Annotated in this window: 56 protein-coding genes and 1 tRNA gene (2 of these 57 cut by a window edge); 37 read left to right on the top strand and 20 right to left on the bottom strand. The window is 67.8% G+C overall.

Annotated features, from left to right (window positions below; all coding sequences use genetic code 11):
• Both pyrF and FFS08_RS06665 read left to right on the top strand, forming a co-directional pair.
• Nucleotides 1-91: the 3' portion of an orotidine-5'-phosphate decarboxylase gene (pyrF, locus tag FFS08_RS06670; protein ID WP_137863606.1), read on the top strand. Its footprint begins 581 nt before the window's first position; only the last 91 of its 672 coding nucleotides appear in the window; the start codon falls outside the window, past its left edge; its stop codon occupies nucleotides 89-91.
• A 159-nt stretch (nucleotides 92-250) separates the two neighbouring features.
• Nucleotides 251-547, top strand: a complete 297-nt coding sequence (locus tag FFS08_RS06665; RefSeq protein WP_171015326.1) for a hypothetical protein — start codon at nucleotides 251-253, stop codon at nucleotides 545-547.
• Between the two features lie 7 nt (nucleotides 548-554).
• Here the strand turns inward: FFS08_RS06665 and FFS08_RS06660 are convergent, their stop codons facing one another.
• The gene (locus FFS08_RS06660; protein WP_137863608.1) at nucleotides 555-1,295 is read right to left on the bottom strand and encodes an SDR family oxidoreductase; all 741 of its coding nucleotides are present in this window, start codon (nucleotides 1,293-1,295) and stop codon (nucleotides 555-557) included.
• A gap of 97 nt (nucleotides 1,296-1,392) precedes the next feature.
• Between FFS08_RS06660 and FFS08_RS06655 the strand changes: the two genes are divergently transcribed.
• The 8 genes from FFS08_RS06655 to FFS08_RS06620 all read left to right on the top strand — a co-directional run bounded on the left by FFS08_RS06655 (nucleotide 1,393) and on the right by FFS08_RS06620 (nucleotide 8,209).
• Entirely contained in the window at nucleotides 1,393-1,788 is a 396-nt protein-coding gene (locus FFS08_RS06655) for a winged helix-turn-helix transcriptional regulator (RefSeq protein ID WP_137863609.1), read from the top strand.
• Between the two features lie 39 nt (nucleotides 1,789-1,827).
• Entirely contained in the window at nucleotides 1,828-2,340 is a 513-nt protein-coding gene (locus tag FFS08_RS06650) for a GNAT family N-acetyltransferase (RefSeq protein ID WP_137863610.1), read from the top strand.
• Entirely contained in the window at nucleotides 2,340-2,969 is a 630-nt protein-coding gene (locus tag FFS08_RS06645; RefSeq protein WP_137863611.1) for a phosphoribosylanthranilate isomerase, read from the top strand. The genes FFS08_RS06650 and FFS08_RS06645 overlap by 1 nt, the downstream gene beginning before the upstream one ends.
• Before the next feature lie 90 nt (nucleotides 2,970-3,059).
• On the top strand, nucleotides 3,060-4,319 hold the full coding sequence (trpB, locus tag FFS08_RS06640) for a tryptophan synthase subunit beta (protein ID WP_137863612.1): 1,260 nt from the start codon (nucleotides 3,060-3,062) through the stop codon (nucleotides 4,317-4,319).
• Nucleotides 4,316-5,104, top strand: a complete 789-nt coding sequence (gene trpA / locus FFS08_RS06635; protein ID WP_137863613.1) for a tryptophan synthase subunit alpha — start codon at nucleotides 4,316-4,318, stop codon at nucleotides 5,102-5,104. The genes trpB and trpA overlap by 4 nt, the downstream gene beginning before the upstream one ends.
• Nucleotides 5,101-5,955 carry an acetyl-CoA carboxylase, carboxyltransferase subunit beta gene (accD, locus tag FFS08_RS06630; RefSeq protein WP_137863614.1) on the top strand — a complete coding sequence of 285 codons (855 nt, stop codon included), beginning with the start codon at nucleotides 5,101-5,103 and terminating at the stop codon, nucleotides 5,953-5,955. Before trpA ends, accD begins: the two co-directional genes overlap by 4 nt.
• A gap of 113 nt (nucleotides 5,956-6,068) precedes the next feature.
• Entirely contained in the window at nucleotides 6,069-7,376 is a 1,308-nt protein-coding gene (locus tag FFS08_RS06625; protein WP_137863615.1) for a bifunctional folylpolyglutamate synthase/dihydrofolate synthase, read from the top strand.
• Nucleotides 7,377-7,783: 407 nt separating this feature from the next.
• On the top strand, nucleotides 7,784-8,209 hold the full coding sequence (locus FFS08_RS06620) for a DUF6628 family protein (RefSeq protein ID WP_137863616.1): 426 nt from the start codon (nucleotides 7,784-7,786) through the stop codon (nucleotides 8,207-8,209).
• Here FFS08_RS06620 and FFS08_RS06615 read toward each other — a convergent pair.
• The 3 genes from FFS08_RS06615 to FFS08_RS06605 are packed head-to-tail and all read right to left on the bottom strand — an operon-like array spanning nucleotide 8,203 to nucleotide 11,122.
• A complete protein-coding gene (locus tag FFS08_RS06615; protein ID WP_137863617.1) occupies nucleotides 8,203-8,691 on the bottom strand; it encodes a DUF2939 domain-containing protein in 489 nt (162 codons plus the stop codon). The genes FFS08_RS06620 and FFS08_RS06615 overlap by 7 nt on opposite strands.
• Nucleotides 8,688-9,449, bottom strand: coding sequence for a tetratricopeptide repeat protein (locus FFS08_RS06610; protein ID WP_171012499.1), 762 nt, complete (start codon nucleotides 9,447-9,449; stop codon nucleotides 8,688-8,690). Before FFS08_RS06610 ends, FFS08_RS06615 begins: the two co-directional genes overlap by 4 nt.
• On the bottom strand, nucleotides 9,449-11,122 hold the full coding sequence (locus FFS08_RS06605; RefSeq protein ID WP_331484143.1) for an AmpG family muropeptide MFS transporter: 1,674 nt from the start codon (nucleotides 11,120-11,122) through the stop codon (nucleotides 9,449-9,451). Before FFS08_RS06605 ends, FFS08_RS06610 begins: the two co-directional genes overlap by 1 nt.
• A gap of 67 nt (nucleotides 11,123-11,189) precedes the next feature.
• Between FFS08_RS06605 and FFS08_RS06600 the strand changes: the two genes are divergently transcribed.
• Together FFS08_RS06600 and FFS08_RS23400 are read left to right on the top strand one after the other, a co-directional pair.
• Nucleotides 11,190-12,314 (top strand): aromatic ring-hydroxylating oxygenase subunit alpha, encoded by a 1,125-nt coding sequence (locus tag FFS08_RS06600; RefSeq protein WP_137863619.1) that lies wholly within the window; start codon nucleotides 11,190-11,192, stop codon nucleotides 12,312-12,314.
• 77 nt (nucleotides 12,315-12,391) lie between these two features.
• Nucleotides 12,392-12,541: a hypothetical protein gene (locus FFS08_RS23400; protein WP_163827427.1), complete on the top strand. Its 150-nt coding sequence runs from the start codon at nucleotides 12,392-12,394 to the stop codon at nucleotides 12,539-12,541.
• Nucleotides 12,542-12,557: 16 nt separating this feature from the next.
• On the opposite strand, the gene FFS08_RS06595 is transcribed toward FFS08_RS23400, so the two are convergent.
• On the bottom strand, nucleotides 12,558-12,992 hold the full coding sequence (locus tag FFS08_RS06595) for a response regulator (protein WP_137863620.1): 435 nt from the start codon (nucleotides 12,990-12,992) through the stop codon (nucleotides 12,558-12,560).
• A gap of 108 nt (nucleotides 12,993-13,100) precedes the next feature.
• Between FFS08_RS06595 and FFS08_RS06590 the strand changes: the two genes are divergently transcribed.
• Nucleotides 13,101-14,273: a pseudouridine synthase gene (locus tag FFS08_RS06590; protein ID WP_331484146.1), complete on the top strand. Its 1,173-nt coding sequence runs from the start codon at nucleotides 13,101-13,103 to the stop codon at nucleotides 14,271-14,273.
• On the top strand, nucleotides 14,270-14,818 hold the full coding sequence (gene rsmD, locus FFS08_RS06585; RefSeq protein WP_137863622.1) for a 16S rRNA (guanine(966)-N(2))-methyltransferase RsmD: 549 nt from the start codon (nucleotides 14,270-14,272) through the stop codon (nucleotides 14,816-14,818). Before FFS08_RS06590 ends, rsmD begins: the two co-directional genes overlap by 4 nt.
• 3 nt (nucleotides 14,819-14,821) lie before the next feature.
• Here rsmD and FFS08_RS06580 read toward each other — a convergent pair whose 3' ends face one another.
• A complete protein-coding gene (locus FFS08_RS06580; protein WP_137863623.1) occupies nucleotides 14,822-15,310 on the bottom strand; it encodes a PDZ domain-containing protein in 489 nt (162 codons plus the stop codon).
• A gap of 95 nt (nucleotides 15,311-15,405) precedes the next feature.
• On the bottom strand, nucleotides 15,406-16,662 hold the full coding sequence (locus FFS08_RS06575; protein WP_137871824.1) for an MFS transporter: 1,257 nt from the start codon (nucleotides 16,660-16,662) through the stop codon (nucleotides 15,406-15,408).
• A 125-nt stretch (nucleotides 16,663-16,787) separates the two neighbouring features.
• Here FFS08_RS06575 and FFS08_RS06570 point away from each other — a divergent pair, with 125 nt between their 5' ends.
• Together FFS08_RS06570 and FFS08_RS06565 are read left to right on the top strand one after the other, a co-directional pair.
• Nucleotides 16,788-16,973, top strand: a complete 186-nt coding sequence (locus tag FFS08_RS06570) for a hypothetical protein (protein ID WP_137864699.1) — start codon at nucleotides 16,788-16,790, stop codon at nucleotides 16,971-16,973.
• 131 nt (nucleotides 16,974-17,104) lie between these two features.
• Complete coding sequence (locus FFS08_RS06565; protein ID WP_137864700.1) at nucleotides 17,105-18,064, top strand: peptidyl-alpha-hydroxyglycine alpha-amidating lyase family protein; 960 nt, start codon at nucleotides 17,105-17,107, stop codon at nucleotides 18,062-18,064.
• Between the two features lie 61 nt (nucleotides 18,065-18,125).
• On the opposite strand, the gene FFS08_RS06560 is transcribed toward FFS08_RS06565, so the two are convergent.
• From FFS08_RS06560 to FFS08_RS23395, 3 genes are all read right to left on the bottom strand, one after another.
• The gene (locus FFS08_RS06560) at nucleotides 18,126-19,769 is read right to left on the bottom strand and encodes an inorganic phosphate transporter (protein WP_137864701.1); all 1,644 of its coding nucleotides are present in this window, start codon (nucleotides 19,767-19,769) and stop codon (nucleotides 18,126-18,128) included.
• Nucleotides 19,770-19,853: 84 nt separating this feature from the next.
• A complete protein-coding gene (locus FFS08_RS06555) occupies nucleotides 19,854-20,351 on the bottom strand; it encodes a hypothetical protein (RefSeq protein WP_137864702.1) in 498 nt (165 codons plus the stop codon).
• A 98-nt stretch (nucleotides 20,352-20,449) separates the two neighbouring features.
• Entirely contained in the window at nucleotides 20,450-20,626 is a 177-nt protein-coding gene (locus FFS08_RS23395) for a hypothetical protein (protein ID WP_163594767.1), read from the bottom strand.
• A 99-nt stretch (nucleotides 20,627-20,725) separates the two neighbouring features.
• Between FFS08_RS23395 and FFS08_RS06550 the strand changes: the two genes are divergently transcribed.
• A complete protein-coding gene (locus tag FFS08_RS06550; RefSeq protein ID WP_137864703.1) occupies nucleotides 20,726-23,065 on the top strand; it encodes an ATP-dependent helicase in 2,340 nt (779 codons plus the stop codon).
• A 301-nt stretch (nucleotides 23,066-23,366) separates the two neighbouring features.
• Nucleotides 23,367-24,851 carry a serine hydrolase domain-containing protein gene (locus FFS08_RS06545; protein WP_137864704.1) on the top strand — a complete coding sequence of 495 codons (1,485 nt, stop codon included), beginning with the start codon at nucleotides 23,367-23,369 and terminating at the stop codon, nucleotides 24,849-24,851.
• Nucleotides 24,852-24,869: 18 nt separating this feature from the next.
• On the opposite strand, the gene FFS08_RS06540 is transcribed toward FFS08_RS06545, so the two are convergent.
• A complete protein-coding gene (locus FFS08_RS06540; protein ID WP_331484152.1) occupies nucleotides 24,870-25,202 on the bottom strand; it encodes a hypothetical protein in 333 nt (110 codons plus the stop codon).
• 368 nt (nucleotides 25,203-25,570) lie between these two features.
• Here FFS08_RS06540 and FFS08_RS06535 point away from each other — a divergent pair, with 368 nt between their 5' ends.
• From FFS08_RS06535 to FFS08_RS06505, 7 genes are all read left to right on the top strand, one after another.
• On the top strand, nucleotides 25,571-26,101 hold the full coding sequence (locus FFS08_RS06535; protein ID WP_137864705.1) for a glycine zipper 2TM domain-containing protein: 531 nt from the start codon (nucleotides 25,571-25,573) through the stop codon (nucleotides 26,099-26,101).
• A 130-nt stretch (nucleotides 26,102-26,231) separates the two neighbouring features.
• On the top strand, nucleotides 26,232-26,888 hold the full coding sequence (locus tag FFS08_RS06530) for a hemerythrin domain-containing protein (RefSeq protein WP_171012498.1): 657 nt from the start codon (nucleotides 26,232-26,234) through the stop codon (nucleotides 26,886-26,888).
• Nucleotides 26,889-26,949: 61 nt separating this feature from the next.
• Nucleotides 26,950-28,341 carry an MFS transporter gene (locus FFS08_RS06525; RefSeq protein WP_137864707.1) on the top strand — a complete coding sequence of 464 codons (1,392 nt, stop codon included), beginning with the start codon at nucleotides 26,950-26,952 and terminating at the stop codon, nucleotides 28,339-28,341.
• A 123-nt stretch (nucleotides 28,342-28,464) separates the two neighbouring features.
• Nucleotides 28,465-29,796, top strand: coding sequence for an MFS transporter (locus tag FFS08_RS06520; RefSeq protein ID WP_137864708.1), 1,332 nt, complete (start codon nucleotides 28,465-28,467; stop codon nucleotides 29,794-29,796).
• Nucleotides 29,793-30,713: a cysteine synthase A gene (cysK, locus tag FFS08_RS06515; RefSeq protein WP_137864709.1), complete on the top strand. Its 921-nt coding sequence runs from the start codon at nucleotides 29,793-29,795 to the stop codon at nucleotides 30,711-30,713. The genes FFS08_RS06520 and cysK overlap by 4 nt, the downstream gene beginning before the upstream one ends.
• A 73-nt stretch (nucleotides 30,714-30,786) precedes the next feature.
• Nucleotides 30,787-31,107 (top strand): hypothetical protein, encoded by a 321-nt coding sequence (locus FFS08_RS06510; RefSeq protein ID WP_137864710.1) that lies wholly within the window; start codon nucleotides 30,787-30,789, stop codon nucleotides 31,105-31,107.
• Between the two features lie 92 nt (nucleotides 31,108-31,199).
• Nucleotides 31,200-32,630, top strand: coding sequence for a cell wall hydrolase (locus tag FFS08_RS06505; protein WP_249341259.1), 1,431 nt, complete (start codon nucleotides 31,200-31,202; stop codon nucleotides 32,628-32,630).
• On the opposite strand, the gene FFS08_RS06500 is transcribed toward FFS08_RS06505, so the two are convergent.
• Nucleotides 32,627-34,069, bottom strand: coding sequence for a PH domain-containing protein (locus tag FFS08_RS06500; protein ID WP_137864711.1), 1,443 nt, complete (start codon nucleotides 34,067-34,069; stop codon nucleotides 32,627-32,629). The two genes, FFS08_RS06505 and FFS08_RS06500, sit on opposite strands and share 4 nt — an antisense overlap.
• The gene (locus FFS08_RS06495; RefSeq protein ID WP_137864712.1) at nucleotides 34,062-34,541 is read right to left on the bottom strand and encodes a PH domain-containing protein; all 480 of its coding nucleotides are present in this window, start codon (nucleotides 34,539-34,541) and stop codon (nucleotides 34,062-34,064) included. Before FFS08_RS06495 ends, FFS08_RS06500 begins: the two co-directional genes overlap by 8 nt.
• A gap of 417 nt (nucleotides 34,542-34,958) precedes the next feature.
• Between FFS08_RS06495 and FFS08_RS06490 the strand changes: the two genes are divergently transcribed.
• Nucleotides 34,959-36,692: a gluzincin family metallopeptidase gene (locus FFS08_RS06490; RefSeq protein WP_137864713.1), complete on the top strand. Its 1,734-nt coding sequence runs from the start codon at nucleotides 34,959-34,961 to the stop codon at nucleotides 36,690-36,692.
• A 2-nt stretch (nucleotides 36,693-36,694) separates the two neighbouring features.
• A complete protein-coding gene (locus FFS08_RS06485; RefSeq protein ID WP_137864714.1) occupies nucleotides 36,695-37,999 on the top strand; it encodes a ComEC/Rec2 family competence protein in 1,305 nt (434 codons plus the stop codon).
• Nucleotides 38,000-38,016: 17 nt separating this feature from the next.
• Here the strand turns inward: FFS08_RS06485 and FFS08_RS06480 are convergent, their stop codons facing one another.
• From FFS08_RS06480 to metG, 4 genes are read right to left on the bottom strand one after another with little or no spacing between them, the layout of a single operon-like run.
• Nucleotides 38,017-38,661, bottom strand: a complete 645-nt coding sequence (locus FFS08_RS06480) for a retropepsin-like aspartic protease family protein (protein ID WP_137864715.1) — start codon at nucleotides 38,659-38,661, stop codon at nucleotides 38,017-38,019.
• Entirely contained in the window at nucleotides 38,658-39,425 is a 768-nt protein-coding gene (locus FFS08_RS06475; protein ID WP_137864716.1) for an MBL fold metallo-hydrolase, read from the bottom strand. The genes FFS08_RS06480 and FFS08_RS06475 overlap by 4 nt, the downstream gene beginning before the upstream one ends.
• Nucleotides 39,422-40,201, bottom strand: a complete 780-nt coding sequence (locus tag FFS08_RS06470; protein ID WP_137864717.1) for a TatD family hydrolase — start codon at nucleotides 40,199-40,201, stop codon at nucleotides 39,422-39,424. The genes FFS08_RS06475 and FFS08_RS06470 overlap by 4 nt, the downstream gene beginning before the upstream one ends.
• Entirely contained in the window at nucleotides 40,198-41,697 is a 1,500-nt protein-coding gene (gene metG, locus FFS08_RS06465; RefSeq protein ID WP_137864718.1) for a methionine--tRNA ligase, read from the bottom strand. The genes FFS08_RS06470 and metG overlap by 4 nt, the downstream gene beginning before the upstream one ends.
• A gap of 277 nt (nucleotides 41,698-41,974) precedes the next feature.
• Here metG and zwf point away from each other — a divergent pair, with 277 nt between their 5' ends.
• The 5 genes from zwf to eda all read left to right on the top strand — a co-directional run bounded on the left by zwf (nucleotide 41,975) and on the right by eda (nucleotide 47,989).
• Nucleotides 41,975-43,432, top strand: coding sequence for a glucose-6-phosphate dehydrogenase (zwf, locus tag FFS08_RS06460; protein WP_137864719.1), 1,458 nt, complete (start codon nucleotides 41,975-41,977; stop codon nucleotides 43,430-43,432).
• Between the two features lie 95 nt (nucleotides 43,433-43,527).
• On the top strand, nucleotides 43,528-44,235 hold the full coding sequence (pgl, locus tag FFS08_RS06455; protein ID WP_137864720.1) for a 6-phosphogluconolactonase: 708 nt from the start codon (nucleotides 43,528-43,530) through the stop codon (nucleotides 44,233-44,235).
• A gap of 133 nt (nucleotides 44,236-44,368) precedes the next feature.
• On the top strand, nucleotides 44,369-46,192 hold the full coding sequence (gene edd / locus FFS08_RS06450; protein WP_137864721.1) for a phosphogluconate dehydratase: 1,824 nt from the start codon (nucleotides 44,369-44,371) through the stop codon (nucleotides 46,190-46,192).
• A gap of 223 nt (nucleotides 46,193-46,415) precedes the next feature.
• Nucleotides 46,416-47,384, top strand: a complete 969-nt coding sequence (glk, locus tag FFS08_RS06445; protein ID WP_137864722.1) for a glucokinase — start codon at nucleotides 46,416-46,418, stop codon at nucleotides 47,382-47,384.
• A 14-nt stretch (nucleotides 47,385-47,398) separates the two neighbouring features.
• Complete coding sequence (gene eda, locus FFS08_RS06440) at nucleotides 47,399-47,989, top strand: bifunctional 4-hydroxy-2-oxoglutarate aldolase/2-dehydro-3-deoxy-phosphogluconate aldolase (RefSeq protein WP_137864729.1); 591 nt, start codon at nucleotides 47,399-47,401, stop codon at nucleotides 47,987-47,989.
• Between the two features lie 107 nt (nucleotides 47,990-48,096).
• On the opposite strand, the gene FFS08_RS06435 is transcribed toward eda, so the two are convergent.
• Genes FFS08_RS06435 through FFS08_RS06425 form a run of 3 tightly spaced genes read right to left on the bottom strand, consistent with a single transcriptional unit; the run spans nucleotide 48,097 to nucleotide 50,936 of the window.
• Nucleotides 48,097-48,603: a DUF2497 domain-containing protein gene (locus tag FFS08_RS06435; protein ID WP_171012503.1), complete on the bottom strand. Its 507-nt coding sequence runs from the start codon at nucleotides 48,601-48,603 to the stop codon at nucleotides 48,097-48,099.
• 36 nt (nucleotides 48,604-48,639) lie between these two features.
• The gene (locus FFS08_RS06430; protein WP_137864723.1) at nucleotides 48,640-50,241 is read right to left on the bottom strand and encodes a TolC family outer membrane protein; all 1,602 of its coding nucleotides are present in this window, start codon (nucleotides 50,239-50,241) and stop codon (nucleotides 48,640-48,642) included.
• Between the two features lie 14 nt (nucleotides 50,242-50,255).
• Entirely contained in the window at nucleotides 50,256-50,936 is a 681-nt protein-coding gene (locus FFS08_RS06425; protein ID WP_137864724.1) for a protein-L-isoaspartate O-methyltransferase family protein, read from the bottom strand.
• Between the two features lie 167 nt (nucleotides 50,937-51,103).
• Between FFS08_RS06425 and FFS08_RS06420 the strand changes: the two genes are divergently transcribed.
• The 5 genes from FFS08_RS06420 to FFS08_RS06400 all read left to right on the top strand — a co-directional run.
• Nucleotides 51,104-51,177 (top strand) — tRNA-Cys (locus FFS08_RS06420).
• A 159-nt stretch (nucleotides 51,178-51,336) separates the two neighbouring features.
• Entirely contained in the window at nucleotides 51,337-51,555 is a 219-nt protein-coding gene (locus tag FFS08_RS06415) for a hypothetical protein (RefSeq protein WP_137864725.1), read from the top strand.
• A 176-nt stretch (nucleotides 51,556-51,731) separates the two neighbouring features.
• Complete coding sequence (gene cysS, locus FFS08_RS06410; RefSeq protein WP_137864726.1) at nucleotides 51,732-53,162, top strand: cysteine--tRNA ligase; 1,431 nt, start codon at nucleotides 51,732-51,734, stop codon at nucleotides 53,160-53,162.
• Nucleotides 53,163-53,216: 54 nt separating this feature from the next.
• Entirely contained in the window at nucleotides 53,217-54,152 is a 936-nt protein-coding gene (locus FFS08_RS06405; protein WP_137871823.1) for a D-2-hydroxyacid dehydrogenase, read from the top strand.
• Nucleotides 54,153-54,203: 51 nt separating this feature from the next.
• Nucleotides 54,204-54,322, top strand: the start of a protein-coding gene (locus tag FFS08_RS06400) for an ArsR/SmtB family transcription factor (RefSeq protein WP_137864766.1). 217 nt of this gene lie beyond the right edge of the window; the window shows 119 of its 336 coding nt (coding positions 1-119); it begins with the start codon at nucleotides 54,204-54,206; its stop codon lies off the right edge, out of view.

The raw sequence follows: 54,322 nt of genomic DNA, 5'->3' as shown, positions 1-54,322 counted from the left end.
TGCCGGCGCGTCGATCCTGGTCGTCGGCCGGCCGATAACCCAGGCCCAGGATCCCGACCTGGCCGCACGCGAGATCGAGGCTACGCTTTGATGCGCGCCCTTCTCCTCGCGCTGCCGCTGTCTCCATTGGCACTCGCGGCCTCGACCGTCGAGGCACAAGAGCTCCGACACCTCCCGCATCTATAACGGCTTCTGCGCGCCGGACCCGCCCCTCGCCGACATGGTCAAACGGCGCGATGGCGCGAAACGTGTGGCGGTGCCGAATTGCGACCGCGCCGAAGTCCTCCATGGAAAGCAGGTCGCGTTCTTCCGCAAGGGCAGGGAGAAGCCGGTACTGGTCTTCCAGGGTCATCCCGGCAACGAGACCGACATAACGATGGACAGGATCGTGGTGGACGAAGCAACGGCTCAGCCCACCACCAATGGGCGTTGCCGCTTCTACGGCAGCGCCGAAGGCGGCGTGGCGATGATCGTTTGCTTCGCAGCCTATGGCGACGGCGACAACAAGCGCGGCGCCGTCGCCATGATGCACGTCACCACGGGCTGAGCGCGCCTTAGCCGTTCAGCGCGGCGAACACCTGGTCATATTCCCCCCGCCTTTCGGCGAAGCGCAGGAACTTGACTCGCTCGGTCAGATTTTCCTGCGCACCGGCCTCCAGCTGCGCCATGGTCTCGGCGATATAGTCGGCGAGCGGCATCGAATTGGGGTTCTGGGCATGGCCGGGCATCAGGTCGGTCGCCACGGCCGGCGGGGCGATCTCGATCACTTCGACATTGGTGCCGCGGAGCTGATGGCGCAGCGACTGGCTCCAACTGTGGATCGCCGCCTTGGTCGCCGTATAGGTCGCCGTGGCAGTGAGCGGCACGGAAGCCAGGCCCGAGCTGACGGTCAGCACCGCTGCCCTGGGCCGGGCGAGCAGGTGCGGCAGCAGCGCGGCGTTGAGGCGCAGCGGCCCGAGCAGGTTGGTGGCGACCGTCGCCTCCGCGATGGCCAGGTCCGATCCCGGTGCGACGAGATCCTCGGCCTGCATGATCCCGGCATTGTGGATCACGGCGTCGAGGTCCGGATGCGCGGCGACGATCTCGCGGGCGAAGCGGGCGATGTCGTCCGCATCGGCGACGTCCAGCGTCGCGGTGGCGATGCCCGGGTTGGCGGCGGCGACTTCCTCCAGCGCGCCGGCGCGGCGGCCCGAGACGATCACCTTGTTGCCCCGCGCATGCAGCGCCTCGGCGAGCGCGCGGCCGATGCCCGAGCCGCCGCCGGTGATCAGGATGGTGTTGCCGGTCATGTCCATGATTGCGTCCTCCGAACGATGTGGACGCCAGATAGGGACGCGTGGTACCCATTGGGGAGTAGGCACCCAAAATATTCATACGCACCTTCTGGAAACTATGGCCACCGCATATCATCCCCACGCCTATCCCGACGATCTCGATCCCCGGGTCGAGGCGCTCGTCACCGAGATCATTGGCCGCGTCGCCGACAAATGGACGATGATCGTGCTCGAGGCGCTCACCGCGCATGGCGAGCTGCGCTTCTCGAAGCTGCGTGCCGAGTGCGGCGGGATCAGCCAGAAGATGCTCACCCAGACCGTCCGCCAGATGGAGCGCGACGGGTTGCTGATCCGCACCGTCCATCCGGTAATCCCGCCGCGCGTCGAATATCGGCTGACCGATCTGGGCGGCAGCCTGGCCGAGGCATTCTGCGGAGTCTGGGTTTGGGCGGCCCGCAACCTGGAACGGATCGAGGCATCGCGCGCCGCGTTCGACGCGCGGGGCACGGACTGAGGCTTGCCAAAGGCGCCCCGGCGTCCGACAGAGCGGCGCATGCCCGAAACCGTGACGATCCGCCCTGCCACGCGCGACGACCTGCCCGCGCTCCACCCGGTGATCGAACGCGCCTATCGCGGCGATGCGGCGCGCGGCGGCTGGACGCATGAGGCGGACCTGATCACCGAGGGCACCCGCACCGATCTCGCCACGCTGACCGTCATCGTCGACGATCCCAGGCAGCGCCTGCTGATCGCGGATACCGGCAATGGCCTGCTCGGCTGCGTCCAGGTGACCGCCAGGGACGAGGGCCTCGCCTATCTCGGCCTGCTCTGCGTGGACCCCACGCTCCAGTCGGCCGGGCTCGGCAAGCGACTGGTCGCCGCCGCCGAAGACTGCGCGCGCGCCGCGTTCGGCGCCAGCGCGATGGAGATGACGGTGATCGACACGCGCGCCGAACTGATCGCCTTCTACGCGCGTCGGGGCTATCGCAACTCGGGCGAGAAGCGCGACTTCCCGGTACCGCTCGACCCGCCGCTGTTCATGGACGTGCTGGTCAAGGACCTCTGATGCCGGTCACCGCCAAGATCTGCGGCCTGTCCACGCCCGAGACGCTCGATGCCGCCATTGCCGGCGGGGCGAGCCATGTCGGCTTCGTGTTCTTCCCGCCTTCGCCGCGCAATGTGAGCTTCGACCAGGCGCGGGCGCTGATCCAGCGCGTGCCGTCGCATATCGGCACGGTCGGCGTGTTCGTCGATCCCGACGAGGCGCTGCTCTCCGCCGCGCTTTCCAGCGGCATCGGGGCGGCACAGCTGCACAAGACCGCGCCGGGCCGTGCGGCGGCCATCCGCATGCGCGTGCCCGTCTGGGCAGCGGTGGCAGTGAAGACGCGTGCCGATCTCGACCGGGCCGCGGCATATGGGGGTGCGGCCGACCGCATCCTCTACGACGCCAAGACTCCCGAGGGCGCCGCACTTCCCGGCGGCATGGGCCTGCGCTTCGACTGGAAGCTGCTTGAGAACATTCCCCAGCCGCTGCCCTGGGCACTTTCGGGCGGCCTCGATGCGGGCAATGTCCGCGAGGCGGTGAGCGTGACCGGTGCCAGGCTGGTCGACGTCTCCTCGGGTGTCGAGCACGCGCCCGGCGTCAAGGATGTTGCCAAGATCGCCGCATTCCTCCAAGCGGTGGCGCAATGTTGAGGCTGTTCGCCCCTGTCCGCATCGGATTCCGATGGCGTTGATCGCTAGCCCCCAAGCCAGCGCCCGCCATCCGAACCCATGAGAGATGCAATGACCAACACTGCCACCTTGCCCAATTCCCTGCGCAACCTGCCCGATGAGAAGGGGCATTTCGGCCAGTTCGGCGGCCGCTTCGTCGCCGAGACGCTGATGCCGCTGATCCTGGACCTGGAGCGCGAATATCGCGCGGCCAAGGCCGATCCGGCGTTCCAGGCAGAATTCGACGACCTGCTCGAACATTATGTCGGGCGCCCGAGCCCGCTCTATTTCGCCGAGCGGCTGACCGAGCATTATCGCCAAGGCGCCGCTCCCGGCCCAAATGGAGAAAAGCGGGGCGCGAAGATCTATTTCAAGCGCGAGGAACTGAACCACACCGGCGCGCACAAGATCAACAACTGCATCGGCCAGATCCTGCTCGCCCGCCGCATGGGCAAGACGCGGATCATCGCCGAGACCGGCGCGGGCCAGCACGGCGTCGCCACCGCCACCGTTGCCGCCCGGTTCGGCCTGCCCTGCGTGATCTTCATGGGCGCCAAGGACGTCGAGCGGCAGAAGCCGAACGTCTTCCGGATGAAGCTGCTCGGCGCCGAGGTGCATCCGGTGACGAGCGGCGCCGAGACGCTCAAGGATGCGATGAACGAAGCCCTTCGCGATTGGGTCGCCAACGTCCACGACACATTCTACATCATCGGCACCGCGGCGGGCCCGCACCCCTATCCGGAACTGGTCCGCGACTTCCAGAGCGTGATCGGCACCGAGGCGCGCGCGCAGATCCAGAAGGCCGAGGGGCGCCTGCCCGACCTGCTGATCGCCGCGGTCGGCGGCGGATCGAACGCGATCGGGTTGTTCCACCCCTTTCTCGACGATGCCGGCGTGGCGATGATCGGCGTGGAGGCGGCGGGCCATGGCATCGAGACCGGCCAGCATGCCGCCAGCCTGACCGGCGGCGCGCCGGGCATCCTGCACGGCAACCGCACCTATCTGCTCCAGGACGAGGACGGCCAGATCACCGAGGCGCATTCGATCTCGGCGGGGCTCGACTATCCGGGCATCGGCCCCGAGCATAGCTGGCTGCACGAGAGCGGCCGGGTCGAGTATCTGCCCGTTACCGACCAGCAGGCACTCGACGCCTTCCAGCTCTGCTGCAAGCTGGAGGGTATCATCCCGGCGTTGGAATCCTCGCACGCCCTCGCGGCCCTGGAGGCCAAGGCGCGGGAAATGCGCGACGACCAGATCATCGTGGTCAACGTCTCGGGCCGCGGCGACAAGGACATCTTCACCGTGGCCGATGCGCTGGGGGTGAAGCTGTGAGCCGTCTCTCCGCCGCCTTCCCCGCCAATCGCGCCGCGCTCGTCACCTTCGTCACTGCAGGCGACGGCCCCACCGGCGAAGTCCTCGATGCGCTCGTCGCGGGCGGCGCGGACGTGATCGAACTGGGCATGCCGTTCACCGATCCGATGGCCGACGGCCCGGCGATCCAGGCGGCGAACCTGCGCGCGCTCGCCAGGGGCACCCGCACCGCCGACGTGCTGGCGATCGTCAAGAGCTTCCGCCTGCGCCATCCGGACGTGCCGCTGGTACTGATGGGCTATGCCAACACCATGACCCGGCCCACCCCCACGGCCTTTGCCGAAGCGGCGGCCCGGGCCGGCGCGGACGGCGTGATCATCGTCGACATCCCGCCCGAGGAGGCCGGCGAGGTCGCGCCCTTCGTGGCGAACGGGATCGACGTGATCCGCCTCGCCACGCCCACCACCGATGCCGCGCGCCTGCCGGCGGTGCTCGCGGGTGCGAGCGGGTTCCTCTACTATGTCTCGGTCGCCGGGATCACCGGGCTGCAACAGGCGGCCCAGGCCTCGATCGAAGACGCCGTGGCGCGGCTCAAGGCCGCGACGGACCTGCCGGTGGCGGTCGGCTTCGGGATCCGCACGCCCGAGCAGGCCAGGGCGATCGCCCGGGTGGCCGATGGCGTCGTCGTCGGTTCGGCGATCGTGGAACTGGTCGGAAAACATGGGGTAGATGCGCCGGAGCACGTCCGCGCCTATATCCACTCCCTCAAGACGGCCGTGGAAGCCGCAAGGAAAGAAGTCGCATGAGCTGGATCGATCGCGTCCGCAACGTTCTCGCCTTCACTCCGAAGAAGGAAACTCCCGACAATCTCTGGCACAAGTGCAAGGGATGCGGACAGATGACCTTCATGAAGGAGCTGGAGGCCAACCAGCATGTCTGCCCGCATTGCGATCATCATGATCGCATCGGCCCGGCCGAGCGCTTCCAGTATCTGTTCGACGAGGGCAGCTATACCGTGCTGCCCAGCCCCAGGGTGGCCGAGGATCCGCTCAAGTTCCGCGACCAGAAACCCTATCCGGCGCGCCTCAAGGCCGCGCGAACCAGCACCGGCGAACAGGACGCCTTCCTCAATGCCTCGGGCACGATCCTCGGCCGCAAGGCAGTGATCGGCGTGCAGGACTTCGCCTTCATGGGCGGCTCGATGGGCCAGGCCGTGGGCGAGGCGTTCATCCAGGGCGTCGAGGCCGCGATCGCGGCGCGGGCGCCCTATATCGCCTTCACTGCCTCGGGCGGCGCGCGCATGCAGGAAGGCATACTCTCGCTGATGCAGATGCCGCGCACCACCGTGGCGATCGAGATGCTCCACGATGCCGGCCTGCCCTATATCGTCGTGCTGACCGACCCGACCTCGGGCGGCGTGATGGCCGCCTATGCGATGCTGGGCGACGTCCAGATTGCCGAGCCGCGCGCAATGCTCGCCTTCACCGGCCGCCGCGTGATCGAGAACACGATCCGCGAGAAGCTGCCCGACGATTTCCAGACCTCGGAATATTATCGCGAGCACGGCCTGATCGACATGGTCACCCATCGCAAGGAGCTGCGCGAGACGCTCGGCCAGCTGATCGGGCTGCTGTGCGAGGGGAAGAAGGCGGCGTGAGCGGGTTTCCCTCTCCCCTTCGGGGGAGAGAGTCAGGGAGAGGGGCAAGCGCACTGCGTCCTCGCCAGGCCCCTCTCCCCGGCCCGCTCCCGGCAAGCGGAGAGAGGGAGTAGATGGCCGACCACGCAATCTCCGCCGATCCGGGCGTCCAGCGCCAGCTCGACCGGCTGACCGCGCTCTCGCCGGGAGCCGACATTCTCGGCCTGGAACGCATCGCTCGCCTGCTCGAGCGCGTCGGCAGTCCGCAGCTCGCACTGCCGCCCGTGCTCCATGTCGCCGGTACCAATGGCAAGGGCTCGACCTGCGCCTTTCTGCGTGCCGCGATCGAAGCGGCGGGGATGCGCGCGCACGTCTATTCAAGCCCCCACCTCGTGCGCTTCAACGAGCGCATCCGCCTTGCCGGCGAACTGATCCCCGACGCTATGCTCGCGCCCCTGCTCGAGGAAGTGCTTGATGCCGGCGGCGATATCGGCGCGAGCTTCTTCGAAGTGACCACGGCCGCCGCCTTCCTCGCCTTTGCGCGGGTGCCGGCGGATGCGCTGATCCTCGAGGTCGGCCTGGGCGGGCGGCTCGACGCGACCAACGTCGTCGCGCGCCCGGCGGTGACCGGCATCGCCCAGCTCGGCATCGATCATCAGGCCTTTCTGGGCGACACGCTGGAGAAGATCGCCGCGGAGAAGGCCGGGATCGCCAAGCCCGGCGTGCCCCTGGTAACGATGCGCTACGCCCCGCAGATCGCCGAGATCGTCGCAGCCGCCGGCGCGCCGGTATTCGCGCAAGGAACGGCCTGGGATTTCGAGTTGCGCGGCGACCGGCTGCACTACGGCGATGCCCGGGGAGCGGTGGAGACCCCCCTTCCAGCCCTTGCCGGACCGCATCAGCCCGCCAACCTCGCCCTTGCCATCGCGATGCTGCGGCACCAGCGGGTTCTGGCCGTGCCCGCAGAAGCGCTCGCCGCGGCCCCGCGGAACGCCCGCTGGCCCGCGCGCATGCAAAAGCTGAGCGACGGCCCCTTGCGCCGTCTCCTGCCGGCGGACAGCGAATTGTGGCTCGACGGCGGGCACAATGAAGCCGCCGCTGCCGCCGTCAGCGCTACGCTGGCCCAGGTCGCACGGGGGCGGCCGGTGCGGCTGGTCCTCGGCATGCTCGCCAACAAGGACGTACAGGGCCTGCTTGCGCCGTTCGCGCCCCTCGCGTCGGGACTGCACGCGGTGCCGGTGCCCGGGCACGAGCACCATGCCCCCGCGCGCCTCGCCGAAGTCGCCCGGACGCTCGGCATCCCGCATGCGGCAATCGCGCCCGACGTGCCGGGCGCTCTCGCCGCCATCGCGCGCGCGGGCGGCGCGCCGGTGGTGCTGGTACTGGGGTCGCTTTATCTGGCCGGAACCGTGCTCGAAGCGAATGGCGAGCTGCTCGCCTAGGGTGAGGACTAAAACAAGTATCTGATTTTCCTACGTCATCCCCGCGCAGGCGGGGATCCAGGGCCACGCGAGGAGCCGAAGTGGTGGCGTGCAGCCCTATCCGGACGGCGTTCGCGCGGTGGTGCCGATATCCCGCATTACCCTGGATCCCCGCCTGCGCGGGGATGACGATTGAAGGAATATAAGTCCCCAGCCTAGGCCGAAGACTCTATCCTTCCCTCGTCATCCCGGTCCGGAACGGACCAGCCGCCCATTCATGGGCACCATGCCCCCAGCCCTGGGTGTCCCTTCGGCACATTGCGAGCCGTGCTTCGCCCGCGACGAGCCGCCATCGCATTTCGCCCTTAATGCGATTGACTATCAATAGCGGATACGCGAGATTTCCGATCACAGCGATCGGAGTCCTCATGACCGTCAATGCCACGCTCACTGCCCTGCCCGAACTCCAGCCCGAGGATCCCGGCGCACGGCTGCTGCTGTTCGGGGTTCGCCAGATGGGTGCGCACGGCATCCATGATGCGTGCACCGCCCATGCCTTCGTCACGGCGTTCGGCAAGAGCTTCCGCCGCCCGCTGGTGCTGCTGCGCGCGCTGATGCAGGAGATGTCGGCAGTCTCGGCCGGGCCGATCCAGATCGCGCCCTGGTGCTGCGCGCGGATGACCGGCGCGGAAGCCGCGCTGCTCCAGGTGCTCGGCCGCGTGCGTACCCAGCCTCAGGTCTCGGCGGTCCTGCTCGCCGACATGCTCGGCGTGCGCGACGCGACCGGCGTGCTGATCACTGCCCATGCCCTTGCCAACAGCTTCGCCGACATGGGGCTTGCGCTCGATCAGTGAAGCGCGTCGGGCGGCAGCCTGACGTCGGTCAGTATCCAGCTGGCGCCGTGCAGGCGGAACTCCAGCGCCGCCCCGTCCCCGCGCGTAAGCAGGAAGCGTCCGAACGCAACTCGGCGATAGCGCATCTCGCTCGCCTTGAGCCTGATCGTACCCGGGCGCGACGTCTCGGCGAGCGGCGCCGCCGCGAAGATGAAGCGCATGCCTTCCGGCGAGACTGCCGCATCAACCATCGTATCCGCGATCCCCGCACGGACCAGCGCGCCCAGCACGCCGCCGCCCTCGCCGCCCGCCCGCGCCGACAGCTGGGCCTTCACGCTTTCCCGCACGGTCGGGAAATCGATGTGGCGCGCCAGCGCGTCGATGTCGCGCGCCTCGGCCGCGCGCTTCATCTGCCACAGCGTGTAATAGGGCGATCCCCATATCCAGCCGCCGCCGGCGAGCAGGATCAGGACCATCAGCGCGATCAGCCAGCGCTTCTTCACTCCGTCACTCCCTTCGAACGGAGCGCGGCGAGTGCCTCCATTGCCCAGCGATACATGTCCGCCTCCGCCGCGCGCTGCTGGCGATCCATGCGTTGCATGCGCTTCTCGACTTCTTCCAGCACCACCAGCGCCTTGCGGTCCCAGCCCTGCTCGATCAGCAGTGCGGCGTAGCGGCAGCGCGCCTCCTCGCCCGGTATCCGCGTGACGACATCGGCATAGAGCTCCAATGCGTCCTCCTTGCGGCCGAGATGGGCGAGCAGCTTGGCACGCAACAGGATCCGATTGTCCCGCTCGCTCTGGCCGACCGCCTCGGGGATGGCGTTCAGCAAGGCCAGCGCCTCCACGCCTTGCCCGGTCTCGTAGAGCGAATTGGCGAGCTTGCCTCGGGTGCGGGCATCGGGTTCGCCGGCTGTCATCCGAATCGATTCGCGATAGAGCGGCACCGCTTCGCCGTGCCGGCCGAGCCCGGCCAGGGCATCGGCGGCCCTAAGCCGGTTGGCGGCGGTGTCGGCCAGGTCGAGTGCATCCCGGGCGGCGCGCAGCTCGCGCTCGGGGTCGAGCGCCGCCACGGCCCTTGCGCGCGCGGTGCGCACGTGCCGGTTCTGGCCCAGGCCGGGCAGGATCTCGACGAAGAAATAGGCGATCGCGCTGACCACCGGCAGGAAGATCAGCGCGGTCACCCATATCGGGTTGCCGCCGCGCCGCATCAGGTGGACGATGCACGCCACCTGCAAGCCGATGATCAGCAGGAAGGGCATCAGGCGCTTGCGCTTTCCGGCGTGCCTTCGGGCGTGGAGACGATCGGCTCGCCCTGGGGCAGCGGCGCCGGACGCCACCATTCGATCAGCACCAGCACCACTGCGATCATGCCGAGCCCGGCAGTCACATAGAAGATGTTGGCATAGCCGTGCTTCTCGATCGCCTCGCCCACCGCGGCCCGGCCGAGCGCGCCGACGAGGAAGGTCATCGAGGAGAGCAGCGCATATTGCACCGCGCTATATTCGCGCGACGTGATCGAGGAGATGTAGGCGATGAAGGCCGTCCCCGCGAGGCCGCCGGCGATATTCTCGCCCGAGATCGCCAGCATCAGCCGGATCATCCGCGGATCGATGCCGATATGGTCGAGGAAGAACAGATGCGCGAACCCGTCGATCCATGGCCCGCCGAGCGCCAGATCGGCATAGAGCAGGTTCGACGCCGCCGCGACGATGCCGCCCACCAACAGGGTCGGCAGCCGGCCGATCGAAGCGAGCATGAAGCCGCCGATCGCCACGCCCAGAATCGTCATCATCACCCCGAACACCTTGGAGGCAAAGGCGACCTGGTCGTTCGTGTAATGCAGGAAGTCGAGATAGAAGGGAAAGGCGAAGGGCGCCCAGATCGAATCGGCGATCCGGTAGAGCAGGATCAGCGCAAGGACGAGGATCGCGCCCCAGCGCAGCCGCTGGACGATCTCGGCAAGCGGCAGGATCAGCGCGCGATAGCTGTGGTTGGCGGCGGCCCGGAGCGCGCTCGGCGCGCGGTCGATCCCTTCGACGTGCCGCGGCAGCCGGTTGGTCCAGCCCGCGACCAGCGCCGGCAGGATGACGGTCGCGACGATGATCCACGGCCCCCAGACCTGAGTGAACGCGCCGGCCGACGGCGCCGGCACGCCCGGCACGGGCGGACGCAGCGCCGCGATCATGAAGCTGCCGAGCATGTAGATCGCCCAGGCCCAGCAGACGGCAACGATCCCCAGCGCGACGGCGCGCTGGCCGGCGGCGGGCACCGAATGGCCGGCCAGCGGCGAAGCTTCGTCGGCGGCGTTCCGCTCGGCCTCGGGCGTGAACAGGGTCATCGCCAGCGCGCCGATCATCACGCCGCCGAAGCCGATATAGACGGTCGGCCAGCTCAGCCGCGCCGCCAGCACCAGCGCCAGGGCGCCGCCGGTGAGCGCCGCCAGCCGGTTGCCGAGCTGGTAGATCGCCGAAAGCAGGTCGACCGTCGCCGATTCGTCGGCGATCTCGATGCGCCAGGCGTCGATCACGACATCCTGCGTCGCCGAGAGAAAGGCCGCGATCACCGCCAGCCCGGCGAAGCTGCCGATCGCCGTCAGCGGATCGGTGAACGCCAGCCCGCAGAGCAGCACCGCCAGTCCGGCCTGGCAGAGCACCAGCCAGGAACGGCGCCGGCCCAATTGCCCGATCAGCGGCAGCCGCGCGCGATCGACCAGCGGGGACCACAGGAATTTGAAGGCATAGGCCAGGCCGATCCACGAAAGCACGCCGATCGTGGCCAGGCTCACCTTGAGCTCGCCCAGCCATGCGTTGAGCGTGCCGATCAGCAGCACGAAGGGCAGGCCCGACGCGAACCCCAGCACCAGCATCGCCGCCGTCTTGCGGTTGCGCATCGCCGCGCGCAGCAGCGCCCGGCCTTTCAATTTGTCGCTCACCTTGCACCCTCGCTGTGTTGGGTGGAAACTAACCGAAAATATCGGGAAGGCCAGAGGAGAGCATGGCATGAACGCGCCGACCGAAGGACAGCTGGCATTGGCGGGAGCCCTTGCCCGGGGCGGATCGCGCGGCGAGGGCGCGATCGCGCACGTCACGGCCTCGGTCTATACCAGCGCCGAGCGCTTCGCCGCCGAGCAGGCGCGCATCTTCGCCCGGGCGCCGCTCGTGATCGCCCCTTCCGCGCTGCTCCCGGAACCGAACATGGCGATCCCGCATGACGGCTTCGGCAAGCCGCTGCTCGTTACACGCGACAAGGCGGGCCAGGCACATGTCTTCCTCAATGTCTGCCGGCACCGCGGCACGCGGCTGGTCGAGGGCTGCGATCCGGTGAAGGGCGGGCGGCTGGTCTGCCCCTATCACGCCTGGACCTATGCGCTCGACGGCCGGCTGGTCGGCCTCCCCCGCCCCGACGCCTTCCCCGGGCTCGACAAGCAGGAATACGGCCTCAGGCGCCTGCCGGCGCACGAGGCGGGCGGGCTCATCTGGTTCTCCTTCGCCGAGGACGCAGATTTCGCCGAGGCGGAGACGCTGGCGCGCGATTTCGAAGCGTTCGACCTGGCCGGCCAGCACCTGTTCCGGCGCCGTACCCATGCGGTGCAGGCGAACTGGAAGCTGATCATGGACGCCTTTCTGGAAGGCTATCACATCCAGCGGCTCCACGCCGACACCATCGCGCCCTTCTTCAAGGACGGCGTCTCCACCGCCGATGCGATCGGCCCGCACCAGCGCTCGGCAGTGGGGCGCGAGGCTGCGCTCGCCGCGCTTTCCTCCAGCGACTGGGCGACGCTGCGCGCGGCGATCACCTATACCTATCAGATGTTCCCCGGCACGGTGCTGGTGGTGAGCCCCGACTATATCAACCTGATGGTGCTGATGCCCCAGTCGGAGGGGCGCGTGCTGGTCGAGGATTTCATGCTGATCCCCGAGCCGCCCGCCACCGAGAAGGCACGCGCCCACTGGGAGCGCAGCTGGGAGTTGCTCGACGGCGGCGTTTTCGCCGCGGAGGACTTCCGGGCCTGCGAGCTCGGCCAGCAGGGCCTGGCCTCGGGCGCGGTCGAACGCGTGACGCTCGGCACGCTCGAACTCGGCATCCGCCACTTCCACGATGCGGTCGACACCCGGCTCCGGTAGAATCCGGAGAGGATTTTCGCAGGATTTCGGACCCCGCGCCTCGGGCCTATCTATGAGGTAGGTCGAGAGGATCCCCCATGCCGCTTCGATTGCCGCCCCGAGAACTGCTCGATGTCTCCGACGAAAACCGACTGCCGCGCGGCACCGGATTGCTGATCGCGTTCGGCATCGGCACGGTGAGCTGGGCGATCGTCGTCGCCGCTGCGCTGATCCTGCTGCGCTACTAGGCTTGACCCGTGCCCGCTAGGCGGCGCTCAGGAACAGGCTGAAACTGCCCGGCAGCCGCCGGGGCACTCTGGCGCCCTCCAGCACTGCCTCGATCGCTTCGATTGCCGCGAGCAGATCGCGCTGGGGATAGGGCTTGGCGAGGCATCCCGCCGCCAGCGCCCGCGCTTCCTCCGGGAAACTGCCCGTCACGAACAGCACCGGCAGCCCGCGGCCCTGCGCCGCGCGCGCCACTTCCACGCCGCTGCCGTCGGCCAGGCTCACATCGGCCAGCACCAGGTCCAGCGCCGCATCCAGCGCGATCACGCGCAGCGCCTCGGCCACCGTGTCCACGGTCGCCGCAACGGCGAAGCCCTCGCCCGTCAGGAAATGTTCCGTGTCGAAGGCCACCAGCGGCTCGTCTTCCGCCACCAGGACACGCTCGATTCGCCGCTTCTTCCGCCCGAACAACATCTCGCCTGAAAACCCGCCAAGCCACTGAACCCGAGGCGCTAACGCGCCAATCCCTTTCGAGGGCGCAATAATTTTTGAAGCGACCGCCACAATCGCTATATCGCCAGCGTGTCATCATCCAATACCAAAGAACCGCAGCGCATCGCCAAGCTGCTGGCCCGTGCCGGAATCGCGTCGCGTCGCGACATCGAGCGCATGATCGCGGACGGGCGAATCGCCCTGGACGGCAAGGTGCTCGATACGCCCGCGACGCTGCTCGCTTCGCTGCGCGGAGTGACGGTCGACGGCAAGCCGGTCGCCGCCCCGGCGCCGGCGCGCCTGTTCCGCTATCACAAGCCCGCCGGCCTGCTCACCACCGAGCGCGACCCCAAGGGCCGCCCGACCATCTATGACCGCATGCCCGAAGGGCTGCCGCGGGTGATGCCGGTCGGCCGGCTCGACCTGAGCACCGAAGGGCTGTTGCTGCTCACCACCGACGGCGAGCTGAAGCGCGAGCTCGAGTTGCCCGCCACCGGCGTGGAGCGCAGCTATCGCGCCCGCGCCTATGGCAACGTCACCCAGGCGCAGCTCGAATCGCTGATGCTCGGCGTCGAGATCGAAGGCGTGCGCTACGGCCCGATCAACGCCAATATCGAGCGGCGTACCGGCGCAAATGTGTGGATCGAGCTGACCCTGACCGAAGGCAAGAACCGCGAAGTGCGCCGCGTGCTCGAATATCTGGGGCTCGAAGTGAACCGGCTGATCCGTACGCGCTACGGCCCCTTCTGGCTGGGCGACATGCCCGCGGGCGATGTCGACGAGATCCGCCAGCACGACCTGATCACCTTCCGCACCGTCCTGTCCCGGCCCGGCGGCGGCAAGGCGGCCTCGAACCTCCAGTTCGCGGTCCGCTCGCGCGCGGTCGAGCCGGCACCGCGGCCCAAGCCGGTCGCCGCGCCGGGCAGCCGCGAGCCCGAGGGACGCCGCAAGATCGCGAAGCCCGAGGCGAAGAGGCCGGTCTTCACGGCGCGCGTCACGCCCAAGGCAAGGGACGAGGCCATGGCCGACGGGTCTCGTCAGCCGGCCAGGCCGGGGCCCCGCAAGCCGCGCGAGGACGGTGTCGCCAAGCCCGCCCGCGCTGCACGCGCGCGTGCGCACCGCGAGACGCTGGAACCGCGCCCCGGCGATTTCGTCGACCGGCCGCGGGGTCCGCGCGGTGCCGGCAAAGCCACCGGCCGTCCCGGCCCCGGGCGTCCCAGACCCGGCGGCAAGCCCGCCCGTCCGCCGAGGACGCGCAAATGAGGATCGTCGCCGGGGAATGGCGCGGCCGTCCGCTCGTCGCGCCCAAGGGGGATACCACCCGTCCCACTGCGGACCGCACGCGCGAGGCGTTGTTCTCGATGCTTGCCAGCCGCATCGGCAGCTTCGAGGAACTGGCGGTGGCCGATCTGTTCGCAGGCTCCGGCGCGCTGGGCCTGGAGGCCTTGTCGCGAGGCGCGGCCTCCTGCCTGTTCGTCGAGCAGGACCGCACAGCGCTCGATGCGCTGCGGGCCAATATCGCCAAGCTGGCCGCGAAAGGCGCGGAAGTGCGCGCCGGTTCGGTACTGACTCTCGGCCCCGCCCGGGCGCCGCTCGACCTGATCCTGATGGACCCACCCTATGGCACCGGCGCGGGCAGCGTCGCGCTCGACAAGCTCGGACGGCTCGGCTGGGCGGGGCCCGGCACCTGGATCAGCATCGAGACCTCGCGCGACGAAATGCCCGACGTGGCCGGTTTCGTGGCGGACGTCAGTCGCGTGCACGGCAAGGCGCGGCTCACGCTGTTGCGCGCCGCGCCCGCCGCCTGAACGCTAGAACCAGGGCGCCAGCGTGTAGCCGACCTCCTGCTGCACGCCCCCCCGCTCGATCCTGAGCGATACCTGCTTGCCCGGTGCTCCGCCCGCCGCGCGCAGGATCGCGCCGATATTGTCGCCGACGATGATGTCGCCCTTGCGGATACCCGCCCTCGCCGCGGGGCTGCCGGTGCCGATATCGTCCACGACGATGCGACCCTTCTCCCATTCCAGCCATAGCGCGCCGAGCGGATAGCCGTGGCGGGGCCGAGCCGCGCCGTTCGGTGTCGCATAGAGCAACCCCGCCGAGACGTCGGTGGTCAGATGGAGTTGCGAAAGCAGGCTCAAGCCCATCAGCCCGTCATTGCGACCCTCGCTGAGCGTGCCCGGCTTGTTCACCGTCACCAGCAGATCCGGGAACACGAAGGGCCCAATCTTGATCCGGCCGGCACGATAGATCCGGGTCTGAACATGGCCGCCGGCCCCGATGCCCCCGGCGGAACTCACCGCATAAGGCCTGTCGCTTGCCCACAAGCCGCTCTTCGCCGCGGCGCGGCCGTTCAGGGGCGCTTTATTCACCGAAGATGACGAAATGAAGTCGATTACTTGTTCCTGATCAATATCAGGCCGACCAGGCTGAGCATCCCCGCGCCGGCGAGATAGTAACCGACCCAGGCCAGTCCGCCCTGTTTCACCAGCGTCTCGGCGATCATCGGCGTAAGCCCGCCACCCAGGATGCCGCCAAGGTTGAAGGTGACGGAGACGCCGGTGTAGCGCACCCGCGCCGGGAACAGGCTGGGCAGCCAGCCGCCCAGCGGGCCGTAGACGAAGCCCATCACGAACAGCGCGAAGGCGAGCCACGCCGCGACGCTCGCCAGCGATCCCGGCACCAGCAGCAGCGCCATCGCCATGCCGACCGGAATGGTGAAGACGCAGCCGAAGATGAGCACCGAATTGGCCGTGCGCCGGTCCGCGCTGATCCCCGCCGTGACGATGCCGGCGGCCATGAACAGGATCGCGAGCAATTCCACCGCCAGGAAAGTCTCGCGGTCATAGCCCAGCGTCTTGGTGCCGTAGCCGATGATGAACACGGTGGAGATGTAGAAGAGCGCGAAGCAGGCGACTGTGCCCATGGTGCCGGCAAAGGTGGCGAGCGCGCTGGTGCGGAACAGTTCGCCGATCGGCACGGCCGGGGGCGCTTCCTTCTCGGTCGCGGCGACGAATTCGGGCGTCTCGGTGATCTTCAGCCGGACCCACAGTCCCAGGAACACGAGCACCGCGCTGGCGAGGAACGGCAGGCGCCAGCCCCATTCGCGGAACTGCGCATCGTCCATCACCGCGCCGAGAATCAGGAAGAAGCCGTTGGCAAAGATGAATCCCACCGGCGCGCCCATCGGCGGGAAGCTGCCATAGCGATTGGCCCAGCCCGGCGGCGCATTCTCCACTGCCAGCAGGCTCGCCCCGCCCCATTCGCCGCCCAGCCCCAGCCCCTGCCCGAAACGGAGCAGGCAAAGCAGCAGCGGCGCCACCCAGCCGATCATGGCATAGCCGGGCAGGAAGCCGATCAGCACGGTCGAGATGCCCATCAGCATCAGCGAAGCGACCAGCGTGGATTTGCGCCCCATCCGGTCGCCGAAATGGCCGAACACCAGCCCGCCCAGCGGCCGGGCGAAGAAGGCGACGGAGAAGCTGGCATAGCTGGCGAGCTGGCGGATCCAGGGTTCGCTGGCGGGGAAGAACAGATCGGGGAACACGATCGCCGCCGCCGTGGCGTAGATGTAGAAATCATAGAACTCGACCGAAGTGCCGACCAGGCTGGCGAACAGGATGCGGCGGTGCGATGCGGCGGCTTTGGTCATGCCCTCTCCCCTTTGGCCTCTTCCTTGGATCGAACCGCCGCAAAGGGGAAGCCCGTTCATCGGCAGGACAGTTTCGCCCGCGTACCGGTGCCGCCATCGGGTCACCGGCATCAGGGAGAACGGCGATGCGCGAATCGGCAGGCAGACGGCTGGCATATGCCGTGCTGTTCGCAGTGCTCGCCGGGTTCGTCGTGGCCTTCTGGAACCCCATCGACCATTTCAAGGCCGATCTGCGCGCCGATGGCCAGGGCTTCAAGTTCAGCATCGAGCTGGCGGCTCACCTGCTCGAACTGGGGGCGAGGCGGCTCTGATCCGCGCCCTCCTCCCGCGCATCCTCATTTTGTCATGGCACCGTCCCACCTGGCGCCGCCGTTCCGGATCCCCGCTTTCGCCAGGATGACGGATGGGGCTAGGGTCCATACCCAAGGGCGGGAGGAATTGAATGCGCATCACCGGGCTGGCGATCCTCGCCCCGCTGCTCCTCGCCTCCACCGCGCCGGCGCCGCGCTACGCCGTCGTCCATGGCTGGCCGATCCTGCCCGAAGGCCGCGTCCTCGGCCCCTGTTCGGGCGTGGCGGTGAACAGCAGGGACGAGGTGTTCGTTCTCCACCGCGGCAACCGCGGCACCGATGCCAAGGCACTCGCCCTTGTGCAGGAGCCCGTGGTCGAAGTCTTCGACGCCGGCACCGGCAAGCTGTTGCGCGAATGGGGGAAGGGTCTGTTCGTCGTTCCGCACGGCATCAGCATCGGCCCTGACGATCATGTCTGGATCACCGATACCGGCTCGAACCAGGTATTCGAGTTCACCCGCGGGGGCGAGTTGCTCCGTACCTTCGGCGAACATGGCGTCGCCGGTGCCGATGCCGCCCATTTCGACCGCCCCACCGACGTTGCGCCCTTGCCCGGCGGCAGCTTCTACGTGGCCGACGGCTATGGCAATTCGCGCGTGATGAAGTTCGCCGCCGACGGGAAGCTGCTCTTCCAATGGGGCACGCGCGGCGCCGGCCCGGGCCAGTTCGCCATCCCCCATGCGCTCGCGGTCGATGCCGGCCGCCGCGTCTATGTCGCCGACCGGGCGAACGACCGCGTCCAGCTGTTCGACGCGAAGGGCCGCTATCTCACCGAATGGAAATCGCCCGCGATCGGCCGTCCCTTCGGGCTGGCGCTGTTGCCGGGCAATCGCATCGCGATCCTCGACGGTGGAGCGAACCCGGACAAGGTGCCCGATCACGACGGCGTGACCATCGCTGATCTCGACGGCCGCGAGATCGCGCATTTCGGCCGGATCGGCAACCAGGACGGCCAGTTCTGGATCGCCCACGACATCGCCGCGGACCGCGCCGGCAATCTCTACGTGGTCGATATCGCCGGCCAGCGCGTGCAGAAGTTCATGCGGAAATAAGGATCCCCTGATCCGTCATCCCCGCCTTCGCGCGACGACGGTCATATGCCAGGGGCTGACCCTACAGCCCCAGCGCCTTCACCGCGGCGAGCATCAGCCAGTAGAGCCCGCCCGAGAGCAGCATCGCCGCCGGCAGGGTGAGCAGCCACGCCAGTGCCAGGTTGCGCACCGTGCGCGCCTGCAGCCCCGCGCCGCTCGCCACCGAGGCACCGGCGACGCCCGAGGAGAGGATGTGCGTGGTCGACACCGGCAGGCCGAAGCGATCGGCGGCCAGGATGGTGCCCGCCGCAACCAGCTCGGCCGATGCGCCCATGGCATAGGTCATGTGCTGCTTGCCGATCTTCTCGCCGACGGTGACGACGATCCGCTTCCAGCCGATCATCGTCCCCAGGCCGAGCGCCAGCGCCACCACGATCTTCACCCAGAGCGGAATGAAACGAGTGCCCTTCTCCAGATTGTCCTGGTACGCCTTGATCGCAGTCAGCTCGGCGGGCTGGTAGCCATCGGGCTTCTTGGTCGCGAGCCGGCTGGTGTCGAGCACCAGGTACATGTCGTTGCGGAGATTGCCGGTGGCTTCCGCCGGCACCTTGCTCAGCGAGCCATAGCCCTGAACGCGAGCGGTAAGGTCCTTGGACAGATCGCCCAGCGCGGCGAACACCTGCGGGCTTTCGGCCTTGCGCTGCTGGAGCGCGGAGGTGAGGACCTGGCGCGCCTGGACGGGGGTCATGTCGGGCAGTCCGCCGCTGCGCGCGTCGAACATGGCCGCGGCGACATTGGCGGTCTGGACATAGGCTGGCGTGGCGCTTGCCGACTGTGTGCGGTTGAGGGCGTAGGCGGTAGGGGCGCAGCCGATCAGGATCAGCATGATCAGGCCCATGCCCTTCTGGCCGTCGTTCGAGCCATGGCTGAACGAAACCGCGGTGCAAGTGAAGATCAGCGCGCTGCGGATGCCGAGCGGCGGCGCCGTGTGCGGCATCGGCGAGGTGTAGAGCTTCGGATTGCGCAGCAGCGCGCGCATCACGAGCAGCAGCAGCAGCGCGGCGAAGAAGCCGATCAGCGGCGCCATCCACAGGCCGGTGAGGATCTTGGTCGCCTGGCTCCAGTCCACGCCGGCGGTGCCGCCGCGCGAACCCGCGTTGATCAGCTGGTTGGCCAGGCCGACGCCGAGCACCGAGCCGATCAGCGTGTGCGACGACGAATTGGGCAGGCCGACATACCAGGTACCGAGATTCCACAGCACCGCCGCGAGCAGCAGGGCGAAGATCATCGCGAATCCGCCCGCCGAGCCGACGTTGAGGATCAGCTCCACCGGCAGCAGCGTGATGATCGAATAGGCGACGGCGCCGCTCGAGAACATCACGCCCAGGAAGTTCCAGAATCCCGACCAGACCACCGCGAAATGGGCAGGCATCGAATTGGTGTAGATCACCGTCGCCACCGCATTGGCGGTATCGTGGAAGCCGTTCACGAACTCGAAGCCGAGTGCGATCAACAGCGCCAGCGCAAGGAAGAGGAACACGCCGGTGGCCAGTTCCTCCCCCACGCCGCGCGTGTCGCTCAGCACGCTCCAGCCGGCAAAGGCCAGTCCGCCCACCAGGATCGCCGCGAAGAGCAGCTTGGCGAGAGGATGGGTCTTATAGTCGAATCGGGGCCCCGGCTGCGGTTGGTCGACCGGCGGGGCTTGGTCCAGAGCGAGTGATGCCATGATGTGCGCGCCTCTGGCCGGAGGGTGTGACAGCCATATGACAAACGCATGACATAGCGAAGGATCGCGCTGAAACGAACCGCTTTAGAAACGGAATTGCATATAGGCCTTGGGGCCCGGCTTGATGCCCCGATTGCCGCCGGGCAGGCTTGTGAACCCGCGCCCGCGCACCCGCCGCAGCCAGGCGAAGCCCATCTCGACATGATCCGACGCCTCGAAGCTCAGCCGCGCGCCGGCATAGTGCCGCGCGTCGCGCACCACGCCGCGATCGGCATCGAAACGCGGCGCCTGCGCATAGGCGCTCAGGCCGAACCAGGTGTGCCCGATCACTTCCTTCTGAAGCGAGAAGCCATAGGAGGAGCGCGTCTCGTCGGCCCGCCAGCTCTCGTTGCTGCCCCGTACCGTCGCGGAGGTGCGGAGCCACAGGCCCGATGCCCGCTCCTCGGTCTTCACGCGAATTTCCGGCTGCAGCACCAGATAGGCGGTCTGCGCCGCCGCGACCGCCTGCGCGCCCGCCGGACCGGCGGCGAGCATCATCCCCGCCGCCAATCCGACCATACCGGTTCGAACGATACCCCCCATGCCGAGTCCCCCAGACAGGCACGCGCCACCGAATCCACAGCGCAGGAGGGATATTATTGCTGATATGTTTCCAATACCAGCATATAATGTGTCCGGCCTCAGCCCTGGGCCTGCTCCTGCAACATCTCCTCCAGTACCCCGATCGCCCCGAGTATCCGCAGCTGGGTCCGCTTGACCTCGGCGATCTGCGCATCCAGCGCCTTCAGCCGCTCTTCGCCCGCCGCATGCTGGAGCCTGAACTGTTCGAGCCGCTCCTCGATCATCGCCCTGTCCATCCCCGTCTCCTCGATCGTGCGGGCCCGACGATCACAGGATCGCGCGGTGCTGGCAATCCGCCATTGCCTCGCCCGCCCGCGTTCCCTACCTGTTCGCGGATGACCCTGCCCGTCGAGACCGATGCCAACGCCCCCTATCTCCAGGGCCTGAACCCGCCCCAGCGCGAAGCGGTGCTGACGGCCGAGGGGCCGGTGCTGGTCCTGGCCGGCGCGGGCACGGGCAAGACCGCGGCGCTCACTGCCCGCCTGGCGCATCTGCTCTGGACCCGCCGCGCCTATCCCAGCGAGATCCTGGCGGTCACCTTCACCAACAAGGCGGCACGCGAGATGAAGGAGCGCGTCGGCCGCCTGGTCGGCGCCGCGGTGGAGGGCATGCCCTGGCTCGGCACCTTCCACGCGATCGGCGCCAAGATGCTGCGCCGTCATGCCGAGCTGGTCGGGCTCCAGAGCAACTTCACCATCCTCGACACGGACGACCAGCTCCGCCTGATCAAACAGCTGATCCTCGCGGCGGACCTCGACGAGAAGCGCTGGCCCGCGCGCCAACTCGCCGGGCTGATCGACGAATGGAAGAACAAGGGCCTCACGCCCGCCGAGATCGGGGCCGGCGAGTCCGAGCGCTATGCGAACGGCCGCGGCGCCGCGCTTTATCATCTCTATCAGGAGCGGCTGAAGGCACTGAACGCCTGCGACTTCGGCGACCTGCTGCTGCACATGCTGGTGATCCTCAAGACGCACCGCGACGTGCTGGAGAGCTATCAGCAGCGCTTCCGCTACATCCTGGTCGACGAATATCAGGACACCAACGCCGTCCAGTATCTCTGGCTGCGGCTGCTCGCCCAGGAGCGCAAGAACATCTGCTGCGTCGGCGACGACGACCAGTCGATCTATTCCTGGCGCGGCGCGCTGGTGGAGAACATCCTGAAGTTCGAAAAGGATTTCCCCGGCGCCCGGGTGATCAAGCTCGAGCAGAATTACCGCTCGACTCCGCACATCCTCGCCGCCGCCTCGGGCGTGATCGCCAACAATAGCGGCCGGCTCGGCAAGACCTTGTGGACCGACAAGAATGACGGCGAGAAGGTCAAGGTGCTCGGCGTGTGGGACGGGCCCGAGGAAGCGCGCCGCGTCGGCGAGGAGATCGAGGGGCTGCAGCGCGCCTGGAACAGGGAAGACGGGGGCAAGAGCCTGGACGACACGGCGATCCTCGTCCGCGCCCAGCACCAGACGCGCGAGTTCGAGGACCGGTTCATCGCGATCGGCCTGCCCTATCGCATCATCGGCGGCTTCCGCTTCTACGAGCGCCAGGAGATCCGCGACGCGCTCGCCTATCTCCGCGTCGTCGCCCAGCCGGCGGACGACCTCGCCTTCGAGCGCATCGTCAACGTCCCCAAGCGCGGCCTGGGCGACAAGGCGCTGGCGAAAGTCCACCAATATGCCCGGGCCGAGGGCATTCCGCTCACTACCGCCGCCGCGCGCATCCTCGACACCGACGAGCTGACGCCCCAGGCCCGCCGCGCGCTGGGCAATCTGGTCGGCGACATGGCGCGCTGGCGCAGCATGGGCAACGACCTCCAGCATCCGGACCTCGCCCGCATCATCCTCGACGAGAGCGGCTATACCGCGATGTGGCAGGCCGACCGCACCGCCGAGGCCGCCGGGCGGCTCGAGAACCTGAACGAGCTCGTCCGCGCGATGGAGGAATATGAGACGCTCGGCGCCTTTCTCGAGCATGTCAGCCTCGTCATGGACAATGAGGGGCAGCGGGACGAGCCCAAGGTGACGATCATGACGATCCACGCCGCCAAGGGGCTGGAGTTCGACACGGTGTTCCTGGCGGGCTGGGAGGAAGGCATCTTCCCCTCGCAGCGCGCGCTGGACGAGGGCGGGCTGGCCTCGCTGGAGGAGGAGCGCCGCCTCGCCTATGTCGCGATCACCCGCGCGCGGCGCCAGGCGACGATCCTGCACGCCGCCAATCGCCGCATCTACGGCCAGTGGAACTCCAGCATGCCGAGCCGCTTCGTCGCCGAGCTGCCCGAGGCGCATGTCGAGAGCGAGAGCACGATGACCGGCGGCGCTTCGCTATGGCAGGCGAACTGGAGCGAGCGCGCCGATCCCTTCGCGGACGTATCCCGCGGCACCGGGAGGGGCCCGGGCTGGCAGCGCGCGGCGGGAGTCTCGGGAAGCGTGGACCTGAAGAACCCGGGTGGCGGGTTCACTTCACGGACGTTCAATCGCGAGCCCGCCCGAGTGGTGGAGAGCCGCGCATCCGCGGTGAGCTTCGGCGCCAAGCCCCGCGACGACCTCTCGCTGGGGATGCGCGTGTTCCACCAGAAGTTCGGCTATGGGGTGATCGCCGAGATCGAAGGGAACAAGCTCGAGATCGACTTCGAGCAGGCCGGGCGGAAGCGGGTCATGGATAGTTTCGTTACGACGGGGTGAGCGCGCGAACCCCTGGAACGCGCGCCCTCCCTCCATCAGCTGGCCATGATCGTTTTCGGCGCATTGCGGCCGAAGCGGGACCTTCGGCCTTCCGTCGGCGCAATCAACCAGGATGACCGCTGATTGCCCCTGGCAGGGGGATCATCCCTGCGCTCGCCACCATGGGTTGGACGCTTCACGCGGCATGCGCCATCGGATCGACTGGCGCCTCGCCATGGCGGCGCTCAGTGTCTTACCCCATCATCACACCCTTGACGCAGGCATCGCTACAAATGTAGCCTGGTCGCGAAAGGGAGATATCATGCAGCAGAACGCCCCCGCCCTACGCCTGGACCGCCGCCGCCTCCTCGCGCTGATGCCCGCCACGGCCGGCGCGGCGCTCCTCCCCGGCCTGGCGCGCGCGGTCGCCGCCGCCGATCCGGTCCAGGCGCTGGTCGACGATTTCGTGGCGAGCGGCAAGGCACCCGGCGTCTCGGTCGCCGTCATTCGCGACGGCAATACCCGCTTCTACAATGCCGGCGTGTTCTCGCACACCACCCACGCCCCCGCCACCGAACATTCCGTCCACGAGATCGGCTCGATCTCCAAGACCTTCACCAGCCTGCTCCTCGCCCATGCGATCGAGGAAGGCCGCGCCCGGATCGACGACGATGTCCGCCGGCACCTGCCGCCGGGATACGACAATCTCGTCCGCGACGGCCGCCCGATCCGCCTTGCCGACCTGGTCACCACCACCTCGGCGCTGCAAGACAATCTGCCCGACTGGAGCGGCTTCCTCGGCAAGGTGCCGGAGGACCAGGTCGTCGCCGAAGCGTCGAAGCTGCTCAAGGGCTATGACCCGGCGAATTTCCTTCCCGATCTCAAGACGGTCACGCTGCTCGACGTGCCCGGGCGCACGCCCCGCCACAGCAACACCGCCTCGCAGCTCCAGGGCGTGCTGGCCGAGCGCATCTATGGCGAGCCCTATGACGCGCTGCTTGCCCGCCTGGTCGAAAGGCCGCTCGGCATGCGCGCCGGCGGCGGCGCCGTCCCGCCCGGCCTGCTCGTCACCGGCTATAGCAGCAAGGGCGCAGAGGCGCCGCCGCTCGATATGCCGCTGATCCGCGCCGCGGGCGGGCTGCGCTATTCGGCGGTGGATCTGGCGCGCTACGTCGCCGCCCAGCTCGCCGCGCGCGATCCGGCCATCGCCCGCACCCACCGGCCGCTGTTCGGCACACCCGAGACGAGCGCGATCGGCTTCCACTGGGTGATCGCCAAGACCGCCGACAGCCAGCTCTATCTGCGCCATTCGGGCGGCACCTTCGGCCAGTCGAGCTATTGCGACTTCTATCCGGCCCAGCGCTACGGCGCGGTCGTCCTCGCCAACAGTGCCGGCGCGCAGAATACGGGCCAGGCGCTCGCCGACACCATCCACGCAGCCCTGTTCGGCCCGCCGCACGGCCTGAAGGCGCTGGAGGCGGAACTGGAGCGGAGCAACTATGGCGACGTATCCGCCACGATCGCCGCGACCAAGGCGCGCTTCCCCGAACTTCACCTGACCGAGGACTATATGAACGCCTGGGGCTATCGCCTGCTCCGCGCGTCGCCCCGGGCCGCGCGCGGCATCTTCGCCTGGAACGCGGCGCAATTTCCGGAGAGCTGGAACACGCATGACAGCCTGGCCGAGGCGATCGCCGCCACCGGCGACAAGGCGGGCGCGATTATGGAGTATCGGCGCTCGCTCGCGCTCAACCCGGCCAATGACAATGCGACGCAGATGATCGCGAAACTGCAAAAGGCGCCCTAGGATGGAGCGAACCGGGGTTCAGGCCACCGCCATCAGCGTCTCGCCGCGATATTTCTCGAGGCCGGGATCGAACAGCGCGCTCGGCACGAACGTCTGCTCCAGCACCGCCATGTCCTTGAGCCCGTCGAGCTTGAACGTGCCGATCTTCTCCTCGCGGGGCGGCAGGCCCTCCTTGGAGACCACGACGGCATCGACGTGGAGCGCATCGTGCCGCGTGTAGAGGATGTGCGGGGCAAGGATCATCGCAGTGCGGTTATAGGTCGCGGCCAGGCATTTCTGGCGCACGATTCCTTCCAGGACCATCGGCGTGACCGGCGCGGGGGCGGCGGGTGGATCGGCTTCGTGACTCAAGAACATGCGCCCTTATGGCAATTCTTGCTGCGCCGCAGCAAGGCCCTGGCTTCGGATACCGGATCTTCGTCGAGATTGGCCGGATTTTCGTTGAAATCGGATCGTCGGCGCATCAGCCCCTCTCTTCCGCCGCGCCCAGTGCGAGATCGCGCGCGGCCAGCCCTGCCAACTATCCAGAGCCGCGCTGGTTGCGTCGAACCGTGCGGGCGGGGCGCGGCCCCGCCCTTCCAGGCGTTCGCCGGCACGATCCGGCTCGCTTCGTTACGGTTCCGCCGCATCGGCGCCGTCCGTTCAGCGCGGCTTCACGCGCATGTCCGGAACGTTTCAGCGTCCCCGGCCGTATGGGCCTTCGGGAAGGAGAAGATACAATGAAGCATCTGGTAACCCTCGCCGCGGTCGCTGCCGCCAGCCTGGCGGTCGCCACGCCGGCCATGGCGCAGCGCGGCCCCGTCTACGGGCAGGACGAGGAAGCACGCTTCGACGCCGCGCAGCAGCGCTTCCAGCGGGAATATGATCAGTTCCAGCAGGCAGTCGATCGCTATCGCGCCTACAAGTCGCGCCCGGTCGTCGCGCCGCCGCCTCCGCCGCCGCGCGGCGGCTATTATGATCCGCGCGACGAGGAATATTATGACGCGGCCCGCGACTATCGCGCGCCGCCCCCAGGCTATCAGGAACGCGTCCTGACCCAGGACGACCGCATCTATCGCGGCCAGGACGGCAAATATTATTGCAAGCGCTCGGACGGCACGACCGGCCTGATCGTCGGCGCGGCGGCCGGCGGCCTGTTCGGCAACGTCATTGCCGGCGGGCGCTCCAAGACGGTGGGCACGCTGCTCGGCGCGATCGCCGGCGGCGCGCTCGGCAGCTCGGTGGACCGCGACCAGGTCCGCTGCCGCTGACCCGATCGGGGGGCCCCGTCGCGGCGCGGCGGGGCCTCCGTAGCTTCCCCGATGGGGACAGCTCCTGAGCCGCGGCTTCACGCCCGCGCAGGCATAATGCGCCAAGATGGGGGATATGAGGAGTCGCGCCATGCCCGTGGACCGCGTGCTGCGGCAGCACGGACATATTCTCGCCAATGCCGACGCGCTCGAAGCGCTCGTCTCGGGGCCTCGCCCGGCGAGCGTCGAGGGGCTGGGCTTCCGGCGCTGGCTGTTCACCCGCGACCTGCTGATGCACTTCGCCAAGATGGAGGGCCAGGTCTATGGCCCGCTGATGGACGAGGTGGGCGGCGAAGTGGCACATGTGGCAAGCCATGCGAGCGCCGAGACCGCTGCCCTGGTCGCGGATTTCCGCGAGCACGTCACGCGCTGGCACGGCTTCCCGAGCGAAGCCCAGTGGGACATCTATGCGCGCGCGACTCGCTGGCTGACGGCACGGATCCGCGAGCGGCTCGAAGGCGAGGCCACCGATATCCTGCCGCTGCTCTCCCGACTGCCCGTGGACGAGCGGGGCGCCTGCCCCGGCAAGCCGGACCATCGCTATGTCGCGGATGCATGGGAAATTCGCGAGCTGATCTTCGGTGGCGCAGCCCCGGCAGTTGCAGCCGATGCCGAGCCCGGTAACGCCGGATCAATGCCAGAGGATAAGGATCAGGAGAATGACCGGAATCGGAATGCCGAGCAGCCACAACAAGATGCCCTTGCCCATCTGAATCCTCCAAGTAGTTGGTTTAGATTGCGAAAATAACCGCCCAGCACGATACCGGTTCCGCTGGAACCGAGCCGCGGGTTGAGGCACTGAGCATGTGATGACCGACGGCCTTCCCCAGCCCCGCCGTACCCTCGCCATCGCGGCCGTCTCTTTCGGCACGGCGCTGGTGGTGATCGACGGCGCGATCGCCACCGTGGCGCTGCCCACCATCGCCCGGGACCTGCACGTGGACAGTTCGGCGGCAGTCTCTGTCGTCACCGTCTATCAGCTGATGCTGGTGATGCTGCTCCTGCCGCTGGCCGGGCTGGGCGAGCGCATCGGCCTCAAACGGATGTACCAGGCCGGGCAGCTGGTCTTCGCGGTGGCGACGGTGCTGTGCTTCTTCGCCGAGAGCCTGCCTTTCCTGCTCATCGTCCGAGCGGCCCAGGCGGCGGGTGCGGCGGCGGCGCTCAGCGTCTCCTCGGCGCTGATCCGCCGCATCTATCCCTCGAAGCATCTGGGGCGCGGCCTGGGCATCAACTCGGTGGTGGTGTCGAGTTCCGCCGCGCTCGCTCCCACCATCGGCGGCCTGGTGCTGGCAGTCGGGCCCTGGCCCTGGGTGTTCGCATCGGCGGTGCCCTTCGCCGTCGCGAGCCTCCTGTTCGGCCGCGCCCTGCCCGACACGCCCGCACGCGACGAGCCGTTCGACGTGCTGGGGGCGCTGCTCTGCGCCGGCATGTTCGGGCTGGTGATCGGCGGACTGGAGAGCAGCGTGCACGGCGACAGTCCCGTGGTCTCGGCGGCGGTGGTCCTTGCCGGGGCGGCGATCGGCGTGCTGTTCGTCCGCCGCGAGATGCGCGAGCCCAAGCCGATCCTGCCGATCGACCTGCTCACCCGGCCCGTGCTCGCGCTCTCGGTGGTGGGTGCCTATACCGCCTTCATCGCCACGATGACGCTGCTGCTGTCGCTGCCCTTCCGGCTGCAGCACGGCTATGGCTTCGCACCGTCCGAAGTCGGCGCGGTGATCGCGCCCTGGCCGCTCACCACGATGATCGTCGCGCCGCTCGCCGGCTCGCTGTCGGACCGTTATCCAGCCGGCGCGCTGGGCGGGATCGGCATGGTGATCGCCGTGGCGGGGCTGATCCTCCTCGCCTTCCTCCCGGCGGATCCGAGCTGGTTCGACATCGCCTGGCGCATGTCGCTCACCGGGGCCGGCTTCGGCATGTTCCTCTCGCCCAATGCCCGGCTGATCATCGGCTCGGCTCCGATCGACCGTGCTGCCGCGGCGGGCGGGCTCATCTCCACCACGCGAATGGTCGGGCAGACGACGGGCGCGACGCTGGTGGCGGCATTGCTCGCGCTCAATATCGGCGGCGGCACGGTGCCGCCGCTGGTCGCGGCGGGCCTGGCCACCATCGCCGGCCTGTGCAGCCTGGCGCGTCTGCGCCCCGCCATCCGCAATCCCCGCACCGCCGAGACCGAGGACGTGCAGCCCGCCAAATTGCGCTGAGGCCGCATGCGGCCGGCCCGCTTCCGATGTCGCGCGGAAGTTCCCGCCCGATATCTTTGCCTGAGCCTTTCGCCTGCAATCGCGCGTTGCAGTTGCGTCGCGGAAGCGCCTAGAGGCGGATGCATGGCCGCCGAAGCAAAGCATCCGTTCGCCGTTCCCAATTTCCGCTACTATTTCCTCGCCCGGCTCTCGGCGACGCTGGGGCAGATGGCGATGGTGATCGTGATCGGCTGGCAGGTGTACGACATCGCCCGCCGGACGATGTCGGTGAAGGAAGCCGCCTTCCAGCTCGGGCTGATCGGGGTCGCCCAGTTCCTGCCGCTGCTGTTCCTCTCGCTCTTCGCCGGCTGGGTGGCGGATCGGCTCGACCGGCGCTGGATCGCCCGCGCCGCCCTGGCGCTCGAGGCATTCTGCGCGATCAGCCTGGGCGTGCTGACCTATACCCACATGATCAGCCTGCCCGCGCTGTTCGGGATCGCCGCGCTGCTCGGCGTGGCGCGTGCCTTTGCCAGCCCGGCGCTGAGCGCGCTTTCGCCCAATCTGGTTCCCAAGGCGATCCTGCCCACCGCAATCGCGCTCAGCTCGCTTTCGTGGCAGATCGGCACGGTGATCGGGCCCGCGATGGGCGGCTATCTCTATGCCGCGGCCGATTGGCTGTCCTATGCGGTGGCGGGCGGGCTGTTCCTGCTCTCCTTCGTGCTGCTCATGCTGATCGGCGACGTGCCGCGCAGCGCGCGCAAGTTCAACGGCAGCCCCTGGGCACAGATGATCGACGGGCTCCATTATGTCCGTCGCAACCGGCTCGTGCTCGGCGCGATTTCGCTCGACCTGTTCGCGGTGCTGCTCGGCGGCGCGACTGCGATGCTGCCCGTCTATGCCCGCGACATCCTTCAGGTAGGGTCGGAAGGGCTCGGCCATCTGCGCGCCGCCCCGGCGGTGGGAGCGGTGACCACGGCGGTGTTCTTCTCCTGGCGGCCGCTCAAGAGCGATGTCGGCGTGAAGATGCTGCTCGCAGTCGCGCTGTTCGGCGTGGCGACCGTGATCTTCGGCCTGTCCGCGCCGCTGCTCGTGCCGGTGCTGGGCCCGGCGGCGGTGGGTCATGATACTGCCCCGGCGGTAATGGTCGCGCTGTTCGCCCTGTTCGTGCTCGGCGCGGCGGACATGGTCTCGGTCTATGTCCGCCAGTCGCTGATCCAGCTCTACACGCCGGACGAGATGCGCGGGCGCGTCGGCGCGGTCTCGACCTTGTTCATTTCGGGCTCGAACGAGCTGGGCGAGGCCGAATCGGGCTTCCTCGCCGCGCTGATCGGTCCGGTCGCCGCAGTGGTGGGCGGCGGCATCGGCGCGATCCTTGTCACACTGGCATGGGCCAAGCTATTTCCGGAGCTCAGGCGGGCTCGCACCTTCGATCCTCCGGCCAATCTCGAGATTCCTCCCAAGGAGATGATGACATGAAGGCCAATACGATCCTCGAGACGATCGGCAACACGCCCCATATCCGGGCGGGCAAGCTGTTCCCGGACGCCGAAGTCTGGATCAAGTCCGAGCGGACCAATCCGGGCGGCTCGATCAAGGACCGCATCGCGCTGGCGATGATCGAGGCGGCGGAGAAGGACGGCAGCCTGCGCCCGGGCGGCACCATCGTCGAGCCGACCAGCGGCAACACCGGGGTGGGCCTGGCGATGGTCGCGGCAGTGAAGGGCTACAGGCTCGTCCTGGTGATGCCGGAGAGCATGAGCATCGAGCGCCGACGCCTGATGCTCGCTTATGGCGCGACCTTCGATCTCACGCCGCGCGAGAAGGGCATGAAGGGCGCGATCGAGCGTGCGATGGAGATCGTCGAGACGACTCCTGGCGCCTGGATGCCGCAGCAGTTCGAGAACCCGGCGAACATCGATGTGCACGTGCGCACCACTGCGCAGGAGATACTGAACGACTTCGCCGATTCGCCGATCGACGTGATCGTCACGGGCGTCGGCACCGGCGGCCATATCACGGGCGTCGCCGAGACGCTCAAGAAGCACTGGCCCAGCCTCAAGGTCTATGCCGTCGAACCCGAGCTCTCGCCGGTCATCTCGGGCGGCCAGCCCGGCCCGCACCCGATCCAGGGCATCGGCGCCGGCTTCGTGCCACGCAACCTGCATACCGACGCGATCGACGGAGTGATCAAGGTCGATGCGGGCGTCGCCAAGGATATGGCCCGCCGCGCCGCACGCGAGGAAGGCATGCTCGTCGGCATCTCCTCGGGCGCGACTTTGGCCGCGATTCTGCAGAAATTGCCGGACCTCCCTGAGGGCGCCCGTATCCTGGGGTTCAATTATGATACAGGCGAACGCTATCTGAGCGTGCCGGACTTCCTTCCGGAGAGCTGAAGCACTGGAATTAACGCCGGATTAACGCTAAGCTTCCCGAGTCGGGGAGAACGTCGTTTCCGGGGGGAACTTCGTGCGCAATGCAATGATCCTGGTGAGCATCATGCTCGCCATCTATCTGGGGTGGCCGCTTGCTTTCGGGGGGAAGCAGCGCGGGCTGGAGACGCCGGCCGAAGCGCGCGGTGTGGCGGCCGCCCCAGTTTCCAGGCCCAAGCATGTGAGGACGGCGGCGCTTGCCTCGCCGCCGCGGGCCGCGCCCATCCGTCCGGAAAGCTGCTACAAGCGCTATCAGCGTGAAATCAGGCTCTGTTCGGGCGCCACCGCGGCGGCGTGCAAGCTCGGCACGGCCGATCATTGGGACATGTGCGAGGCGACCGGCTTCTGGCCGAACTGAGTTCGCGCCGGAGGTGCTGACCCGGGCATTGCGGCGTTCCGGCGCCGCAATGGTTCCAACTGCGCGACTTCTGCGTTATGGGCGGCGACCCCATGCCGACCCTCGCTGCCCTTCCCGCCCCCGGAGCGCTCTCCGCCCGCGTGCCGCCGATGCTGGTCGCACTGCTCGGCTTGGTCACGCTCGCGGCAATCGTCCTGCCATTGTGGCTGGTGGCCCAGACGCCGCGCACGGCGGTGCACAAGCCCATGCCGGTGAAGGTGTCACATCGCGTGGTGCCGAAGACCGAATTGCCCGAAGTCGAGCCGGTCGAGCTTCAGGTCGTCACCCCCGACGATGCCCGCGCCTGGAATGCTTCCATTCCCTTCTCGCCTCTGCCCAATCCGGCGGCGCGCCCGTTCAACATCTACGGTGCGGAGGACAGCCGGGCCCGCGCAGTCGATTGCCTGGCCGCAGCCGTATATTACGAGGCGGGCGATGACGCGGTGGGCGAGCGCGCGGTCGCGCAGGTCATCATCAACCGTGCGCGCCACCCCGCCTTCCCCAAGACGATCTGCGGCGTCGTGTTCCAGGGCTCGGAGCGGTCGACCGGTTGCCAGTTCACCTTCACCTGCGACGGAGCGATGCTGCGCTATGCGCCCACCGCTGCCGCCTGGGAGCGCGCCCGCTATGTCGCTCGCACCGCGTTGACGGGCGCGGTCTACAAGCCGGTGGGCCATGCGACGCACTACCATACCGATTGGGTGGTCCCCTATTGGAGCGCCAGCCTCGAGAAGATCACGGAGGTGCATACGCATCTCTTCTTCCGCTGGACGGGCTGGTGGGGAACGCCGCCGGCGTTCAATCGCACCTATGCGGGCATCGAACCCAATATCGCGCTGATGGCCCGCCTTTCGCCCGGCGCCTTCCAGAGCGATCCTTCGCTCGAGGCATTGCTGCCCGGCGCAGTCGGTACCGACGGAGCCTTTGTCGACCCCGCCTCGATTCCGCAAAGCGCGGTGCCCGCGCCGATGGCGGCCGAGGGCGGCGAATCGAACAACTTCATGCTCACCCTGCCCAGGGGAATCAATCCGGACGCCTTCGCGGCGCTGGCGATTCGTACCTGCGGCGAGCGGCCCTATTGCAAGTTCATGGCCTGGGCGGATTCGAAACAGACTCCGGCCAGGCTGCCGCTGTCCAGTGCCCAGGTTTCGACCATGTCGTTCAGCTATCTGCGCGACGAGACCCAGGGCTTTGCCAAGGCGCTGTGGAACTGCGGTCAGTTCCGCCGGCCTAGCCCGGTCCAGTGCATGCGCGCCCAGATCCCGGCGGAGGCGGCGCCTGTCGCAGCCGCGCTGCCGATCCCCGGGGCGACGCCGCTCGCCGCGCCAACGCCGCTCGCCGGCATCCGGCGCAAGACCGACGCGGCGGCGCCGCCGGCCGGCGCCCCCGCCGGGGTGCCTGCGCAGGGCAAGGGCATGGTGAGCTTCAGCCTGCCTGCTCCCAGGCCCTCACCGACACCGCAGCCGGCGGCCGAACCGCGCTAATCGACTCGCGCCGCCAGCGCCCGCGCCAGTTCCAGGGCGGAATCGAGGGGAACATCGCTCACATCGGGGCGATGCCAGCCGCTTGCCCCGGCCGTATCCACTCTCACCGTCGCCACACCCAGCCGGCGTTGCAGCCAGCTGCGCCGCACGGTGAGTGCCTGGATCGATTCGATCGGCACGATCCAGTCGCGCTGGGAAAGCACGCCGCGCATCACCTGCAGGCTGGTTTCGCGCAGCGCGTAGCGATGCCGGGCACGCTGGAAGCACGCGACGATCACCGGCCCGGGCGCAAGCAGCAGTCCCCACCAGAGCGGCGCCAGAAAGAAGCCGCCAATCCCCAGGATCAGCGCAAGCGGCGCCCCGTGGCGGATCGCCGAGCGTAGAATATGCGCCGCCGCCACCGGGCGCAGCCCGAGGCGTTCGAAGGGCGGCAGCGGCGTGGCGGCGATCACCTCCGCCGCTTCCTCCGCAGTGGCGAAGGGTGCCATTTCCTGCCGCCCCGATCGATCGGCGCTGCCCCCCAGCGTCTGCACTTCCACGGCGTTCCAGCCCAGCCGCCCGCTGATCGCTCCCCGGCGGATCAGGCCGAGCTGGATGCGGCGGTCGGCGATGACGGCTTCGGACCGCGTGACCAGCCCCCGGACACGGCGGAAACGGCCAGGCTCATGCGTGAGCACGAAGCCATAGTCCTTGAGCAGCGTGCGCACCACGCCGGCGATCACGCACAGCAGCAGAGCCATCGCCAGCACCAGGAACAGGCCGAGAATGCTGAACCGGGCGAAGGCGATGCGCTCGGCCTCGCCGAACAGCTTCTCCCAATCGAACTGCAGCACCCGGTCGAGCGAATGGATCGCACCGTAGATCGCCGCGATCCAGATCATCGAGAAGCCGAATGCCCCGCTCAACAGCACGCGGCCAAGCGACATGGCGAAGACCAGATGACGGTCGGGCTCCACGGGCGTCTCGGCGCCGGCCCGTATTTCCGGCGCCACCCGCCGGCCGCGCAGCAGGGCGCGCAGACGCTCGGCTTCAGCCATGGAGACGCTGTCGAGCATGGCCTCCTCGGCTTCTCCGCCACCCGTCTCCAGCCTGACCACCGCCAGTCCGAAGATGCGGGCGAAGGGGCCGCGCTCGATCGACACATCCTGGATCCGGCCGCGCGGTATCGAACGGCGGCGGCGCTGGAGAACGCCGTGCTGGATCAGCACTTCCTCCGCACCGATCCGGTAGGTGAAGCTCCACCAGCCCAGCCAGGTGGAAACGATCACCACCGCGGCGATGGCGGCAAAGGCACCCAGCGCCAGCGCCGGGTGGAACTCGCGACCGGCAAAGCCGAGGATCAGCGGCGGGACGATGACCGTGGAAGGCGCGCGCATCGCGAAGCGCAGGATCACCGTGAGGATGTGGAGCCGCCGTGGCGCATCGCCCCGATCAATCATGTTGCGCGCTGCCGATGCGCTCGCGGATCGCGTCGCGTATCTCCTCGGCGGTCGCGCGCGCGATGCCGGGCAGGATCACGACATTGGCTTCGGTGCCCGCCGTGTGGAGGACCAGAGTCGCCACGCCGAACAGTCGCTCGAGCACGTCCTGCGCCACGTCGATATGCTGGACGCGGAGCGTCGGGACGATCGTGTGCACCCGTGTCCACAGGCCATGCTCGACATGGAGTTCGCCGCCCGTGAAGGCGTAGCCCCAACGCCGCCAGCGCCGTCCCGGCGCGAAGCCGGCGGTCCACAGGACGAGCGGCAGCACCGGCGCGACGATCGCCCCCTGCATCGGCAGCCCCGGCACGAAGAACTCGCCCGCTATCGCCGCCGCGAGCAGGATGGCCGCGGTGCGGATGGCGCGCAGCCGGATAACATGAAGCTGTCCGCGTTCGAGCGGCATGAGCGGAACGATGGCCAAGGTCATGAAAAGACTATCACCGAGTGTCTTACTCCACTCAAGCACTAGCTGCGCCGGAGCGGGGCAAAGTTTCCGAAATTTGCACAAGGAGCCGCGGCATTCCGACCGCCGGCCCGAGACTGCTCACATCCGGACGATCCCATCGCGCCGGACCCGAATCTCGAACGCACTCGCCCGGAAATCGAATAGAAAATAAGGTTGCGCGTCGATGTATTCTCATCCGAATGCTCATAAATTCATAGCACTTGCAATCGCCTTACGACGAATATGATAGAAAAATATACGAGAAAGCGAGTGACATCGAAGAAGCACCGAAACGGACATGGTTTCCAGGCAATCGGTTTATCCAATGCCGTGGATCGCTTGGCTTCAGGAAGTGAAACGATTACCTTGCATCCAGGGGAAATTCAGGGGAGGAAGCGCATGTCCGAGCCGCCGCCGACACGCAAGCTCACGATCATCGCCAAGGATCCCGGACTGCGCCTCGGTCCGGGGGGACCCATGGCATTCGTCGAAGTCAGCGTCCCGGCGGAAATCCTTGCCAAGGGGCCGACCGGCTACCGGATCAAGGTCGTCGACTATAACGCGACCGAGCGGCGCACCTATCTCGACGAGCAGAAATATCAGACCGGCGACGGAACGCTGATCGACCCCTTCGCACCCCGCCCCGGCGAGACGCGCCAGGATCCGGCCTATCAGCATCGCCTGCTCGCCGATCCGAATTTCCACGCGCAGAACGCCTATGCGATCGCGATGCGCACCCTGGGCGCGTTCGAGCGGGCGCTGGGGCGGCGCGTGAGCTGGAGTTCCGGCGGTCACCAGTTGCATATCGCCCCGCACGCCTTCGCTCAGGCGAACGCTTTCTATTCGGAGCCCGACCGGGCGCTGATGTTCGGCTATTTCTTCCGGCAGGACGGGCAGCCGGTCTTCACCTGCCTCAGCCACGACATCGTCGCGCACGAGACGGCGCATGCGCTGCTGGACGGTCTGCGGTCGCGATTCACCGAGCCTTCGGGCCCCGACCAGGCGGCGTTTCACGAAGGCTTTGCCGACATAGTCGCCCTGCTGTCGATCTTCTCGCTCAAGCCTGTCGTCGCCGCTGCGATCGGGGAGGACGGGCACTTCGTCGACGCGGATCGCACGATCCGGCTGGTGGCGGTGAGCAAGCTGACCGCCGAGGCGATCCGCAAGTCCATCCTGCTGGGCGTCGCCCGCGAGGTCGGCGAAGCGCTCGAGACGGGCCAGCGGGGGGCGCTCCGCCGGTCGGTCGAACTCACGCCCGAAGCGGTCCGGACGCTCCATGGCGAAGTGGAAGAGCATGCGCGCGGCGAGATCATCGTCGCCGCGATGATGAACGCCTTTGTCGAGCTATGGAGCGATCGGATCGCCGAGCTCGGACGCTTCGCCGGCGACAGCTACAATCTCGACTCCGTCGTCGAGGAAGGCACGAAGCTGGCCGGGCACCTGCTCAACATGGCGATCCGCGCGCTCGACTACTGCCCGCCGACCGATCTCGACTTCGGCCAGTATCTCAGCGCGTTGCTGACCGCCGACCGCGAGCTGGTGCCCGAGGACGAATGGGGATATCGCGCGGTGATCCGTGCGACCTTCGAACGCTACGGCATCCGCCCCCAGGCCGGAACCTGCGACGCCGACGGGTGCTGGCAGCGCTATCCGGCCGATGGTGCGCTGACCTATGCCCGGTCGAACTACCAGGCGATGACGCGCAGCCCCGACGAGCTGTTTCGCTTCCTGTGGGAAAATCGCGAGACGCTGGGCCTGAGCGCCCGCGCCTATTCCGAAGTGATCTCGATCGACCCGGCGAGCCGGATCGGCCCCGACGGCATCGCCCTGCACGAGACGGTCTGCCAATATGTGCAGCGCGCCGACCTGTTCGGCGCCGAGTTCAAGGCCGTGCTCGGCACCGAGCGGCCGGAGGGCATGCGCAGCACCGATCGCTATACCGCCTATGGTGGCGGCGTGGTGATCCTCGATCAATATGGCCGCGTCAAATATCACATCGCCAATCGGCTGGAGGATGCCGAGCGCCAGCTGACACGGGCGCAATATATGGTCGACACCGGACAGATCGGCGCGCCCGAAACGCCCGATCGGCTCCGCTTCGCGATCCTCCATCAGCAACGCATGGGAGCCTGAACATGCCGACAGCTCCGGAAACTGCGACGATCTATGCCTATCAGGTCGGCTTCGGCGACTGCATCCTGGTGCGCTTCGCCTATCCCGGCGGCGACCTGCGCCACATGCTGATCGACTTCGGCACGACCGGCTTGCCCGAACATGCCGAGAAGACCCAGATGCTCCGGATCGCCCAGGACATCGAAACCAAGGTGCGCGAGGGCGATTCGACCCGGCGCCTAGACGTGCTGGTCGCCACCCATCGCCATGCCGATCACATCAGCGGCTTCGCGACCAAGGACGGCGCGGCATCGGGCGACGTGATCCGCGGCCTCGATCCGCGCGTCATCGTCCAGCCCTGGACCGAGGCTCCGGAGGCTCCAGTGGATTGGGAGGGCCCCGACGCCAGCGTTACCGGACAGGCGCTGCGGCAGCGCCGCGCGTCGCTACAGGCGATGGAGGATGCCGCGGGCGCGCTCGTGGCGTTCGCCAACGCCCAGGCGAACCACCTCCCCAAGGCCTTGGGCGAGCAGCTCCAGTTCATCGGGCAGGACAATCTCTCGAACAGATCGGCGATCGACAATCTGCGGACCATGTCCGGCGAGAAACGCTATGCCTATCATGGCTGCGACCTGGGCCTTGCCTCGGTGCTTCCCGGCATGGACGTGCATGTCCTGGGGCCGCCCACGCTGCGACAGACCGACACGATCCGGAAGCAGCGCTCGAGCGATCCCGACGAGTTCTGGCAACTCGCACCGAAGCGGCTCAACGACGCGCTGGCCATCGGCGGAGAGGGCAACCTCCTCTTCCCGGATGCCAAGTATCGGCTGCGCTCGAAGCCCCTGCTCGAGCATCGCTGGCTTCAGGAGCGGATAGAGGCCGCCAATACGGAGATGCTGGTCGGGCTGGTGCGCGCGCTCGACGCGCAGATGAACAACACCAGCGTCATCCTGCTGCTCAAGGCCGGTTCCAAGACCCTGTTGTTCCCCGGCGACGCGCAGATCGAGAACTGGGCCTATGCGTTGCAATCGGACATGGCATCGCTGCTCGATGACGTCGATCTCTACAAGGTCGGCCATCATGGCAGCCGCAACGCCACGCCGCGCAGCATGTGGCGCCGCTTCGCCAAAAAATCGGACAGGGCCGGCCCCGGCCGGCTGACTTCGGTGCTGTCAACCAAGCATGGCAAACATGGCAGCGAGGACCGCAAGACGGAAGTGCCGCGCCGCACCCTGGTCACCGAACTCGACGCGCAGTCCGATCTCTACTCCACCGAAGCGCTGGAACCCGACGCGCTCTATCAGCGCGTCGAGCTGGACCTGCGGTAGCCGCAGCCGGCCGGGCTCTACTCGCGTTCCCGCGAGCGCCGGGCCGCCGCACGGGATTCGGCGCGCTTGCGCGGCTCGAGGATCAGCGTGCGATCCTCGACGCGCCAGGATTTGAGGCGTGACAGGAAGTTCATGCCCAGCACGTCGAGATCGCCGAAGCTGTCGCCCACCACCAGCGGCAGGTCGCGCGTCGACAGCGGCCCGATCGCGACATTGTCGGCCCGCGCCGGCTGCGCCTGCACCGTGCCGTTGGCGGTTTCGATCAGCACCGGCGGCGCCAGGGCCGGCTTGACATCGGCTGCATCGGCGGTGTCGCTCGAGATCGCAGTGATGGTCGCGCCGCTGTCGACCAGCATGCGCCGCTCGACTCCGTTGATCTGCACCCGGGCCCAGAAATGTCCGTCGGGGCTCATCTTGATGCGTACCGTCTCGCCCTGGACCACCTGCTGCTCATAGCCGAGCTTCTCCGACGCGCGCGCCAGCAGCCCGCCCAGTTCCTGGCGATGATACATCACGATCACCGTCGTCACGCCGATGATCGCCCACAGCACCAGCGTCTGCAGGATCCCGCGCAAGGTGATGCGCTGCGCCGACAGTGCCTTGAGCGCGAGCATCAGCGCACCGAGCAACAGCAGCAGCTGGATGATGCGATCGTCACTCATATCGCTACCTCCATGCCGTCGAAGCCCGGCTCGACTCCGGCGGGAAGCGTTGCGGCAAGCGTCGCATAGTCCATCGAATTGTCCATATGCGCGAGCAGCGTGCGTCGCGGCGCCAATTCCCGCACCCAGCCCAGCACGGCATCGAGATCCGCATGCGTCGGGTGCGGCGCCCGGCGCAGGCAATCGGCCACCCAGAGATCGGGATTCTGATACAAGTTGCGCATATCCCACGTCATCTCATTGAAATCTATAGCATATACTATGGATTTCCCTCTGCTCTCGAAGCGCAGCCCCGCAGAGCTTATCCCTCCGTGCGGCTGATCCACCACCCGGATATGGATATCGCCGATCATGATTGCATCGGGCAGCGCCTCGATCGCCACGGTCGGCCGGTAGAGCTTGCTGCCCTTGAAGACATAGCCGAAGCGCGCCTCGAGCCGCTCCTGCGTGAAGGGCCGGGCGAGGCCGCGGACCGGTTCCCCCGCGCGGGCGTGCATGATCTGCCGCAGGTCGTCGATGCCGTGGCAATGGTCGGCATGGTCATGCGTCCAGATCACGGCGTCGAGATCGGTGATGCCGGCAGCCAGTGCCTGCTCGCGAAAGTCCGGGCTGGTGTCGATCAGGATCCGGGTCGCCTCGGTCCACACCAGCGCCGAGGCGCGGGTGCGCCGGTTCTTCGGCTCGGCGGGGTCGCATGCCCCCCAGTCGTTTCCGATCCGCGGCACGCCGGACGAAGTCCCCGAGCCGAGGAGGCGGAACTTCATGCCAGGGTCTTGGCGAACAGCTTGTGGAAATTGGCGCGAGTCGCATCGGCCAGCGCGTCGGGATCCTCGCCGCGCAACTGGGCGAGGAAGCGGCAAGTGTCCGCCACGAACGCCGGCTCGCCGGTCTTGCCCCGATGCGGCACCGGGGCAAGAAAGGGCGCGTCGGTCTCGATCAGCAGCCGCTCCAGCGGCAGCCGCGCCGCCGTCGCCTGCAAGTCGTGCGCGTTCTTGAAGGTCACGATGCCCGAGATCGAGATATAGAAGCCGAGAGCGAGCGCGATATCGGCGAACTCCCGGCTCGCGGTGAAGCAATGGATCACGCCGGGGAAGCTCCCTTTCGCCATTTCGTCCCGCAGGATCTCGGCGGTGTCGGCTTCGGCATCGCGGGTGTGCACGATCAGCGGCAATTGCGTCTCGCGGCAGGCGGCGATGTGGGCGCGGAAACTCGCCCGCTGGCGATCGCGGTCGCTATGGTCGTAATAATAATCGAGCCCGGTCTCGCCGATGCCGACCACGCGCGGGTGCCGCGCCTTCTCGACCAGCCTGGCCGCATCGATATCGGGGTGCTCGTCCGCCTCGTGCGGGTGAATGCCGACCGAGGCCCAGACATCGCCTTCGCGCTCGGCCACGCCGATCACTTCGTCCCATTCGCGCTCGCGAGTCGAGATGTTGAGCATCGCGACCACGCCGGCCGCACGGGCGCGCGCCAGCACCTCGGGCTGCTGCTCGCCCAGGCCCTTGTAGATCAGGTGGCAATGGCTGTCGGCGAGGTTCACGCGTCTTCCTTCAGCTCCAGGCGCGGGAAGATGGGGGTCGGCGCCGCGATGCGGAAGTCCGGATCGCCCTCGGCGCCCAGTTGCGCCAGCAGCTTCGCCGCCGATCCGGGCACCACCGGCTCGATCGTGACGGCAAGGCGCCGGATCGCGCGCAGCAATGTGCCGAGCACCGCGTGCATCCGCTCGGGATCGGTCTTGCGCAGCCCCCAGGGCGCCTGCGCGTCGATATACTGGTTGCAGGCGAACACGCCGGTCATCCACAGTTCCACGCCCTGGCTGAGCGCAAGATCCTCGAACGCGCGGGTGAAGCCGGCACAGGCCGTGTCCACTTCGGCGAGCAGCACCGCATCGGCCTCCTCCGCCCGCCCGGCCTCGATGCGTCCCTCGCAATTCTTGGCAATGAAGGCCAGCGTGCGCTGGGCGAGATTGCCGAAGCTGTTCGACAGATCGGCATTGGCGCGGGTGACGATCGCCTCGTCGCTGAACGTGCCGTCATTGCCGAAGCTCACGTCGCGCAGCAGGAAATAGCGCAGCGCGTCGACGCCGTAATATTCGGCCAGCGCCATCGGATCGACGACGTTGCCGACCGATTTGGACATTTTCTCCCCGCGATTGAGCAGGAAGCCGTGCCCGAACACCTGCCTGGGCAGCGCAATCTTCGCCGACATCAGGAAGGCCGGCCAATAGACCGTGTGGAAACGGACGATGTCCTTGCCGATCAAATGGATATCGGCGGGCCAGTAGCGCCCCAGCCGTTCCTGGTCGTCGGGATAGCCCGCTCCGGTCAGGTAATTGGTCAGCGCGTCGACCCAGACGTACATCACATGCCCCGGCGAGCCTGGCACCGGCACGCCCCAGTCGAAGCTGGTGCGCGAGACCGACAGGTCCGCCAGCCCGCCTTCGACGAAGCGCAATATCTCGTTGCGCCGCGTTTCCGGGCGAATGAAGTCCGGATTGGCGGCGTAGAAGTCGAGCAGCGGCTGCTGGTATTTCGAAAGCCGGAAGAACCAGGTCTCCTCCGCGGTCCACTCGACCGGCGTGCCCTGGGGCGAAAGCTTCGCGCCGTCTTCCCCTTCGACGAGTTCCTTCTCTTCGTAGAACGCCTCGTCGCGCACCGAATACCAGCCCTCGTAGCGATCGAGATACAGGTCGCCCGCATCGGCCATCGCCTGCCAGATCGCCTGGCTGGCCTTGTAGTGATCGGCTTCCGAAGTACGGATGAAACGATCGCACGAGATATCAAGCTTCTCTGCCATCTCACTGAAATAAGACGACATCTCGTCGGCAAGCTCGCGCGCGGTCATGTCGCGGTCGCGCGCGGTCTTGACCATCTTGAGGCCATGTTCGTCGGTGCCGGTCTGAAAGAATACGTCGCGGCCCCGCTGGCGCTGGAAACGGGCGATCGCGTCGGCGGCGATCATCTCATAGGCGTGCCCGATATGCGGGCGGCCATTGGGATAGTGGATCGCTGTGGTGATGTAGAAGGGCTCGGCCATCCGGCGCATCTAGAGGCTGTGTGCGGCAGCGGCAACGCCCGCGTGGCAATATGCAGGTCGGCGCGGCCATGTTCGCCATCAGCCCTGCGAAAGCGGGGATCTCGTGCCACGGCACATGCCCGCCGCCCAAGGGTCTCGCCTTCGCGGAAATGACAGTGGACAAAGTGCTGCCGCCGCTGCGATGTCACCGGTTACCCTTGGTAACCTTTGCCACCGGCCTTGATCTTTGCGGCGCGTTGGTGTCTCGCGGGGCCGAAACGACGATAGAGAGGCAAGCATGCGACAGCCCGCGGGGAAATTGCTTTTGTTCGGCGCCACCGGCGACCTTTCCCAGCGAATGCTGCTTCCCTCGCTCTATGGCCTGCATGCCGACGGGCTGCTGCCCGAGGGCCTGACCATCACCGGCACCGCGCGCTCGGATCATGACGATGCCGGGTTCCGCGCCTTCGCCCGGGAAGCCCTCGAACATTTCGTTCCCGCCGACCGCAAGGATGACAGCGCTGTCGGCAGCTTCCTCGAGCGGCTCTTCTACCAGCGGCTCGATGCCTCGAAGACCGACGGCTTCGCCGCGCTGGCCGAAAAGCTGGGCGACATCTCGGGCGGGCTCGCCATCTTCCTGTCGACCGCGCCCTCGCTGTTCGGCCCGACGATCAAGGGGCTCGAATCGGCGGGGCTGACCGGCGACAATGTCCGGATCGGGCTGGAAAAGCCGCTGGGCGTCGACCTCGCCTCCAGCCGCGTCGTCAACGACATCGTCGCCAAGGCCTTTCCGGAAGAGCGCACTTTCCGGATCGATCACTATCTCGGCAAGGAGACGGTGCAGAACATCCTGGCGCTGCGCTTCGGCAATTCGCTGTTCGAGCCGGTGTGGAATGCGCAGGGCATCGACCATGTCCAGATCACCGTCTCCGAGACGGTCGGCCTGGAGGGCCGCGCAGGCTATTACGACGATGTCGGCGCGCTGCGCGACATGGTGCAGAACCATATGCTCCAGCTGCTCGCGCTGATCGCGATGGAGCCCCCCGCCCGCTTCGACGGCACTTCGATCCGCGACGAGAAGGTGAAGGTGCTGCGCTCACTCCGCCCGATCGCCGGCGCCGACGTGCCGAACCTGACCGTGACCGGCCAATATGGCGGCGGCGCGGTGAAGGGCGAGATCGTCCGCTCCTACGATACCGATCTGGAAAAGCCCTCGGACACCGAGACCTTCGTCGCGATCAAGGCGCATGTCGACAATTGGCGCTGGCACGGCGTCCCCTTCTATCTGCGCACCGGCAAGCGCCTTGCCGAGCGGCGCAGCGAGATCGTGATCCAGTTCAAGCCGGTGCCGCATTCGATCTTCGAGGATCGCGGCGGCACGCTCCAGCCCAACATCCTGGTGATTCGCCTCCAGCCCGAGGAGTATATCCAGCTGCGCGTGATGGCGAAGCAGCCCGGGCTGGATCGCGAGGGCATCCGCCTGAAGGAAGTGCCGCTGAACCTGAGCCTCGAGCATGAGTTCGCCGGAACGCGCCGCCGCATCGCCTATGAGCGGCTGTTCCTGGACCTGATCGAAGGCGATCCCACGCTGTTCGTCCGCCGCGACGAAGTCGAGGCGCAATGGGAATGGATCGACGCGATCCGCGAAGGCTGGAAGGCCGGCGGCGTGAAGCCCAGGCCCTATGCCTCGGGCAGCTGGGGGCCGAGCGCCTCGATCGCGCTGACCGAGCGCGACGGCGTGACATGGAACGAGTGACCTTCGCGATCCTCTCCCGGAGAGAGAGGATTGGGCCAAAGGCCTTCCGGACCGTTTGAACGACACCCACCTAAGAAGAATTCCAAGGAGCTGACATGACGACCGAAATCGAATGGTGGGATTATGACGATGCCGACGAGATGGCGGAGGCCGTCGCGGGCGATATCGGCTTCATCATCGAGAGCGCGATCGACGCGCGCGGCGCCGCGGTGATCGCGCTGGCCGGCGGCAAGACCCCGCTGCCGATCTACGAGAAGCTGGCCAAGGCCAAGATCGACTGGAAGCGCGTGACGATCGTGCCCGGCGACGATCGCATCGTGCCGCTGGGCGATCCGCTGTCAAACGTCACTGCGATCGGCAAGATCTTCATCCCCAAGGGTGCGCGGGTGATCCCGCTCGTCTCGGACAAGGCGCCGGACTACAAGGCCGCGGGCCGCTCGGCCGACGCGCTGCTCCAGGACGTGCACTGGCCGCTCGATCTCTGCCTGCTCGGCGTGGGCGGCGACGGGCATTGCGCCTCGATCTTCCCCGGCCCCGATTTCGACGAGGCGCTGAACGGGCCGAAGGAGCGCCGCGCGCTGGGCGTGATGCCCGATCCCCTTCCCCCCGAAGCCCCGGTCGCCCGCGTCACGCTGTCGCGTGCCGCCATCGTCTCGGCCCGCGCGCTGATGATCGCAGTGACCGGCGAGGCCAAGAAGGAAGTGCTGGAAGCAGCGATCGACCAGGGCGCGTCGTCGTCCTATCCGGTCGGCCGCGTGCTTGCCGATGTCGAGCTGCCGGTGGATATTCACTGGGCGGCATGATGCTTTCCCTGCTCCCCGGCAACGGCCGGGGTTCAGTTGCAACGTCGTTCAAGAGGTTCGGGCACCTCAGGTGCCGGCCCGGGACCGGCCCCCGTCTTCGCCGGGGAACAGCTAGCGCAAATGGAATGAGTGCATGATCCAGCTCCACCCCGAAATCGCCGCGGTCACCGATCGCGTGATCGAGCGCTCCAAGGCGAAGCGCCGCGCCTATCTCGCGCTGATCGATGCCGAGCGTGCGTCGGGCAACGATCGGCCGAAGCTCGGCTGCGCCAATCTCGCCCACGCCTATGCCGGCACCGACGAGCAGCGCGACCAGTTGAAGGCCGGACGCTCGATGAACATCGGGATCGTGACGGCCTATAACGACATGCTGTCGGCGCATGCAGTCTATTATCGCTATCCCGAGCAGATGAAGATCTGGGCGCACGAGGCCGGCGCCACCGCGCAGGTGGCGGGCGGCGTCCCGGCGATGTGCGACGGCGTGACCCAGGGCTATCAGGGCATGGAGCTGTCGCTGTTCAGCCGCGACACGATCGCGCTGTCGACCGCGGTGGCCCTCTCCCATCGCACTTTCGAGGGCGCGGCGCTGCTCGGCATCTGCGACAAGATCGTGCCGGGGCTGGTGATAGGCGCGCTGCGCTTCGGCCATCTGCCGATGGTGCTGGTGCCCGGCGGGCCGATGCGCTCGGGCCTGGCCAACAAGGAGAAGGCGCGGATCCGCGAGCTCTATGCCGAGGGCAAGGTGGACCGCGACGAGCTGCTCGACGCCGAGATCGCAGCCTATCACTCCAAGGGCACCTGCACCTTCTACGGCACGGCCAATTCGAACCAGATGATGATGGAGGCGATGGGCCTCCACATGCCGGGTGCGGCCTTCGCCAATCCGGGCACCAAGCTGCGGCAGGAGCTGACTCGCGCCGCCGTGCACCGGCTCGCCGAGATCGGCTGGAACGGCGACGATTATCGCCCGATCGGGCATGTGGTCGACGAGAAGGCCATCGTGAACGCGGCAATCGTGCTGCTGGCAACGGGCGGATCGACCAATCACCTGATCCATGTGCCGGCGTTCGCGCGGGCGGCAGGGATCACGATCGACTGGGACGATTTCGACCGGCTCTCGCGCGTGGTGCCGCTGCTGGCGCGCGTCTATCCGAACGGTTCGGCCGATGTGAACGGCTTCGAGGACGCCGGCGGGCCGAGCTTCGTGATCCGCGAACTGCTCAGGGCCGGACTGATGCACGCCGACACGCTCACTGTCGGCAAGGGCGGCATGGCGGACTATGGCCGCAAGCCGGTGATGGCCGGCGAGGCGCTGGAATGGATAGAGCACGGCGCCGAGAGCGGCGACGACACGATCCTGCGCACCGCCGACGCTCCCTTCTCGCCGGAGGGCGGATTCCGCATCCTCAAGGGTAATCTCGGCCGCGCCTGCATCAAGGTGAGCGCCGTCGAGCGCGAGCGCTGGACGATCGAGGCACCGTGCCGCGTATTCGCGGACCAGGCCGAGGTACAGGCGGCATTCAAGGCCGGCGAGCTGGAACGCGACGTGATCGTGGTCGTGCGCTTCCAGGGCCCCAAGGCGAACGGCATGCCTGAGCTGCACAAGCTCACGCCGCCGCTGGGCGTGCTGCAGAATCGCGGGTTCAAGGTCGCGCTGGTCACCGACGGGCGCATGTCGGGGGCGAGCGGCAAGGTGCCGTGCGCTATCCATCTCAGTCCCGAGGCGCTGGGCGGCGGCCCGATCGGCAAGCTGCGCGACGGCGACGTGGTGCGGCTCTGCGCGGAGACAGGCGAGCTCAACGCCCTGGTCGATGCGGCCGAATGGGAAGCGCGCGCGCATGCCGCCACACCCGCTCCCGCCCAGGGCACGGGCCGCGAGCTGTTCGCGATGCTGCGCCATCATTGCGACGAGGCCGAAAGGGGCGCCTCGGCGATGCTGGCGGAAGCGGGCCTGTAATTGGCCTCCCCTCCCTGGAAAGGGAGGGGATCGAGGCCCGGCGACATGGCGGGCCCGCGCTTGCCGGCTCGATATTGCCGTGCCCCAACCCACTCCCGCCCTCCCTTGCCGGGAGGGTAGTTTCGACGTCGCCCTTTACTTCTGCGCCACATCGGAGAAGAAGGGCCCGGCCGGGTCTGGCAACGTTGACAGACCCAGGCAGACGAGAGGATCAGGAGCCCGAATGGAAGTCGTCGCGGTCGATATCGGGGGCACGCATGCCCGCTTCGCCGTTGCCGAAGTGGCGAACGGCCGCGTCGTCTCGATCAGCGAGCCGATCACCCAGAAGGTCGCCGAGCATGCCAGCCTGCAACTCGCCTGGCAGGCCTATGGCGAGGCGCTGGGCCGGGAATTGCCGAAGGCTGCGGCGCTTGCGGTGGCTTCGCCGGTGGGCGGCGAAATCATCAAGCTGACCAACAATCCCTGGATCATCCGCCCTGCCCTGATTCCCGAGCGGCTGGGCGCCGACACCTGGACGGTGGTCAATGATTTCGAGGCGATCGGCCATGCCGTGGCGCAGATGGGCGTCGAGCATTTCCTGCACCTTTGCGGGCCCGAGGAAGCGCTGCCCGAGAAGGGCTCGATCACCGTGTGCGGGCCGGGCACCGGCCTGGGCGTGGCGCAGGTCTTCCGTCACCGCGCCGGTTACGACGTGATCGCCACCGAGGGCGGCCATAGCGACTTCGCCCCGCTCGATCCGATCGAGGATGCACTCGTGAAGCGGCTGCGCAAGACCTATACCCGGGTTTCCAAGGAGCGCGTGGCGGCGGGGCCGGCGATCGTCTCGCTCTACGAGACCCTGGCCGAGCTCGAGGGCAAGCCGGTCCACCGGCTGGACGACAAGGCGATCTGGACGCTCGCGCTCGAGGGCAAGGACGAGCTGGCCGTGGCCGCGCTCGACCGCTTCTGCCTCAGCCTGGGCGCCGTCGCCGGCGACCTGGCGCTGTGCCACGGCCCGAGCGGCGTGGTGATCGCCGGCGGTCTGGGCTTGCGCTTGAAGGACCATCTGTTGCAGTCGGGCTTCGGCCAGCGGTTCGTCGCCAAGGGCCGGTTCCAGGGTCTGATGTCCTCCATTCCGGTGAAGCTCATCACGCACCCGCAGCCGGGCCTGTACGGCGCCGCCGCGGCGTTCGCGCAGGAGCATGCCCTTTGAATATCGAAGCCATCATGAAGACCGCGCCGGTGATCCCGGTGCTCGTGATCGAAGACGCCGCCACCGCCCGCCCGCTCGCGGAGGCGCTGGTGAAGGGTGGCCTGCGCGTGCTCGAAGTGACGCTGCGCACCGGGGCCGCGCTGGAAGCGATCGCCGAGATGAAGAAGGTCGAGGGCGCGATCGTCGGCGCAGGCACAGTGGTGAACACCGAACAGTTCGAGCAGGTGATGAAGGCCGATGCCGAGTTCATCGTCTCGCCGGGGCTGACCGAACGGCTGGGCGATGCGATCGTGCGCAGCGGCGTGCCGTACCTGCCGGGCGTGGCCAATGCCGGCGACATCATGCGCGGCCTCGACCTGGGGCTGGAGCATTTCAAGTTCTTCCCGGCCGAGACTTCGGGTGGGCTGAAGGCGTTGAAGGCGCTCGCCGCGCCCTTCTACCAGTGCAAATTCTGCCCGACCGGCGGCATCTCGGCCGCGACCGCGCCGGAATGGCTGGCCTTCGATCCGATCCTGTGCGTGGGCGGCTCCTGGGTCACGCCCAGGGGCGCGAGCTACGAACAGGTCGAGGCGCTGGCGCGGGAAGCGGCCGGGCTGTCGCGATAGCCGATCGCCATCCTCGCGAAGGCGGGATCCACTCCAGGGGCATGGCGCTCGCGGCTCTGGATCCCCGCCTTCGCAGGGAGCACGGGAACAACCGGAAACGGTAAGGTCTATTGCCGCCCGGTGATCCGCGAGATCTCGCGCGCGACCATTTCTTCCACCAGCCGCGGCAGATTGGCATCGAGCCAGTCGCGCAGCATCGGCTTCAGCATCTCGCGCACCATCCCCTCCAGCGTGTCGGCGCCGGACACCTCAGGCTTCACCACCATCCGCGACAGCGCCTCAAGCGGGCCGCGCGTCGCCTCGGCGGCGCGATCGGACAGGATCGGATCGGCGGGCGCCGCCGCAGGTGCCGTGGCGGCGGCCTTCGGGGCGACTTCGGGCGGCGTGGGGGAACCCATCGACATCGGGGTCGGCGTCTCCAGTCTGTCCTCGTCGACCGGCTGGCTCAGTTCGAGCACTTCGTCGATGGCAGCGGATTTCTCCGCCACCGTCGTCGTCGCGCGTCCGCCGCGGCGCGCACGCGTCGCGATGGCAGCATCACCCTCCTCGGCGATGATGCGCTTGATGGAGGAAAGAATCTCCTCCATCGACGGCTCGCTACTGATGTCCCCCATCAACCGGCTACTCCTGAAAGCCCCGGAGGCGCGTCATCAGGGATTTTTACGGTTAATGTCAACAGGCCGCGTGGCATCGCGCCGCTGAAGCACGGGATCGAGCGAAGTTCCGGAGACGCTCGGCGTCTGCGCGGGCGTCTGGTTGGTGCGCGTTCCCACTGGCTGGGGCTCGGGATCATCGTTGCGATCCGACCAGCGATTCTTCACGCGCTTGTAGTTGATGTCCGGATCGTAGAGCGGCCCGCCGTCCAGGTTGAGATCCCGCGCTTCGGCCCGGCCCATCGCCGCCAGCAGCGTAAAGCCGGCGACATAGGCGTCTCGCTCGGCGGTGACGTAGTTGACCTGGCTGGTGAGCAGCTCCTGCTCGGCGTTCAGGATGTCGAGGATCGTGCGGGTGCCGACGCTGTTCTCGGCACGGACGCCTTCGAGGCTCAGCTTGTTGGCATCCACTGCGACGCGCGACGATTCGATCACGCGCAGCGCCGACTGGTAGCTGGCATAAGCGGAGCGCACCTGAGCGATCACGCCGCGCTCGGTGAGCGTCACCGTCTCCAGCGCCGAGGCCCGGCGCGCCTGGGCCTGGCGAACCTGCGCCGCCGGAAGCCCGCCCTGGAAGACCGGCAGGGTCAGCTGCGCGCCGATGGTGTTCGAGATGCCGTTGGGGTTCTGGCCGCCCAGCGTACGCGCTTCTTGGCTGAGCGAGCCGAGGTAATTATAGTAGCTGGAGCCAGCGGTCAGCGAGACCTGCGGCGAACGACTGGCCCTGGCTGCCTTCACGTCGAACGCAGTCGCGTCGCGCTGCTTCTGCGCCGCCTCGAGATTGGGATTGTTGCTGATCGCGGCCTGTTCCGCATCCTGCACGTCGCCCGGCAGGTTCGGCAGCGCCGGCGGCTGCGCGAGCACGCCCGGGGGAGCACCGATGATGCGGATGTAATTCTCGCGCGAACCGATCAGCCCGGCCTCGGCAGTGCGCAGCTGGCTCTGGGCGAGCGCCAGACGCGCTTCGGACTGCGCGACGTCGGTGCGCGTGAGATCACCCACTTCGAACCGATCGCGGGTCGCCTGGAGGTTGACCTCGAGAACATGGACGTTCTGCTGGTTGAGGCGGACGATCGCCTCGAAGCGCAGCACGTCGACATAGGCGGTCACCGCATCGGTGAAGAGCTGTGCCTCGACACCACGCAGGCTGGCATGGCCGGCATCGACGCGCGTCTCCGCCGCACGGACCGAATTGCGCACTCCACCGCCCGAATAGATCGGCACCGAAAGATTGAGGCCCAGGCGGGCGGTCCGAGTCGGGCCGGCCAGCGGGCCGGCAAGCGCGTCGCTATTATAGATGCTGTCGCTCAGCGAACCCGTGCCGTTCACGCCGGGACGGCCCGACGACCTGGCGATCGGCACATTCTCGTCGTTGGCGCGCTGGTTGGCGCGTTCCGACTGAAGGCCCGGATTGGTGTTGTAGGCAAGCACCAGCGCATCGCGCAGCGTGGTGGTCGGCTGCGCCGCCTGCGCCGGCGCGCCGGTGCCCACCATCTGCACGGGCATATCGGTGCCGGCCCGCGTCGTCGTGGTCTGCGCGGCGGCAGGCACGGCGATCGCGACCAAGCTGGCGCCGAGGAACAGAGAGGAAATTCGCATGAGCCTCTTTCAGATCAGAATTGAAAGGTTCGTAGGCGCTCGAAACCAGGAAGAACTGCACATTCGATATCGGCAAAATCGGCGAGGCCGAAGCCCCCTTCGGTGCGCCGGCCCGCCGCGAGACGCGTCACGCCGCGATCCAGGAGACCGGTCACGACCCGCCCGCCCGTCTCGAGCTGGCCGAGCAGCGTGGCAGGGAGCTCCTCGGCCGCACCGTCGACGACGATCAGGTCATAGGGCCCTTCCGCAGCATGGCCGGCGGCAAGCGGCCCTTCGACCAGCTCGACATTGGCATAGGCGGCAAGCGCAGTACGGGCGAGCGCCGCGAGGCTGGGCTCCTCCTCCACTGCGACTACCGAATTGGCGAGATCGGCGAGCAACGCCGCCGCATAGCCGCCCGCGGCGCCGATCAGCAGCACCTTGTCGGCAGGACGAATCTCCGCGACGGTGAGCAGCCGGCCCGTGGCGAGCGGCAGGTTGTGCCTGCGCCCGCCGGCGAGCGGCAGCAGCGTGTCGCGATAGGCGATCGCGCGATGCTCTTCGGGAAGGAAGTCCTCGCGGGGCACGCGCGCCATCGCCTCGACCACGCGAACGTCGTTGACCGCGTTGGTGCGCAGCTGGCTGGCGACCATCGCGTGGCGCATCGCTTCGAAGCGGTTCGCCTCGACGGGCGCGGAATCTACCGTAAGAGCCATCATTACCCCGGCTATCTGGCACAACCGTGTTAGTTGTGCAATACACTGATTATGTAGGCGGCTTGTATCCCCTTCGCAGCCCTTCGCCAAGCAATGCGCGCAGCTATTTTTGCACTGCAATGTTGACATGGCCGCAAGCACCTGCGCATTGCCGCCGCTCGCTCCGAGGCCCGATGGCGGAGTGGTGACGCAGAGGACTGCAAATCCTTGCACGCCGGTTCGATTCCGGCTCGGGCCTCCACTTTTTCTGCCTGCGCCACGATGCCCGCTCTACCGCGGCATTGTGTCTTTCCTGCAACTCGTCGTCCGAATCGCACGGACCATCGGTGCCATAGCGGCCCGCAGGCGGAACAAATCGCGATTCGCTGCCGTTGATCCCCCAACTTTCGGGAGACGAGGCATGTACGATTTCGGCATCCGACAGGCGCTGACCGGCTATCGCGTCGCCTATCGTCCGGAGCAGCAGAATTACTGCCCGGGCTGCGGCGGTTCGCACTGGGTGATCGGACGGTTCACCGCGGAATGCGCCTTTTGCGCCACCGCTCTGCCGCTGTTGGCGGGCGGCAGCACTGGCAGCGGGCTGATCCGCCAGCGGGGCGTGGCGGCGCTCGCCGCCTGACGCTCGCCGTCGGCACGCGCGTTCTCGCGGCCGGGGCGTGCGCCATGCGCCGGGGCGGTGGTGAGCGATAGCTCCGCGACGTCCCGGCGAACGGATCGCGCCGACAATTTTCGCCCGGAGCGGGGGCAAGCCCGTCCGAGGCTTGCAGCACGGCGACGAGCCGCTATGCCGCCGCTATGACCGGCGCTCAACTCACGCTCTACAATTCGCTGACCCGCAGCCTGGAAACCTTCCAGCCGCTCGATCCCGAACAGGGCGTGCGCGTCTATTCCTGCGGCCCCACGGTCTACAACTATGCCCATCTCGGCAATCTGCGCGCCTATATATTCACCGACACGCTGAGCCGGGTGCTGACCTGGAAGGGCTATTCCCTCACCCATGTCATCAACATCACCGATGTCGGCCATCTGACGTCGGACGCCGATGCCGGCGACGACAAGATGGAAGCGGCGGCCCGGGCGCAGGCGAAGAGCATCTGGGACATCGCGGCGCACTATACCGCGGCGTTCAAGCAGAATGTCGCCGATCTCAACATCCGGCAGCCCTCGCGCTGGTCGGTCGCGACCGATCACATCGCCGAGATGATCGACTTCGCCGAGAAAATCGCGCCCGAACATTGCTACGAACTCGATTCCGGCCTGTATTTCGACGTGACCACCGTGCCCGACTATGGCCGCCTGGCCGGCAACCAGGACGACGCGGCCGAAGGGCGGATCGATCCGGTGGCGGGCAAGCGCCATCCGCAGGACTTCGCGATCTGGCGCAAGTCGCCTGCGGGCGAGCAGCGCCAGATGGAATGGGACAGCCCCTGGGGCAAGGGCGCACCGGGCTGGCATCTCGAATGCTCCGTGATGAGCATCAAATATCTGGGCGCCCCGTTCGACATCCATACCGGCGGCATCGATCACCGCGAGATCCATCATCCCAACGAGATCGCGCAGAATCAGGCCTTTTGCGGCTGCGGCGATTCGGGCGCGCATTTCTGGATGCACAACAATTTCCTGGTGGATCGCCAGGGGAAGATGAGCAAGTCCAAGGGCGGCTTCACCACGCTCCAGTCGCTGATCGACGCGGGCGTGCACCCCCTCGCCTATCGCCTGCTCTGCCTCCAGGCCCAGTATCGCAGCGAACTGGAATTCTCGGCCGAGAATCTGGCAGCGGCGCTCACCCGGCTGAAGCGGCTGGTGATGACGGTGAGCGCGCTCAAGGCGCGTGCCGAGGGCGATGGCACCGCCCCCGAGGCGTGGCTGGCGCGGCTCGACGAAGCGGTGTCGGACGATCTCAACACGCCCAGGGCGCTGCCGGTGCTCGACGAGCTGCTCGCCGAGAAGAAGCTGTCGCCCGCCGATCGCCTGGCCGGGCTCGCCGCATTCGACGCGGTGCTGGGCCTGCGGCTGCTCGAGCTGACTCGCGAGGAGCTGCGCCTGCGCCCGGCGGGCGCCGCGATCACCGCCCAGGAGATCGAGGACCGGCTGGTCGAGCGCAAGGAAGCACGGCTGGTGAAGGACTTCCAGCGCTCCGACACGATCCGCGACGAACTCGCCGCCGCCGGCATCGAAGTGATGGACGGCGACCCGATGGGCTGGGACTGGAAGCCGGGGCTCTGATGGCGGACAAGTCTCGATTTGAAACCGGGCAGGGCGCGCGCTAGCCTCCGGTCCATGAAGGCCGTACTCCCCGCCCTCGCCCGCCCGCTGGTGGAGCCGCAGCTCCCCGCCGGGCTCGACGTCCACTGGTTCACGAGCACCGAGGAAGCCGTCGCGCTCGCGGCGGACGCCGATATCGGCTGGCTCGACAACAATGATCCGCGCGCCTGGGCACGCGCCGTGGCGGCGGCCGGCAAGCTGCAATGGCTCTCGACCATCTATGCCGGGCTCGACGCACTCGATACCGGCCTGTTGCGGGCTCGCGGCACGCGCGTGACCAACGGCAGCGGCGTCAATGCGCACACCGTCGCCGAATACGCCGTGATGGGCGCGCTCGTCGCGGCCAAGCGCTTCGACCAGGTGGTGCGTGCCGCCGATCGCCAGGAATGGCCGGTGGACGCTCCCGGCAAGCTCGAACTGTTCGAGAGCCGGGCGCTCGTGATCGGCTATGGGACGATCGGGCGGCTGATCGGGGAGCGGCTCGCGGGATTCGGCGTCGAAGTGACCGGCGTCACTCGCTCCGGCGCCGAAGGCACGGTGGGGCCGGACGAATGGCGCACGCTGCTGCCCGAAACCGACTGGGTGTTTCTCGCCGCGCCCGCCACCGCGGAGAGCCGCGCGATGATCGGCACCGGGGAACTGGCCGCGATGAAGCCCTCCGCCTGGATCGTGAATGTCGGCCGCGGCGAGCTGATCGACCAGGATGCGCTGATCGAGGCCTGCACCCGCCGCCGCATCGCGGGTGCCTTTCTCGACACGGTGACACCCGAGCCGCTGCCGCCCGGGCATCCGCTCTGGACCACGCCCAATGTGATCCACTCGATGCACCTGTCGGGCCGCAGCCAGACCCGGATGTTCCTGCGCGCCGCCGCATTGTTCGTGGAAAATATCCAGGCCTTCGCGGACGGGCGGCCGTTGCGGAACGAAGTCGATCTTTCCGCTGGCTATTAGAGACCCGAGTTCCCGCTTGCATCCCGCGGCCTTGCGCTATTAGTTAGTCCCATGCCTAACAAAATCGATGCTGCCTTCGCAGCGCTCGCCGATCCCACTCGCCGCGCGGTGATCGAGCGGCTCGGCGATGGCCCGGCCAGCGTGAGCGCGCTTGCCGCGGGCTTCACCAT

The organism is Sphingomonas sp. 1F27F7B (assembly GCF_005503355.1).
In the GTDB taxonomy this organism is placed as follows: Bacteria; Pseudomonadota; Alphaproteobacteria; order Sphingomonadales; family Sphingomonadaceae; genus Sphingomonas.
The sequence above is the reverse complement of the archived record's forward strand: the minus strand, read 5'-3'. Positions and strand labels throughout refer to the sequence as shown.

What these genes read in the sequence shown, in the direction of transcription:
- FFS08_RS06565 (WP_137864700.1), top strand. Translation starts at nt 17,105, where the DNA reads ATGCGCATCACCGGGCTGGCGATCCTCGCCCCGCTGCTCCTCGCCTCC.
- FFS08_RS06405 (WP_137871823.1), top strand. Translation starts at nt 53,217, where the DNA reads ATGAAGGCCGTACTCCCCGCCCTCGCCCGCCCGCTGGTGGAGCCGCAG.
- edd (WP_137864721.1), top strand. Translation starts at nt 44,369, where the DNA reads ATGATCCAGCTCCACCCCGAAATCGCCGCGGTCACCGATCGCGTGATC.
- FFS08_RS06425 (WP_137864724.1), bottom strand. Translation starts at nt 50,936, where the DNA reads ATGGCTCTTACGGTAGATTCCGCGCCCGTCGAGGCGAACCGCTTCGAA.
- FFS08_RS06505 (WP_249341259.1), top strand. Translation starts at nt 31,200, where the DNA reads ATGCCGACCCTCGCTGCCCTTCCCGCCCCCGGAGCGCTCTCCGCCCGC.
- FFS08_RS06530 (WP_171012498.1), top strand. Translation starts at nt 26,232, where the DNA reads ATGCCCGTGGACCGCGTGCTGCGGCAGCACGGACATATTCTCGCCAAT.
- FFS08_RS06645 (WP_137863611.1), top strand. Translation starts at nt 2,340, where the DNA reads ATGCCGGTCACCGCCAAGATCTGCGGCCTGTCCACGCCCGAGACGCTC.
- FFS08_RS06600 (WP_137863619.1), top strand. Translation starts at nt 11,190, where the DNA reads ATGAACGCGCCGACCGAAGGACAGCTGGCATTGGCGGGAGCCCTTGCC.
- FFS08_RS06480 (WP_137864715.1), bottom strand. Translation starts at nt 38,661, where the DNA reads ATGAGTGACGATCGCATCATCCAGCTGCTGCTGTTGCTCGGTGCGCTG.
- FFS08_RS06575 (WP_137871824.1), bottom strand. Translation starts at nt 16,662, where the DNA reads ATGACCAAAGCCGCCGCATCGCACCGCCGCATCCTGTTCGCCAGCCTG.
- pgl (WP_137864720.1), top strand. Translation starts at nt 43,528, where the DNA reads ATGACGACCGAAATCGAATGGTGGGATTATGACGATGCCGACGAGATG.
- FFS08_RS06650 (WP_137863610.1), top strand. Translation starts at nt 1,828, where the DNA reads ATGCCCGAAACCGTGACGATCCGCCCTGCCACGCGCGACGACCTGCCC.
- metG (WP_137864718.1), bottom strand. Translation starts at nt 41,697, where the DNA reads ATGGCCGAGCCCTTCTACATCACCACAGCGATCCACTATCCCAATGGC.
- zwf (WP_137864719.1), top strand. Translation starts at nt 41,975, where the DNA reads ATGCGACAGCCCGCGGGGAAATTGCTTTTGTTCGGCGCCACCGGCGAC.
- eda (WP_137864729.1), top strand. Translation starts at nt 47,399, where the DNA reads ATGAAGACCGCGCCGGTGATCCCGGTGCTCGTGATCGAAGACGCCGCC.
- FFS08_RS23395 (WP_163594767.1), bottom strand. Translation starts at nt 20,626, where the DNA reads ATGGACAGGGCGATGATCGAGGAGCGGCTCGAACAGTTCAGGCTCCAG.
- rsmD (WP_137863622.1), top strand. Translation starts at nt 14,270, where the DNA reads ATGAGGATCGTCGCCGGGGAATGGCGCGGCCGTCCGCTCGTCGCGCCC.
- FFS08_RS06570 (WP_137864699.1), top strand. Translation starts at nt 16,788, where the DNA reads ATGCGCGAATCGGCAGGCAGACGGCTGGCATATGCCGTGCTGTTCGCA.
- FFS08_RS06475 (WP_137864716.1), bottom strand. Translation starts at nt 39,425, where the DNA reads ATGAAGTTCCGCCTCCTCGGCTCGGGGACTTCGTCCGGCGTGCCGCGG.
- cysK (WP_137864709.1), top strand. Translation starts at nt 29,793, where the DNA reads ATGAAGGCCAATACGATCCTCGAGACGATCGGCAACACGCCCCATATC.
- FFS08_RS06550 (WP_137864703.1), top strand. Translation starts at nt 20,726, where the DNA reads ATGACCCTGCCCGTCGAGACCGATGCCAACGCCCCCTATCTCCAGGGC.
- FFS08_RS23400 (WP_163827427.1), top strand. Translation starts at nt 12,392, where the DNA reads ATGCCGCTTCGATTGCCGCCCCGAGAACTGCTCGATGTCTCCGACGAA.
- FFS08_RS06415 (WP_137864725.1), top strand. Translation starts at nt 51,337, where the DNA reads ATGTACGATTTCGGCATCCGACAGGCGCTGACCGGCTATCGCGTCGCC.
- FFS08_RS06535 (WP_137864705.1), top strand. Translation starts at nt 25,571, where the DNA reads ATGAAGCATCTGGTAACCCTCGCCGCGGTCGCTGCCGCCAGCCTGGCG.
- FFS08_RS06520 (WP_137864708.1), top strand. Translation starts at nt 28,465, where the DNA reads ATGGCCGCCGAAGCAAAGCATCCGTTCGCCGTTCCCAATTTCCGCTAC.
- FFS08_RS06655 (WP_137863609.1), top strand. Translation starts at nt 1,393, where the DNA reads ATGGCCACCGCATATCATCCCCACGCCTATCCCGACGATCTCGATCCC.
- FFS08_RS06545 (WP_137864704.1), top strand. Translation starts at nt 23,367, where the DNA reads ATGCAGCAGAACGCCCCCGCCCTACGCCTGGACCGCCGCCGCCTCCTC.
- FFS08_RS06500 (WP_137864711.1), bottom strand. Translation starts at nt 34,069, where the DNA reads ATGATTGATCGGGGCGATGCGCCACGGCGGCTCCACATCCTCACGGTG.
- FFS08_RS06610 (WP_171012499.1), bottom strand. Translation starts at nt 9,449, where the DNA reads ATGCCCTTCCTGCTGATCATCGGCTTGCAGGTGGCGTGCATCGTCCAC.
- FFS08_RS06490 (WP_137864713.1), top strand. Translation starts at nt 34,959, where the DNA reads ATGTCCGAGCCGCCGCCGACACGCAAGCTCACGATCATCGCCAAGGAT.
- FFS08_RS06495 (WP_137864712.1), bottom strand. Translation starts at nt 34,541, where the DNA reads ATGACCTTGGCCATCGTTCCGCTCATGCCGCTCGAACGCGGACAGCTT.
- accD (WP_137863614.1), top strand. Translation starts at nt 5,101, where the DNA reads ATGAGCTGGATCGATCGCGTCCGCAACGTTCTCGCCTTCACTCCGAAG.
- FFS08_RS06485 (WP_137864714.1), top strand. Translation starts at nt 36,695, where the DNA reads ATGCCGACAGCTCCGGAAACTGCGACGATCTATGCCTATCAGGTCGGC.
- FFS08_RS06430 (WP_137864723.1), bottom strand. Translation starts at nt 50,241, where the DNA reads ATGCGAATTTCCTCTCTGTTCCTCGGCGCCAGCTTGGTCGCGATCGCC.
- glk (WP_137864722.1), top strand. Translation starts at nt 46,416, where the DNA reads ATGGAAGTCGTCGCGGTCGATATCGGGGGCACGCATGCCCGCTTCGCC.
- FFS08_RS06435 (WP_171012503.1), bottom strand. Translation starts at nt 48,603, where the DNA reads ATGGGGGACATCAGTAGCGAGCCGTCGATGGAGGAGATTCTTTCCTCC.
- cysS (WP_137864726.1), top strand. Translation starts at nt 51,732, where the DNA reads ATGACCGGCGCTCAACTCACGCTCTACAATTCGCTGACCCGCAGCCTG.
- FFS08_RS06525 (WP_137864707.1), top strand. Translation starts at nt 26,950, where the DNA reads ATGACCGACGGCCTTCCCCAGCCCCGCCGTACCCTCGCCATCGCGGCC.
- FFS08_RS06555 (WP_137864702.1), bottom strand. Translation starts at nt 20,351, where the DNA reads ATGGGGGGTATCGTTCGAACCGGTATGGTCGGATTGGCGGCGGGGATG.
- trpB (WP_137863612.1), top strand. Translation starts at nt 3,060, where the DNA reads ATGACCAACACTGCCACCTTGCCCAATTCCCTGCGCAACCTGCCCGAT.
- FFS08_RS06660 (WP_137863608.1), bottom strand. Translation starts at nt 1,295, where the DNA reads ATGGACATGACCGGCAACACCATCCTGATCACCGGCGGCGGCTCGGGC.
- FFS08_RS06620 (WP_137863616.1), top strand. Translation starts at nt 7,784, where the DNA reads ATGACCGTCAATGCCACGCTCACTGCCCTGCCCGAACTCCAGCCCGAG.
- FFS08_RS06595 (WP_137863620.1), bottom strand. Translation starts at nt 12,992, where the DNA reads ATGTTGTTCGGGCGGAAGAAGCGGCGAATCGAGCGTGTCCTGGTGGCG.
- FFS08_RS06560 (WP_137864701.1), bottom strand. Translation starts at nt 19,769, where the DNA reads ATGGCATCACTCGCTCTGGACCAAGCCCCGCCGGTCGACCAACCGCAG.
- FFS08_RS06625 (WP_137863615.1), top strand. Translation starts at nt 6,069, where the DNA reads ATGGCCGACCACGCAATCTCCGCCGATCCGGGCGTCCAGCGCCAGCTC.